General features: G+C 67.2%; 56 protein-coding genes (2 of these 56 cut by a window edge). 29 read left to right on the top strand and 27 right to left on the bottom strand.

The features are described from left to right. On the bottom strand, window positions 1-237 hold the 5' end (the start) of the coding sequence (locus ASD78_RS08350; RefSeq protein ID WP_055904118.1) for a protein-L-isoaspartate O-methyltransferase. 420 nt of this gene lie to the left of the window's left edge; 237 of the gene's 657 nt are visible here — the first part of the coding sequence; its start codon is at window positions 235-237; its stop codon lies off the left edge, out of view. 174 nt (window positions 238-411) lie between these two features. After that, complete coding sequence (locus tag ASD78_RS08345; protein ID WP_056100193.1) at window positions 412-1,083, bottom strand: TetR/AcrR family transcriptional regulator; 672 nt, start codon at window positions 1,081-1,083, stop codon at window positions 412-414. A 78-nt stretch (window positions 1,084-1,161) separates the two neighbouring features. Between ASD78_RS08345 and ASD78_RS08340 the strand changes: the two genes are divergently transcribed. From ASD78_RS08340 to ASD78_RS20655, 3 genes are all read left to right on the top strand, one after another. Then, entirely contained in the window at window positions 1,162-2,289 is a 1,128-nt protein-coding gene (locus ASD78_RS08340; protein WP_056100190.1) for an efflux RND transporter periplasmic adaptor subunit, read from the top strand. Window positions 2,290-2,486: 197 nt separating this feature from the next. After that, window positions 2,487-5,654 carry an efflux RND transporter permease subunit gene (locus ASD78_RS08335; RefSeq protein WP_056100188.1) on the top strand — a complete coding sequence of 1,056 codons (3,168 nt, stop codon included), beginning with the start codon at window positions 2,487-2,489 and terminating at the stop codon, window positions 5,652-5,654. A gap of 897 nt (window positions 5,655-6,551) precedes the next feature. Beyond that, entirely contained in the window at window positions 6,552-6,692 is a 141-nt protein-coding gene (locus ASD78_RS20655) for a hypothetical protein (RefSeq protein WP_156087666.1), read from the top strand. Between the two features lie 38 nt (window positions 6,693-6,730). Here the strand turns inward: ASD78_RS20655 and leuB are convergent, their stop codons facing one another. The 12 genes from leuB to ASD78_RS08275 all read right to left on the bottom strand — a co-directional run bounded on the left by leuB (window position 6,731) and on the right by ASD78_RS08275 (window position 19,357). Beyond that, on the bottom strand, window positions 6,731-7,819 hold the full coding sequence (gene leuB / locus ASD78_RS08330) for a 3-isopropylmalate dehydrogenase (protein WP_056100185.1): 1,089 nt from the start codon (window positions 7,817-7,819) through the stop codon (window positions 6,731-6,733). Then, window positions 7,809-8,390: a 3-isopropylmalate dehydratase small subunit gene (gene leuD / locus ASD78_RS08325; protein WP_056100182.1), complete on the bottom strand. Its 582-nt coding sequence runs from the start codon at window positions 8,388-8,390 to the stop codon at window positions 7,809-7,811. The genes leuB and leuD overlap by 11 nt, the downstream gene beginning before the upstream one ends. Continuing rightward, on the bottom strand, window positions 8,390-9,820 hold the full coding sequence (gene leuC, locus ASD78_RS08320) for a 3-isopropylmalate dehydratase large subunit (RefSeq protein WP_056100180.1): 1,431 nt from the start codon (window positions 9,818-9,820) through the stop codon (window positions 8,390-8,392). The genes leuD and leuC overlap by 1 nt, the downstream gene beginning before the upstream one ends. A gap of 76 nt (window positions 9,821-9,896) precedes the next feature. Next, window positions 9,897-11,486 (bottom strand): 2-isopropylmalate synthase, encoded by a 1,590-nt coding sequence (locus tag ASD78_RS08315; protein WP_056100175.1) that lies wholly within the window; start codon window positions 11,484-11,486, stop codon window positions 9,897-9,899. Then, on the bottom strand, window positions 11,483-12,646 hold the full coding sequence (locus tag ASD78_RS08310; protein ID WP_082575501.1) for a threonine dehydratase: 1,164 nt from the start codon (window positions 12,644-12,646) through the stop codon (window positions 11,483-11,485). The genes ASD78_RS08315 and ASD78_RS08310 overlap by 4 nt, the downstream gene beginning before the upstream one ends. A 2-nt stretch (window positions 12,647-12,648) precedes the next feature. Further along, a complete protein-coding gene (locus ASD78_RS08305; protein ID WP_082559630.1) occupies window positions 12,649-13,635 on the bottom strand; it encodes an aminotransferase class IV in 987 nt (328 codons plus the stop codon). Continuing rightward, window positions 13,626-13,862: an ACT domain-containing protein gene (locus tag ASD78_RS08300; RefSeq protein ID WP_036111253.1), complete on the bottom strand. Its 237-nt coding sequence runs from the start codon at window positions 13,860-13,862 to the stop codon at window positions 13,626-13,628. The genes ASD78_RS08305 and ASD78_RS08300 overlap by 10 nt, the downstream gene beginning before the upstream one ends. Then, window positions 13,846-15,594, bottom strand: coding sequence for an acetolactate synthase 2 catalytic subunit (ilvG, locus tag ASD78_RS08295; protein WP_056100172.1), 1,749 nt, complete (start codon window positions 15,592-15,594; stop codon window positions 13,846-13,848). Before ilvG ends, ASD78_RS08300 begins: the two co-directional genes overlap by 17 nt. Next, complete coding sequence (gene ilvC, locus ASD78_RS08290; RefSeq protein ID WP_055902257.1) at window positions 15,594-16,613, bottom strand: ketol-acid reductoisomerase; 1,020 nt, start codon at window positions 16,611-16,613, stop codon at window positions 15,594-15,596. The genes ilvG and ilvC overlap by 1 nt, the downstream gene beginning before the upstream one ends. A 45-nt stretch (window positions 16,614-16,658) precedes the next feature. Next, window positions 16,659-18,392 carry a dihydroxy-acid dehydratase gene (locus ASD78_RS08285; RefSeq protein ID WP_082575539.1) on the bottom strand — a complete coding sequence of 578 codons (1,734 nt, stop codon included), beginning with the start codon at window positions 18,390-18,392 and terminating at the stop codon, window positions 16,659-16,661. Window positions 18,393-18,547: 155 nt separating this feature from the next. After that, window positions 18,548-18,754, bottom strand: coding sequence for a hypothetical protein (locus tag ASD78_RS08280; RefSeq protein WP_055902251.1), 207 nt, complete (start codon window positions 18,752-18,754; stop codon window positions 18,548-18,550). Between the two features lie 138 nt (window positions 18,755-18,892). Continuing rightward, the gene (locus ASD78_RS08275; protein WP_200944143.1) at window positions 18,893-19,357 is read right to left on the bottom strand and encodes an Lrp/AsnC family transcriptional regulator; all 465 of its coding nucleotides are present in this window, start codon (window positions 19,355-19,357) and stop codon (window positions 18,893-18,895) included. A gap of 105 nt (window positions 19,358-19,462) precedes the next feature. On the opposite strand from ASD78_RS08275, the gene ASD78_RS08270 reads away from it, so the two are divergent. Beyond that, window positions 19,463-20,077: a LysE family translocator gene (locus ASD78_RS08270; protein WP_055902248.1), complete on the top strand. Its 615-nt coding sequence runs from the start codon at window positions 19,463-19,465 to the stop codon at window positions 20,075-20,077. 185 nt (window positions 20,078-20,262) lie between these two features. Then, window positions 20,263-21,498, top strand: a complete 1,236-nt coding sequence (gene chrA / locus ASD78_RS08265) for a chromate efflux transporter (protein ID WP_056100165.1) — start codon at window positions 20,263-20,265, stop codon at window positions 21,496-21,498. On the opposite strand, the gene gcvA is transcribed toward chrA, so the two are convergent. Continuing rightward, a complete protein-coding gene (gene gcvA / locus ASD78_RS08260; RefSeq protein ID WP_056100162.1) occupies window positions 21,485-22,426 on the bottom strand; it encodes a transcriptional regulator GcvA in 942 nt (313 codons plus the stop codon). The genes chrA and gcvA overlap by 14 nt on opposite strands. Window positions 22,427-22,569: 143 nt before the next feature. On the opposite strand from gcvA, the gene ASD78_RS08255 reads away from it, so the two are divergent. Beyond that, window positions 22,570-23,385, top strand: coding sequence for an aminotransferase class IV family protein (locus tag ASD78_RS08255; protein ID WP_056100160.1), 816 nt, complete (start codon window positions 22,570-22,572; stop codon window positions 23,383-23,385). Between the two features lie 88 nt (window positions 23,386-23,473). Here ASD78_RS08255 and ASD78_RS08250 read toward each other — a convergent pair whose 3' ends face one another. Both ASD78_RS08250 and ASD78_RS08245 read right to left on the bottom strand, forming a co-directional pair. After that, window positions 23,474-24,280 carry an SDR family NAD(P)-dependent oxidoreductase gene (locus ASD78_RS08250; protein WP_056100159.1) on the bottom strand — a complete coding sequence of 269 codons (807 nt, stop codon included), beginning with the start codon at window positions 24,278-24,280 and terminating at the stop codon, window positions 23,474-23,476. Next, complete coding sequence (locus ASD78_RS08245) at window positions 24,267-24,644, bottom strand: VOC family protein (protein WP_056100156.1); 378 nt, start codon at window positions 24,642-24,644, stop codon at window positions 24,267-24,269. The genes ASD78_RS08250 and ASD78_RS08245 overlap by 14 nt, the downstream gene beginning before the upstream one ends. Window positions 24,645-24,809: 165 nt before the next feature. Between ASD78_RS08245 and ASD78_RS08240 the strand changes: the two genes are divergently transcribed. Then, a complete protein-coding gene (locus tag ASD78_RS08240; protein WP_056100153.1) occupies window positions 24,810-25,703 on the top strand; it encodes a LysR family transcriptional regulator in 894 nt (297 codons plus the stop codon). 96 nt (window positions 25,704-25,799) lie between these two features. Here the strand turns inward: ASD78_RS08240 and ASD78_RS08235 are convergent, their stop codons facing one another. Further along, window positions 25,800-26,603 (bottom strand): NAD(P)H-dependent oxidoreductase, encoded by an 804-nt coding sequence (locus ASD78_RS08235; RefSeq protein ID WP_055902232.1) that lies wholly within the window; start codon window positions 26,601-26,603, stop codon window positions 25,800-25,802. A 112-nt stretch (window positions 26,604-26,715) separates the two neighbouring features. Between ASD78_RS08235 and ASD78_RS08230 the strand changes: the two genes are divergently transcribed. The 6 genes from ASD78_RS08230 (at window position 26,716) to ASD78_RS08205 (ending at window position 33,527) form a co-directional block, all read left to right on the top strand. After that, the gene (locus tag ASD78_RS08230; RefSeq protein WP_056100151.1) at window positions 26,716-27,615 is read left to right on the top strand and encodes a LysR family transcriptional regulator; all 900 of its coding nucleotides are present in this window, start codon (window positions 26,716-26,718) and stop codon (window positions 27,613-27,615) included. A 312-nt stretch (window positions 27,616-27,927) separates the two neighbouring features. Next, window positions 27,928-28,929 carry a serine hydrolase domain-containing protein gene (locus ASD78_RS08225; RefSeq protein WP_343123536.1) on the top strand — a complete coding sequence of 334 codons (1,002 nt, stop codon included), beginning with the start codon at window positions 27,928-27,930 and terminating at the stop codon, window positions 28,927-28,929. Window positions 28,930-29,077: 148 nt separating this feature from the next. Then, entirely contained in the window at window positions 29,078-30,106 is a 1,029-nt protein-coding gene (locus ASD78_RS21505; protein ID WP_056100145.1) for a DUF5694 domain-containing protein, read from the top strand. 182 nt (window positions 30,107-30,288) lie between these two features. Then, window positions 30,289-30,699, top strand: coding sequence for a DUF2946 family protein (locus ASD78_RS08215; protein ID WP_056100142.1), 411 nt, complete (start codon window positions 30,289-30,291; stop codon window positions 30,697-30,699). 65 nt (window positions 30,700-30,764) lie between these two features. Next, a complete protein-coding gene (locus ASD78_RS08210) occupies window positions 30,765-32,849 on the top strand; it encodes a TonB-dependent receptor (RefSeq protein WP_056100138.1) in 2,085 nt (694 codons plus the stop codon). Between the two features lie 207 nt (window positions 32,850-33,056). Further along, window positions 33,057-33,527, top strand: a complete 471-nt coding sequence (locus ASD78_RS08205; RefSeq protein ID WP_200944142.1) for a gamma-glutamylcyclotransferase family protein — start codon at window positions 33,057-33,059, stop codon at window positions 33,525-33,527. A gap of 100 nt (window positions 33,528-33,627) precedes the next feature. Here ASD78_RS08205 and ASD78_RS08200 read toward each other — a convergent pair whose 3' ends face one another. Both ASD78_RS08200 and ASD78_RS08195 read right to left on the bottom strand, forming a co-directional pair. Further along, a complete protein-coding gene (locus ASD78_RS08200) occupies window positions 33,628-34,434 on the bottom strand; it encodes an alpha/beta hydrolase (RefSeq protein WP_056100132.1) in 807 nt (268 codons plus the stop codon). Window positions 34,435-34,597: 163 nt separating this feature from the next. Then, window positions 34,598-37,012 carry an excinuclease ABC subunit UvrA gene (locus tag ASD78_RS08195; RefSeq protein WP_056100129.1) on the bottom strand — a complete coding sequence of 805 codons (2,415 nt, stop codon included), beginning with the start codon at window positions 37,010-37,012 and terminating at the stop codon, window positions 34,598-34,600. Between the two features lie 537 nt (window positions 37,013-37,549). On the opposite strand from ASD78_RS08195, the gene ASD78_RS08190 reads away from it, so the two are divergent. The 5 genes from ASD78_RS08190 (at window position 37,550) to ASD78_RS08165 (ending at window position 42,613) form a co-directional block, all read left to right on the top strand. After that, window positions 37,550-37,957 (top strand): hypothetical protein, encoded by a 408-nt coding sequence (locus tag ASD78_RS08190; RefSeq protein WP_056100127.1) that lies wholly within the window; start codon window positions 37,550-37,552, stop codon window positions 37,955-37,957. Window positions 37,958-38,039: 82 nt separating this feature from the next. After that, a complete protein-coding gene (locus ASD78_RS08185; RefSeq protein ID WP_056100124.1) occupies window positions 38,040-38,438 on the top strand; it encodes a hypothetical protein in 399 nt (132 codons plus the stop codon). Window positions 38,439-38,475: 37 nt separating this feature from the next. Continuing rightward, complete coding sequence (locus ASD78_RS08180; protein WP_056100121.1) at window positions 38,476-39,444, top strand: MBL fold metallo-hydrolase; 969 nt, start codon at window positions 38,476-38,478, stop codon at window positions 39,442-39,444. Between the two features lie 77 nt (window positions 39,445-39,521). After that, complete coding sequence (locus ASD78_RS08175; protein WP_056100119.1) at window positions 39,522-40,301, top strand: hypothetical protein; 780 nt, start codon at window positions 39,522-39,524, stop codon at window positions 40,299-40,301. 764 nt (window positions 40,302-41,065) lie between these two features. Next, on the top strand, window positions 41,066-42,613 hold the full coding sequence (locus tag ASD78_RS08165) for an FAD-dependent monooxygenase (RefSeq protein WP_200944141.1): 1,548 nt from the start codon (window positions 41,066-41,068) through the stop codon (window positions 42,611-42,613). A gap of 85 nt (window positions 42,614-42,698) precedes the next feature. On the opposite strand, the gene ASD78_RS08160 is transcribed toward ASD78_RS08165, so the two are convergent. Then, a complete protein-coding gene (locus ASD78_RS08160) occupies window positions 42,699-43,184 on the bottom strand; it encodes a VOC family protein (RefSeq protein ID WP_200944140.1) in 486 nt (161 codons plus the stop codon). A gap of 247 nt (window positions 43,185-43,431) precedes the next feature. On the opposite strand from ASD78_RS08160, the gene ASD78_RS08155 reads away from it, so the two are divergent. The 3 genes from ASD78_RS08155 (at window position 43,432) to ASD78_RS08145 (ending at window position 45,297) form a co-directional block, all read left to right on the top strand. Then, the gene (locus ASD78_RS08155; protein WP_200944153.1) at window positions 43,432-44,022 is read left to right on the top strand and encodes a class I SAM-dependent methyltransferase; all 591 of its coding nucleotides are present in this window, start codon (window positions 43,432-43,434) and stop codon (window positions 44,020-44,022) included. Between the two features lie 134 nt (window positions 44,023-44,156). Next, on the top strand, window positions 44,157-44,672 hold the full coding sequence (locus tag ASD78_RS08150; RefSeq protein ID WP_056100109.1) for a hypothetical protein: 516 nt from the start codon (window positions 44,157-44,159) through the stop codon (window positions 44,670-44,672). A gap of 31 nt (window positions 44,673-44,703) precedes the next feature. Then, window positions 44,704-45,297, top strand: coding sequence for an SDR family oxidoreductase (locus ASD78_RS08145; RefSeq protein WP_056100106.1), 594 nt, complete (start codon window positions 44,704-44,706; stop codon window positions 45,295-45,297). Window positions 45,298-45,437: 140 nt separating this feature from the next. On the opposite strand, the gene ASD78_RS08140 is transcribed toward ASD78_RS08145, so the two are convergent. Continuing rightward, entirely contained in the window at window positions 45,438-46,823 is a 1,386-nt protein-coding gene (locus ASD78_RS08140) for an XVIPCD domain-containing protein (protein WP_056100102.1), read from the bottom strand. Window positions 46,824-46,826: 3 nt separating this feature from the next. After that, a complete protein-coding gene (locus ASD78_RS08135; protein WP_156087665.1) occupies window positions 46,827-47,474 on the bottom strand; it encodes a hypothetical protein in 648 nt (215 codons plus the stop codon). Between the two features lie 216 nt (window positions 47,475-47,690). Here ASD78_RS08135 and ASD78_RS08130 point away from each other — a divergent pair, with 216 nt between their 5' ends. After that, window positions 47,691-48,275 carry a sugar O-acetyltransferase gene (locus tag ASD78_RS08130; RefSeq protein WP_235566469.1) on the top strand — a complete coding sequence of 195 codons (585 nt, stop codon included), beginning with the start codon at window positions 47,691-47,693 and terminating at the stop codon, window positions 48,273-48,275. Between the two features lie 164 nt (window positions 48,276-48,439). Here ASD78_RS08130 and ASD78_RS08125 read toward each other — a convergent pair whose 3' ends face one another. Both ASD78_RS08125 and ASD78_RS08120 read right to left on the bottom strand, forming a co-directional pair. Next, window positions 48,440-48,694, bottom strand: a complete 255-nt coding sequence (locus tag ASD78_RS08125) for an antitoxin Xre/MbcA/ParS toxin-binding domain-containing protein (RefSeq protein WP_156087664.1) — start codon at window positions 48,692-48,694, stop codon at window positions 48,440-48,442. A gap of 28 nt (window positions 48,695-48,722) precedes the next feature. Continuing rightward, complete coding sequence (locus ASD78_RS08120) at window positions 48,723-49,685, bottom strand: hypothetical protein (RefSeq protein WP_056100090.1); 963 nt, start codon at window positions 49,683-49,685, stop codon at window positions 48,723-48,725. Window positions 49,686-50,050: 365 nt separating this feature from the next. Between ASD78_RS08120 and ASD78_RS08115 the strand changes: the two genes are divergently transcribed. Further along, entirely contained in the window at window positions 50,051-50,242 is a 192-nt protein-coding gene (locus tag ASD78_RS08115; protein ID WP_056100087.1) for a hypothetical protein, read from the top strand. A gap of 108 nt (window positions 50,243-50,350) precedes the next feature. Continuing rightward, window positions 50,351-51,148: an alpha/beta hydrolase gene (locus ASD78_RS08110; RefSeq protein WP_056100903.1), complete on the top strand. Its 798-nt coding sequence runs from the start codon at window positions 50,351-50,353 to the stop codon at window positions 51,146-51,148. A 114-nt stretch (window positions 51,149-51,262) separates the two neighbouring features. Here the strand turns inward: ASD78_RS08110 and ASD78_RS20645 are convergent, their stop codons facing one another. Further along, window positions 51,263-51,418 (bottom strand): hypothetical protein, encoded by a 156-nt coding sequence (locus tag ASD78_RS20645; RefSeq protein WP_156087662.1) that lies wholly within the window; start codon window positions 51,416-51,418, stop codon window positions 51,263-51,265. Here ASD78_RS20645 and ASD78_RS08105 point away from each other — a divergent pair. Next, a complete protein-coding gene (locus tag ASD78_RS08105; RefSeq protein ID WP_156087661.1) occupies window positions 51,417-51,884 on the top strand; it encodes a hypothetical protein in 468 nt (155 codons plus the stop codon). The two genes, ASD78_RS20645 and ASD78_RS08105, sit on opposite strands and share 2 nt — an antisense overlap. 87 nt (window positions 51,885-51,971) lie before the next feature. On the opposite strand, the gene ASD78_RS08100 is transcribed toward ASD78_RS08105, so the two are convergent. Continuing rightward, window positions 51,972-52,646, bottom strand: a complete 675-nt coding sequence (locus ASD78_RS08100) for a hypothetical protein (RefSeq protein WP_156087660.1) — start codon at window positions 52,644-52,646, stop codon at window positions 51,972-51,974. Window positions 52,647-52,908: 262 nt separating this feature from the next. Between ASD78_RS08100 and ASD78_RS08095 the strand changes: the two genes are divergently transcribed. The 4 genes from ASD78_RS08095 to ASD78_RS08080 form a co-directional block, all read left to right on the top strand. Continuing rightward, entirely contained in the window at window positions 52,909-53,853 is a 945-nt protein-coding gene (locus tag ASD78_RS08095) for a M23 family metallopeptidase (protein WP_156087659.1), read from the top strand. 70 nt (window positions 53,854-53,923) lie between these two features. Next, window positions 53,924-54,253, top strand: a complete 330-nt coding sequence (locus tag ASD78_RS08090; protein WP_056100076.1) for a hypothetical protein — start codon at window positions 53,924-53,926, stop codon at window positions 54,251-54,253. Between the two features lie 72 nt (window positions 54,254-54,325). Next, a complete protein-coding gene (locus tag ASD78_RS08085; RefSeq protein WP_082575538.1) occupies window positions 54,326-54,655 on the top strand; it encodes an antibiotic biosynthesis monooxygenase family protein in 330 nt (109 codons plus the stop codon). 183 nt (window positions 54,656-54,838) lie between these two features. Further along, on the top strand, window positions 54,839-55,739 hold the 5' portion of the coding sequence (locus tag ASD78_RS08080) for a hypothetical protein (protein WP_156087658.1). Its footprint extends 203 nt past the window's final position; the window shows 901 of its 1,104 coding nt (coding positions 1-901); it begins with the start codon at window positions 54,839-54,841; its stop codon lies beyond the right edge, outside the window.

Raw genomic sequence — 55,739 nt, 5'->3', positions numbered from 1 at the left:
GTCCAGCTCCAGCGAATGCAGGCTGCGGCCTTCCAGCACCGGCTTCATGGTGAATTCGCCATGGCCCAGCGGCAGGGCCAGGTCGGCGTAGGCCAGGTTGCGGTGCTCGGCGGGCACGAAGGCCTCGCGCGGCAGCGCCGCCAGCACGTCGAGTACGCGCGGGTCGAGCACGTCCCAGGGCCGAACCTGTTGTTCGACCATCAGTTCACGTGCTTTGGCGTAATCGATCGTAGTCATCAGTTCGGAGTCTCGCGCAGGGTAATCGTCGGACGAAATGCAGGCTTGAACCTGCAATTCTACCGGGCTGGCGCGGCAGTCGGTGGGCACAGGATGGCGGTTGCGGGAGCGGAAGACTGAGTGCCGGAAGTCACCAAGACTGTTGTCATTCGCGGTTTCCCAGGGCTTTGGGTGCTATCGGTGGGACGGGGAGCGGGCGTAGGCGCGCAGGAACAGGTCCACCGACGCCTGCAGGTGGGCGTCGACCAGGGCCGGCTCGGGGTCGTCGTAGCCGAACACTATCTGCGCGTGCGGCTCGCCCTTGAGCAGGGCGAAGAACTGCCCCGCGGCGCGCTCGATGTCGGCGATCTCCAGTTCGCCGGCACCGATGCGCCGGCGCAGCAGGGCGGCGAACTCGTCGTGCACGCGCTGCGGGCCGGCTTCCCAGAACATCCGCGGCAGCGGGGTATTCGACAGTTGCGGCGAGCACAGGATGCGGTGGCCCTGCACCGCCTCGGCCGCGCTGATCATGGTCCAGAAGGCCTGGGCGATCGTCATCAGGCGCTCGCGCAGCGGCGTGGCCGGCGAGGGCTCGAACAGCATCGGCGGCAGGTGGCGCTCGCAATAGGTCTTGATGGCCTCGGCGAACAGGGCCTCCTTGTCGCCGAAATGGCTGTAGACGGTCAGCTTGGAGACCCCGGCCTCGGCCGCGATCTGGTCCATGCTGGTGCCGTCGAAGCCGGACTGGGTGAACATTTTCGAGGCCGCCTCGAGGATGGCGGCGCGCTTGCTCAGGTCCTTGGGGCGGCCCGGGCCGGCCGTCTTGGCGGTCTCGGGCGGGGCGGCGGCTTTGCGTGATACGGTCATGCTTGGAATACTAGACTAACGGGTTCGATATTTATACAGTACCGCCAGGTACATTAATTATCCCTGAGGTCACCCGCAATGCGCAGCCGCTCCGTTTCCCCCGGATGGGCGCTTTCCAGCGCCGTCCTGACGCTGGCCTTGGCCGCTTGCGGTCGCGACGCCGCCGCGCCCGAAGCGCCGCGCCCGGTGCTGGTGACCCACCCCGGCGCCAGCGCGACGGCGGTGACCGCGTTCGCCGGCGAGGTCCGCGCCCGCCAGGAAAGTCCGCTGTCGTTCCGGGTCGGCGGCAATCTGGTCGAGCGCCGGGTCGACGTCGGCGCCCATGTGAAGGCCGGCGACCTGCTCGCGGTGCTGGACCCGGGCGACCTGCAGGCGCAGTCGCGCGCCGCCCAGGCCCAGTTGGCCGCCGCCGAAGCAGAGCTCGGCCGCGCCCAGGCCGACCAGCAGCGTTTCGCCCGCCTGGCCGGCGATCAACTGGTCAGCCGCTCGACCCTGGACGCGCAGAGCGCCGCGGCCAAGGCCGCGCTGGGTCAGGTCAACGCCGCCCGCGCCAACCTCGACGTCGCCCGCAACCAGGCCGAATACACCCAGCTGCGCGCGCCGCGCGCCGGCGTGATCGCCAGCCGCAGCGCCGAAGCCGGGCAGGTGGTCGGCGCCGGCCAGCAGGTGTTCGCGCTCGCCGCCGACGGCGTACGCGAGATCGCCTTCGCCATACCGGAAGGCGCGATCGCGCAGTTCAAGACCGGCCGGGCGGTGATGGTCGAACTGTGGTCGCAACCCGGCCAGCGCTGGCCCGGCACAGTGCGCGAAATCGCGCCGGCGGCCGATCCGGCCTCGCGCACCTACGCCGCGCGGGTCGCGGTCGAGGCGCCCGCGGGCACGCTCGAACTCGGTCAGAGCGCACGCGTCTATATCGTCGACGACGGTAACGGCAACAGCGTCGATGCCGGCCTGAGCATTCCGCTGTCGGCGCTGCAACGCAGCGGCCAGGCCCCGGCGGTGTTCGTGGTCGACGCCAAGACCTCGACCCTGAAGCTGCAGCCGGTGCGGATCGGCGCCTACGGCGAAGACCGCGTGCCGGTGCGAAGCGGCCTCAACGCGAACGACTGGGTGGTCGCCGCCGGCGGCCATCTGCTGCGCGCGGGACAGAAGGTGGTGCCGGTGGATCGGGACAATCGCCCCGTCCAATCGTCGTCGCCGAAGTGAACGCGACTCGCCTGCCATCGCGGTACCGGGTGCGATTCCCGCTCGGCACCTTCGCCCTTCTCCCGCAGGCGGGGGAAGGGATGGGATGGGCGCGCGCCGCCTCGAAACGCATCGCGCCGCCCCCGTCGCGCGCCCTCACCCCAACCCCTCTCCCGCAAGCGGGAGAGGGGCGACTCATTCAACGCTGAGCATCCCCCATGCGTTTCAATCTCTCCGAATGGGCGCTGCGCCACCGCAGCCTGATCGTCTACGCGATGCTGGTGATGGCCATCGCCGGCAGCCTCGCCTACGTGCGCCTGGGCCGCAGCGAAGACCCGGCCTTCACCTTCAAGGTCATGGTGATCCGCACCCTGTGGCCGGGCGCGACCGCCGATGAAGTCTCGCGCCAGGTCACCGAGCGCATCGAAAAGAAGCTGATGGAGACCGGCCAGTACGAGTTCATCCGTTCGTACTCGCGCGCCGGCGAATCGCAGGTGATCTTCGGCGCGCGCGATTCGATGCGCTCCAAGGACATCCAGCCGCTGTGGTACCAGGTGCGCAAGAAGGTCGGCGACATCCGCCCGACCCTGCCCAGCGACGTGGTCGGGCCGTTCTTCAACGACGAGTTCGGCGACACCTTCGGCAATATCTATGCGTTGACCGGCAAAGGCTTCGACTACGCCGTGCTCAAGGACTACGCCGAGCGCGTGCAGCTGGCCCTGCAGGACCAGGCGGACGTGGGCAAGATCGAACTGTTCGGCGTCCAGGACGAGAAGATCTGGGTCGAGCTGTCGAACGTGAAGCTGGCGACCCTGGGCATACCGGCCAGCGCGGTCGGCGAGGCCCTGAACCAGCAGAACGCGCTGGCCCCGGCCGGCTTCTTCGAGACCGGCAGCACCCGCGTGCCGCTGCGCGTGGGCGGCCAGTTCAAGACCGTCGAACAGATCCGCGAATTCCCGATCCGGGTCGGCGACCGCACCTTCCGCCTCGGCGACGTCGCCGACGTGCGCCGCGGCTTCTCCGATCCGCCGGCGCCGCGCATGCGCTTCATGGGCGAGGATGCGATCGGCATCGGCGTGTCGATGAAGGAAGGCGGCGACATTCTCAAACTCGGCAAGACCCTGGAGAGCGAGTTCGCGCGCCTGCAGAAGACCCTGCCCGCGGGCATGGAACTGCGCAAGGTCGCCGACCAGCCGGCCGCGGTCGAAGAGTCGGTGGGCGAGTTCGTGCGCGTGCTGGCCGAGGCGGTCGCGATCGTGCTGCTGGTCAGCTTCTTCTCGCTGGGCTGGCGCACCGGCCTGGTGGTCGCGCTGTCGATCCCGCTGGTGCTGGCGATGACCTTCGCCGCGATGCAGTTCTTCGGCGTCGGCCTGCACAAGATTTCGCTGGGCGCGCTGGTGCTGGCGCTGGGCCTGCTGGTCGACGACGCGATCATCGCGGTCGAGATGATGGCGATCAAGATGGAGCAGGGTTTCGACCGCATCCGTGCGGCCGCGTTCGCCTGGGACAGCACCGCCTTCCCGATGCTGACCGGCACCCTGATCACCGCCGCGGGCTTCCTGCCGATCGCCACCGCCGCCTCCAGCACCGGCGAATACACGCGCTCGCTGTTCGAGGTGGTCACCATCGCGTTGCTGGTGTCGTGGATCGCCGCAGTCGCGTTCATCCCGTTCCTGGGCGACAAGCTGCTGCCCGACCACGGCCACGCCGCCGCGCTCAAGCCCGGTTCGCTGGCCGCGCGCTGGCATGCGCAACGCGCGCGCTGGGCCGAGCGCTACCCTGCGATCGCCGACTTCATCGCTCCCGCGCCGCACGACGGCAAGGACCACGATCCCTACGCCAGCAAGTTCTACACCCGCTTCCGCAATTGGGTGACCTGGTGCGTGCGCCGGCGCTGGCTGGTGATCGGCATCACCGTGGCCGCGTTCTTCCTGTCGGTGTTCATGTTCCGCTTCGTGCCGCAGCAGTTCTTCCCGGACTCGGTGCGTCCCGAACTGATGGTCGACATGGAACTGGCCGAAGGCAGCTCGCTGCGCCAGACCGCCGAGCAGGCGCAGCGCCTGGAAGCGCTGCTCAAGCAACGCAAGGACCTGGTCAACTACGTGTCCTACGTCGGCACCGGTTCGCCGCGCTTCTACCTGCCGCTGGACCAGCAACTGCCGGCCGCCAATTTCGCCCAGTTCGTGCTGATGCCCAAGGACGTGCAGGCGCGCGAAGCGATCCGCGAGTGGGTGATCAAGGACGTGTTGCCGCGCTTCCCCGAACTGCAGCTGCGCGTGACGCGCCTGGAGAACGGCCCGCCGGTCGGCTACCCGGTGCAGTTCCGCGTCTCCGGCGAGCACATCGACCGGGTGCGCGCGATCGCCTACCAGGTGCGCGAGAAGATCCGCGCCAATCCGCACGTGATCAACGTGAACCTGGACTGGGACGAGCCGAACAAGGTCGTTCGCCTGCAGGTCGACCAGGAGCGCGCCCGCGCGCTGGGCATCACCTCGGCGCAGCTGTCGCAGTTCCTGTCCAGTTCGCTGTCGGGTTCGCACATCAGCACCTACCGCGAGGGCAACGAGTTGATCGAGATGCTGCTGCGCGGCCCCTCCGAGGAACGCCTGCAGCTCAACATGCTCGGCAGCCTGATGGTGCCGACCAGCAACGGCCGCGCGGTGCCGCTGACCCAGATCGCCACCCTCGAATACGGTTTCGAGGAAGGCATCATCTGGCACCGCGATCGCCAGCCGACCATCACCGTGCGCGCCGACATCTACGACGGCACTCAGCCGGCGACGGTGATGGGCCAGATTTCGCCGACCCTGGACGGTCTGCGCTCGCAGCTGCCCTACGGCTACTCGATCGACGTCGGCGGCAGCGTCGAGGATTCGGCGCGCGGCCAGAACTCGATCATCGCCGGCGTGCCGCTGTTCGTGTTCGCGGTGTTCACCTTGCTGATGCTGCAACTGCGCAGCTTCACGCGCAGCTTCATGGTCATGCTGACCGCGCCGCTGGGCCTGATCGGCGTGACCTTGTTCCTGCTGGTGTTCCGGGTCCCGTTCGGCTTCGTCGCAATGCTGGGCACGATCGCGCTATCGGGCATGATCATGCGCAACTCGGTAATCCTGGTCGATCAGATCGAGCAGGATCGCGCCGATGGGCACGAGCCCTGGCGGGCGATCGTCGAAGCCACGGTACGGCGTTTCCGCCCGATCGTGCTGACCGCGCTGGCGGCGATCCTGGCGATGATCCCGCTGTCGCGCAGCGCCTTCTTCGGGCCGATGGCGGTGGCGATCATGGGCGGCTTGATGGTGGCGACCTTGCTGACGCTGTTGTTCCTGCCGGCGTTGTATGCGGCTTGGTTCAGGGTGAAGGCGCCGGAGGTGGGGGCGAGGGCGTAAGTCCGCGTTCGCTCCTCTCCTTACTGGTGTCCCTGCTAGGACCAGTGTTCCCGACTTGGGACCCCCGCTCCCGCTTGGCTGATGTCCCCTCTCCCGCTTGCGGGAGAGGGCTAAGGTGAGGGGCAACGACTTCCTCCCGCTGCGCCGTGCGGGTCACTTTCTCTCGCCACTAGCCTTGGGGTAGGAGCGGCGTGAGCCGCGACCGCGACCTTCGGCTACCGTGTTGGCTCCGATTCGGATCGGTTTCGCTTTCTGCATTCTGTGGGAGCGGCGTAAGCCGCGATCGCGAATTCCGGGGTTCTGCGATGGTTTCGGTTCTTTGGATCAACGGCTTCCGCCCGCGCGTGCGGATCACTTCTCTTGCCTCTCGCTTTGGGGTAGGAGCGGCATGAGCCGCGACCGCGACCTCCGGCTGCTGCGCGAGTTTCGATTCGGATCGGCTTCGCTTTCTGCTTTCTGTGGGAGCGGCGTAAGCCGCGATCGCGAATTCCGTTTGCTGCGTTGGTTTCGTTCTTAAGCAACAGCTTCCGCCCGCTGCGCGTGCGGGTCACTTTCTCTTGCCACTCGCCCTGGGGTAGGAGCGGCGTGAGCCGCGACCGCGCCCTTCGGCTACCGCGCTGGCTTCGATTCGGATTGGCTTCGCTTTCTGTGGGAGCGGCGTAAGCCGCGATTGCGAATTTCGGCTGCTTTGCTGGTTTCGTTCTTAAGCAAAGGCTTCCGCCCGCTGCGCGAGCGGGTCACTTTCTCTTGCTAGCCCAAGAGAAAGTAACCAAAGAGAAGGGCTTGCCTTGACAACCCTCCCGCGCGAGATCGGAGTTGGCGCGGGGATTTTTCGAAGGAACATCCTGTTCCTCGAAAAACGGCGCGCGTCCTGCGCGCCGCCCTTCGGGTCTACGATTGTTCGTCGTGGTGCGGCTCAATGGATTTCAATGCCGCGGCAACGGCAACGGCAACGGCAACGGCAACGGCAACGGCAACCGCAACCGCAACCGCAACCGCAACCGCAACGGCAACCGCAACGACAACCGCACCGCTTAAGCGCTGAACCGCCGCGCCTTTCCGCGCGGCCGCCAGCCTCAATCCCGCAATTCCGCCACCTGGCACGGCAGTTCCAACTGCGCCAGCACCGCCGCCGTCACCTCGGCCGTGCTCGCGCCGCGCCCGCCCGGGGCCAGGTCGGCGGTGAGTACGCCGCGTTCCAGCACCGCGGAGACCGCCTGCTCGATGCAGTCGGCTTCGCCGGGCAGGCCCAGCGAATGACGCAGCAGCATCGCCGCGCTGAGGATGGTGCCGCAGGGGTTGGCGATGCCGCGGCCGGCGATGTCGGGGGCCGAGCCGTGGATCGGTTCGTACAGGCCGACCTTGCCTTCGCCCAGCGACGCCGACGGCAGCAGGCCCAGCGAACCGGCCAGCATCGAGGCCTCGTCGGTGAGGATGTCGCCGAACATGTTCTCGGTCACGATCACGTCGAACGCGCGCGGCTTGGCGATCAGATGCATCGCCATCGAATCGACCAGTTGATGCTCAAGGGTCACGTCCGGAAATTCGTCGCGGGCGATGCGGGTCGCGACTTCGCGCCACAGCCGCGAGGTCTCCAGCACGTTGGCCTTGTCCACCGACACGACATGGCCGCGACGGCTGCGCGCCAGGGTGCAGGCGTGGCGCACCACGCGTTCGATCTCGGCCACGCTGTACTCGCACAGGTCGCTGGCGCTGTCGGCGCTGCGCTGCTTCTGGCCGAAGTAGATGCCGCCGGTGAGCTCGCGCACCACCAGCAGATCGACGCCGGCGAGCAGGTGCGGCTTGATCGGCGAGGCGCCCAGGGTCGCTGCATGCGGCTTCACCGGGCGCAGGTTGGCGTACAGGCCCAAGCCCTTGCGCAGCGCCAGCAGGCCCTGTTCGGGACGCACCTTCGCCTTCGGGTCCGACCACTTCGGTCCGCCGACCGCGCCCAGCAGCACTGCGTCGGCGTTGCGGCAGGCGGCCAGGGTGGCTTCGGGCAGGGGCTCGCCGGTAGCGTCGATCGCGGCGCCGCCGATCAGGTGCTCGCGCAAGACGAAGCTGTGGCCGTAGCGGCGCCCGACGGCGCGCAGCACTTCCACGGCGGCGGCGGTGACCTCGGGGCCGATGCCGTCGCCCGGCAATACGACGATTTCAGCGTGCATGACGCAGTTCCTCAAAGCGTTGGATGGCGGGTTGTTGTTTGAGCAGGTAGCCGAGCTGGTCCACGCCTTCGAGCAGGCAGGTCTGGGCGAAGGCATCCAGCGGGAATTGCACGCGCGCGCCGCCGGGCAGGATCACGCTGCGGCTGGCGACGTCGATGCGCAGCTCGATGCCGGGGCGTTCCAGCAATTCATCGACCACGTCGTTGTCGAGCACGATCGGCAGCAGGCCGTTCTTCAGTGCGTTGCTGCGGAAGATGTCGGCGATCTCGGTGCTGATCACCGCGCGCAGGCCCAGGTCGGTCAAAGCCCAGGGCGCGTGTTCACGCGAGGACCCGCAACCGAAGTTGCGGCCGGCGACCAGGATCTGCGCGCCGGCGTTCTCGGGCCGGTTGAAGACGAACTCCGGGTTGGGCGTGCCGTCGGCGAGGTAACGCCAGTCGTTGAACGCGAAACGGCCCAGTCCCTGGCGCTCGGTGGTGGTCAGAAAGCGCGCCGGGATGATCTGGTCGGTGTCGATGTTGCGTTCGCGCAGCACCACGGTGCGCGAGGTCAGTTCGGTGAAGGCGGACATCAGGCCACCTCCCGCGCGGCTACGGCATCGCCGAGGTAGGCGCGCGGATCGGTGACCTCGCCGGCGATGGCGCAGGCGGCCGCGGTCAGCGGCGAGGCCAGCAGCGTGCGCGCGCCTTTGCCCTGGCGGCCTTCGAAGTTGCGGTTGCTGGTCGATACCGCGAGCTGGCCGGGTCCGACCAGATCGCCATTCATCGCGATGCACATCGAGCAACCCGGCTCGCGCCACTCGGCGCCGGCCGCGCGCACGATGCGGTCGATGCCCTCGGCCTCGGCCTCGCGCTTGACCTGCTCGGAGCCGGGCACCACCAGCATGCGTACGCGCGGATGCACGCGCCGGCCCTGCAGCACCTGCGCGGCCTGGCGCAGATCGGTGAGGCGCGAGTTGGTACAGCTGCCGACGAAGACCACGTCCACCGGCGCGCCGGCCAGCGCCGCACCGCCGCTCAGGCCCATGTAGGCCAGCGCCTTGGCGGCGTCGGCGTCCTGCGCGACCGGCAGCTGCGCATCGACCGCGGCGACCTGGCCCGGGTGGGTGCCCCAGGTCAGGGTCGGCTTGATCTGGCTGGCGTCGATATGCACTTCGCGGTCGAAGCGCGCGCCCTCGTCGCCTACGAACGCGCTCCAGCGCGCGACCGCACGCTCGAAGTCCACGCCCTGCGGCGCCCGTGGCGTCGCGGCCAGATAGTCGTAGGTGACCTGGTCGGGCGCGATCAGGCCGGCGCGCGCGCCGGCTTCGATCGACATGTTGCAGACGGTCATGCGTTCGTCCATCGACAGCGCGCGCACGGTCGAACCGCGGTACTCGATGACCTGGCCGGTGCCGCCGTTGACGCCGATCTCGCCGATCACGTGCAGGATCAGGTCCTTGGCGCCCACGCCGGGCGCGAGTTCGCCTTCGATGTTGATCGCCAGCGTGCGCGGCTTGCGCTGCAGCAGGCACTGAGTCGCCAGCACATGCCCGACTTCGCTGGTGCCGATGCCGAAGGCCAGCGCGCCGAACGCGCCGTGGGTGGCGGTGTGGCTGTCGCCGCAGACGATGGTCATGCCGGGCTGGGTCAGGCCCAGTTCGGGTCCGATCACGTGGACGATGCCGCGATGCGGGCTGTCGTAGTCGAACAGTTCGATGCCGTGGCGCGCGCAGTTGCGGCGCAGGGTGTCGACCTGGCGCTCGGCTTCCTCTGTGTAGTAGGGCAGGCGGCCGTCGGCGCCGCGCGGCAGGGTCGGAGTGGAGTGGTCGAGCGTGCCCTTGGTCAGGTCGGGGCGGCGCGGCGACAGGCCGCGCGCGTCGAGTTCGGCGAAAGCCTGCGGCGTGGTGACTTCGTGGATCAGGTGCAGGTCGACGTAGAGCACCGCCGGCACGGCCTCGGTCTCGGGCGTGACCAGGTGGGCGTCCCACAGTTTGTCGAACAGGGTTCTGGGCGTGGTCATGGGGTCTGCTTTGGCGTTATGGCTGTGGCGTTGTTGGGTTGGAGCGGCTCAGGCGTTCGTGATCGGGCGGTCGCGCTCAGGCGGTTGCGGCCAGGCGCTGCGGCGCCTGCTGGCGCGTGCGCAGCACCCGGTTGGCGACGTCCAGCCAAGCCAGCGCGCTGGCCTCGAGGATGTCGGTGCTGGTGCCCGAGCCGGTCAGCTCGGTCCCGTCCACGCGTGCGGTCACGCTGGCCTGGCCCTGGGCGTCGTCGCCGGTGGTCACGCTGGAGACGTGGTAGCTGTCGATCTGCAACTGCACGCCGGTCGCGCGCGCCAGCGCCGCGAACAGCGCATGCACCGGACCGTCGCCGACCGCGGCTTCGCTGATCGCGACGCCGTCGGGATCGACCAGCTGCACGCTCGCGGTCGGCAGGCTGTCGCCGGCGATGCCGGTGCTGACGTGAGCGCGGGCCAGGCGGTGGCCGCGCGCGGCCCGTGCGTCGGCGCCCAGCACCAGCGCTTCCAGGTCGGCGTCGAAGACTTCGCGCTTCTTGTCGGCCAGCGCCTTGAAGCTGGCGAATACCGCGTTCAGGCGCGCTTCGTCGACCACGAAGCCCAAGGTCTGCAGGCGGTCGCTGAGCGCGGCCCGGCCGCTGTGGCGGCCCAGCACCATTTGCGACTGGGCCCAGCCCACGTCCTCGGGATTCATGATCTCGTAGGTGCCGCGGTGCTTGAGCATGCCGTGCTGATGGATGCCGGACTCGTGCGCGAACGCGTTCTGGCCGACGATGGCCTTGTTGCGTTGCACGGCCATGCCGGTGATGCGCGACAGCAGGCGCGAGGTCGGCACCAGCCGGCGCGTGTCGATGCGGGTCTGGGCGTTGTAGTAGCCGCCGCGCACGCGCAGCGCCATCACCAGTTCTTCCATCGCGCAGTTGCCTGCGCGCTCGCCGATGCCGTTGATCGTGCATTCGACCTGGCGCGCACCGCCTTCGATCGCGGCCAGGCTATTGGCCACCGCCAGGCCCAGGTCGTTGTGGCAGTGGGCGCTGAAGACGGCGCGTTCGGCGTCGCGCACGTTCGCGCGCAGGTACTCGAACAGGGCGCGGATTTCGCTGGGTGTGGTGTAGCCGACGGTGTCGGGGATGTTCAGGGTGCGCGCGCCGGCGGCGATCGCCGCGCTGCAGATCTCGGCCAGAAACTCGGGCTCGGTGCGCAGCGCGTCCTCGGCCGAGAACTCGACGTCGTCGGCGTAGCGGCGCGCCAGTTCCACGCCCATCACCGCGCGTTCCAGCACCTGCTCGCGACTCAGGCCCAGCTTGTGCTCGCGATGCAGCGGGCTGGTGGAGATGAAGACGTGGATGCGCGGCTTGGCGGCGCCGTCCAGGGCCTGCGCGCAGGCCTCGATGTCGCCGACGTGACAGCGCGCCAGGGTCGCCAGGGTCGAGCCGCGCACTTCGCGCGCGATCGCGCGCACGGCCTCGATTTCGGTGTCGGAGCTGGCCGGAAAGCCGGCTTCGATCACGTCCACGCCCAGTTCGGCCAGGGCATGGGCGAAGCGCAGCTTCTGGCTGGAACTCATGCTGCAGCCGGGCGATTGTTCGCCGTCGCGCAGGCTGGTGTCGAAAATGGCGATGTGCTGCGGGGCGTGGTCTATCGGTACTACCGGTCCGGGCGACGGGTTCATGCGGGGACGTCCTCGATCAAAGTGGGGTGCGGGGCAAGGGAGGGCGTGTGGGCCGTGCGCGCTTGCGGCGACGGCCCGGATCTAAGTCGTGCCAGCCGATAGACGTCGTCTTTGACGGCGGCGCTTTCGGCCGCGGCGGCCTCGTACGCGGGCGTCTCGCGGGTGCGCCGGCGCGGACGGCGCGGCGCGCGCGGCCGCACTTCCGACAGCAGCCGCGCCAGTACGCCGGCGTCGAGGTTGCCGCCGGAGACCACCGCGCATTTGCGCTTGCCGGCGATGCGGCGGCCGGCCGCGAGCGCGAGCGCGCCCGCACCCTCGGCGATGATGTGTTCTTCCAACGCCAGCCGGACCAGGGTCTCGCGCAGCTCGGCTTCGCGCACGATCACCACGTCGTCCAGCAGTTCGCTGAGCACGCGCTCGGTCAGGCGGCCGGGGTCTTTCACGCGCACGCCGTCGGCCAGGGTCGCGGCCGGCTCGATCAGGCGACGGTCGCCGCGCAGGGCGCGCGCCATCGAGTCCACGCCTTCCACTTGGGCGCCGATCACGCGCACGCGGCGCGCTGCGGCGCTGCCGGACAGCAGTTCCGACTTCAGCGCCATCGCCACGCCGGCGGCCAGACCGCCGCCGCCGATCGGCACCAGCACCACATCGGGCGCGAACGCGGCCATCTCCAGCGCGACCGTGCCCTGGCCGGCGATCACGTCGGGATCGTCGAAGGCCGACAGCAGGCGGTAGTCGTGTTGCTCGGCCAGTTCGATCGCGAAGGCCTTGGCCTCGTCGTAACTGTCGCCATGCAGGCGCACCGTGGCGCCCCAGTGGGCGACGCCGGCGATCTTGGTCTGCGGCGCGCAGCGCGGCATCACCGTGATCGCGTTGACGCCCAGCCGATACGCGGCCCAGGCCAGGCCCTGCGCATGATTGCCGGCGGAGGCGGCGATCACGGTGCGGTGATCGCCGCGTTCGCGCCCGGCCAGCAGGGCGTTGAGTGCGCCGCGCACCTTGTAGGAACCGGTGCGCTGCAGGTTTTCCAGCTTCAACCAGCAGCCGAAACGTTCGGCGTGGTGCAGCGGCGTCGGGTCCAGGTAACGCCGCAGGCGCGCCTGCGCCGCCAACAGGTCGGCGGCGCTAACGCATACCGGGCTGGCTACGTCGCTGTCCATGCTCAGACCGGCGTCAGCCACGCGCGATGGCGCGGATCTTCGCCGCGCACCACGCGCGCGTACTGCGCCGACAGCTCGCGGGTGAGCGGGTTGTCGCCGAACTCGCGGCGGTCCAGCACCGCGATCGGCGTGGCTTCGGCAGCGGTGCCGCAGACGAAGACTTCGTCCGCATCCAGCAGCTCGTGCAGGGTCACCTCGCGCGACTGCGCGCCGGACAGCGCGATCATGGTGTCGCGGGTGATGCCCGGCAGCGCATCGCGGTGCTCGATGGACGTGATCACGCCGTTCTTGACCATGAACACATTGGCGCCGGTGCACTCGACCACATAGCCCTTGTCGTCGGTGAACAGGGCCTCGTCGAAGCCGCGCTGCTTGGCTTCGCGCTTGGCCAGGATCGAATTGACGTAGGCGCCGCTGAGCTTCAGCGCCGGCAGCGAGGTCGCCGGGTTGCGTTTCCACGGCGACACCGTCAGGCGCGTGCGCGCGCCGCCCAGATGCACGACCTTGGCCATCGTCGCGATCATCAGGTGCTGGCTCAGCGGATCCACGTCCAGGCCGATCGTGCCGGTGCCCATCCAGGTGAGCGGGCGGATGTAGGCGTCGCGGTGGCCGTTGGCGCGCAGGGTCTGCACGGTCGCGGCGCTGGCGCGTTCGACATCGAAGTCGATGCCGAACATTTCGGCGCCCTTGCGCATGCGTTCCATGTGCTCGGGCAGGCGGAACACGGCCGCGCCGCCGTCGGCGGTGGCGTAGCTGCGGATGCCCTCGAACACCGCGGTGCCGTAGTGCATGGCATGGGTGGTCAGCGGCGCTTCCGGCGCATCGGCGGCGACGAACTCGCCGTCGAACCAGATCAGCGCCTGGCCCGCGGGTTGCGGCACGCCGCTGCGCGCGGGCGCATAGCTGCGTTCGCGCGCAGCGGCGCCGGCATAGGCGTGCTGGGCCTCGGCCGCGGCGGGCGCGGCCAGGGTTTCGACGTTCAACTGCATGGGGACACCTCGACGGCAAGACAGTCGTAGAGCTTGGCGAGCTGGCTCTGCAGGGCGGTGTCGGCGCGGTCGCCTTCCACGGTCATGCGCAGGTGCCAGCGGTCGCCATCGGGTTGCGCTTCGCCGTCCACGGACAGGGGACGGAAGCCGCGCCGTTCGGCGGCGCCCAATACGCGAGCCAGCGCGCCTTCGGCCTGGCGCAGGGTCAGTTCAAGCTGGTATCGCATGGGCATCCTCCTTGTCGGTGGCGGGGGTGGGAGAGGCGGCGGCCGCGATCGCATCGGCTTCCGGGTCCATCATTTCGGCGTTGTTGCGGTTGGGCGGAACCAGCGGCCAGACGTTGGCTTCCTGATCGATCGCCACGTGCAGCAGCGCCGGCCCGTCGCAGGCCAGCATCGCGGCGAGGGCTTCGTCGACCGCGTCGGCGCGTTCGACATGGAACGCGGCCACGCCGAAAGCGGCGGCGATCGCGCAGAAGTCCGGGTTGTCGGACAGGTCGACCTCGGAATAGCGACGGTCGAAGAACAGCTCCTGCCACTGCCGCACCATGCCCAAGGCCTGGTTGTCGAGCAGCACGATCTTGACCGGCAGGCGGTAGCGGGCGACGGTCGCCAGCTCCTGCACGTTCATCAGGAACGAGCCGTCGCCGCTGACGCAGATCACGCGCGCCGACGGGTCCTGCATCTGCGCGCCGATCGCGGCCGGCAGGCCGAAACCCATCGCGCCCAGCGCGCCGCTGGTCAGGTGCTTGCGCGGATCGTCGAAGCGCCAGTGCTGCGCGACCCACATCTGGTGCTGGCCGACATCGCAGGTGACCACGGCGTCCGGCGCCAGTTGCGACAGGCGCCGCAGCAACGCCGGCGCGTACACGGTCTCGCCCGGCGCGTCGTAACGCGGCGCGCACTCGCGCTTGCGCTGCAGGCAGGTGTCGCGCCAGCTGCTGCGCGCGCCGCCGTTGCGGCCTTTCGTCTGCGCGGCGCAGGCCGGCGTCAGTGCCTCCAGCGAGCGGCGCAGGTCGCCGTTGACTACGGCGTCGGCGTGACGCAGCTTGCCGATCTCGGCCGGGTCCAGGTCCAGATGAACCACGCGCGCGTTCGGCGCGAACTCGGCCAGCTTGCCGGTGGCACGGTCGTCGAAACGCGCGCCGACCACGATCAGCAGATCGCATTCCTGCACCGACAGGTTGGCGGCGCGGTTGCCGTGCATGCCCAGCATGCCCAGGTTCAACGGATGGTCGGCCGGCAGCGCGCCCAGGCCCTTGAGCGTCAGCACCGCCGGGATCTGGCTGCCTTCGACGAAGCTGCGGAACGCGTCCACCGCATCGCCCAGGCAGATACCGCCGCCGCCGTAGACCAGCGGCTTGCGCGCATGCGCGATCAGCGCCGCGGCCTCGTGGTACGCCGCCTCCGGCGCGGCCGGCAGCGGGTCGGTCGGCAGCGGCCGGTGCGCGGCCAGGTGCGAGGCGTCGGCGTTCTGCACGTCCTTGGGCAGGTCGATCAGCACCGGACCCGGGCGTCCGGAGCGCGCCAGGCGGAACGCTTCGCCGACCGCGCGCGGCAGATCGTCGACGCGGCGCACCAGGAAGCTATGCTTGACGATCGGCAGGGTCATGCCGAACACGTCCAGCTCCTGGAACGCGTCGGTGCCCATCAGCGAGGTCGGGACCTGGCCGGTGATCGCGACCATGGGCACCGAATCCAGCATCGCGTCGGCGATGCCGGTGACCAGATTGGATGCGCCGGGACCGGAGGTCGCCACGCATACGCCGACTCGCCCGCTGGCACGGGCGTAGCCGTTGGCAGCGAAAGCGGCGCCTTGCTCGTGACGGACCAGCACATGCTTGAGGTCCGACCCGTGCAAAGCGTCGTAGAAAGGCATGATGGTGCCGCCCGGATAACCGAACAGCGTGTCCACGCCTTCTGCGGCCAGCGCTTGCGCCAGCCAGCGGGCACCGTTCATCAGGCAGCCTCTTCCTGTCGTTCGCCGCGGGTGGCGGGGGCCGGCTGCGCGGTGGGCGCGGTATCCAGCCATTTCATGTTGGCGCGCAGCTTCTTGCCGACGGCTTCGATCGGGTGATCCAGGTCAGCCTGCTTGAGCGCCTTGTAGTTCGCGTTGCCCGAGGCGTACTCGGCGATCCACTGGCGGGCGAAGGTGCCGTCCTGGATTTCCTTGAGCACGCGCCGCATCTGCGCGCGGGTGTCCTCGTCGACCACGTAGGGGCCGCGGGTCAGCGCGCCGTACTGCGCTGTCTCGCTGATGAACTCGTGCATGCGGGTCACGCCGCCTTCGTAGAACAGATCCACGATCAGCTTCAGTTCGTGCAGGCACTCGTAGTAGGCGACCTCGGGCTGGTAGCCGGCTTCGACCAGGGTTTCCCAGCCGGCCTGGACCAGTTTGGTCGCGCCGCCGCACAGCACCGCCTGCTCGCCGAACAGATCCGTCTCGGTCTCTTCCTTGAAGGTGGTCTTGATCGCGTTCTGACGCGCGCCGCCGATGCCGGCGCAGTAGGTCAGGGCGAATTCTTCGGCGCGGCCGCTGCGGTCCTGATGCACGGCGTAGACGCTGGGCACGCCGCGGCCGATCTCGTACTCGCGTCGCACCAGCGCGCCCGGGCCCTTGGGCGCGACCAGTACGACATCGAGGTCCGCGCGCGGCGCGATCTGGGCGTAGTGGACGTTGAAGCCGTGCGCGAACAGCAGGCAGGCGCCCTGGGCGATGTTGGGTTCGATCACATCGCGGTAGAGCTGGGCCTGGACCATGTCCGGGGTCAGCACCGCGACCAGTTCGGCGCCGGCGACGGCCTCGGCGGGCGATTTGACGGTGAAACCGTCGGCCTTGGCCTTGATCTCGGTCGGGCCGCCCGGGCGCAGGCCGACGGTGACGTCGAAACCGGAGTCGCGCAGGTTCAGCGCGTGCGCGCGGCCCTGGCTGCCGTAGCCGACGATGGCGATCTTGGGACGGAAGGTCGTAGCGGTCATGTCTGTGGTCTCGGGAATGGAGGAGCGAGCGATGGAAGAGGCGGATCAGGCGGGTTCGGTAACGGGTGTGGCGATGAGTGCGGCGGAAATCGTTCGAGCCGGCGGCGACTGCAGCGGCCCCGGCGCGGTAACCGCGCCCTGCGAGGCCGAGCCGACCAGCCGCGCGTACTTGGCGAGCACGCCCGTGGTCACGCGCGCGGCGATGCGTGCGGGTTCGCGCGCGGCCAGGTCGGCGGCGACGTTCAAACGCCGCGTGCGCACGTCGATGCTGACCAGATCGCCCTCGCGCAGACGCGCGATCGGGCCGCCGTGCGCGGCTTCCGGCGAGATATGGCCGACCATGAAGCCGTGGGTGGCGCCGCTGAAGCGGCCGTCGGTGATCAGGGCGACGTCGTTGCTCAGGCCCTGGCCGACCAGGGCCGCGGTCACCGCCAGCATTTCGCGCATGCCGGGGCCGCCGGCGGGACCTTCGAAGCGGATCACCACCACGTCGCCGGCGCGCACCTGGCGCGACTGCACGGCGGCGAACGCGTCTTCTTCGGAGTCGAACACGCGCGCCGGGCCTTCGAAGTGCTCGCGGCCGTGGCCGGCGAGCTTGAGGATGCAGCCCTCCGGCGCGAGGTCGCCGTACAGCACCGAGTAGCCGCCGCGCGGCTTGATCGGATCGGCGACCGGACGCACCACGTCCTGTTCGTCGGCCATGACCGCGTCGGCCAGTTCGTGGAAAAAGGAACGGCCGGTGACCGTGGGAATGTCCTCGATCAAACCGGCCGCCTTGAGTTCGCGCGCCACCAGTGCCGCTCCGCCGAATTGGTACATCTCCGCGGCGGTGTAGCGGCCGCCCGGTTTCAGGTCGGCGATCACCGGCGTGTGCGCGGCGGCTTCGAATTCCTCCAGGTCGAACGCCACGCCGGCTTCGTGCGCGATCGCCAGCAGATGCAGGGCGGCATTGGTCGAGCCGGCGGTGGCCGAGACCGCGCGCGCGGCGTTGCGCAGCGCGGCCGGGGAGAGGAGCGCGCGCGGCTTCGGTCCGCCCTTACGCAACTGCTGCATGACCAGCTCGCCGCAGGTGCGCGCGGCCTCGGGCTTGTCGGCGTGGATCGCCGGGATGTCGTTCAAGCCCAGCGGCGACAGGCCCAGGAAGGTCAGCACCATCGCCATGGTGTTGGCGGTGAACTGGCCGCCGCAGGCGCCGGCGCCGGGGCAGGCGTGGGATTCGATGCGGTGCAGTTCGGCGTCGTCGATGCGCCCGGCCGAATGCGCGCCGACCGCTTCGAACACGTCCTGCACGGTCAGCGGCTTGTCGTCGGCCGCGCCTTTCTTGGACGGGCAATGGCCCGGCATGATCGTGCCGCCGTAGAGGATCACGGTCGGGATATCCAGGCGCGCCGCCGCCATCGCCGCGGCCGGGATGGTCTTGTCGCAGCCGACCAGCAGCACCATCGCGTCCAGGCAATGCCCGGACACCGCCAGCTCGATCGAATCGGCGATGGTTTCGCGCGAGGCCAGCGAGGCGCGCATGCCGTCGGTGCCCATGGCGATGCCGTCGGTGACCGCGATGGTGTTGAACTCGATCGGCGTGCCGCCGTTCTCGGTCACGCCGCGGCGCACGTGCTGGGCCAGATCGCGCAGGGTGATGTTGCATGGCGAAACGTCGGACCAGGTGTGGACCACGGCAACCAGCGGTCTGGCGATGGCCGCGTCGTCGAGACCGGTCGCGCGCAGCATCGCGCGTGCGGGGGCTCGGGCCGGGCCTTGCTTGATGGCGTTGCTTCTCACTGAAACGCGTTCCTTGAGCTTGCGGTTTGAATTCATGGCTGCCGTCTATGGCGCAACGGCAGCGTTCTTTCGAACCCCAGGGCCTGAAAACGAAAAACCCCGCGCCTTTTGGGCGCGGGGTTCAGGTTCTTTCGACCTTGGGGCTGTGTGTTTTGCTACACGAACCCGACTCCCGCGCTGGTAAGCCCGGTAATAAGTACGAGGACGAGAATGGACGTGGCGATCGCCGGAGCGAGTCGGAGCGCAACGCGCGCGACGTCGTTCGAGGCCGTGGCGGCCTTGAGCGTGGTCTGCGGGTGGTTGTTGCGCTGCGTCATGAGGTCGAGAAAAACATGCTCGATCGGGGCTGTCAACTGTTTCATGAAAAACTATCGCCGGTCCGCGGACGGCTGTGTGCACTGCGTGTGGACATTAGATATAGGCAGTCCATATGCGCCGTGAGGGCGGCTTCACGGCGTACCGCGGCCCGGGGCGCAATGCGACATCGCTCTGTGGCGCAGCTACACCGGCAGGGCGTAGCTCTGCTTCACGATCTGGCTGGGCAGGTCGGTCTTGACGTTCTGGATGCCGTTGGCGCGGGTCAGGTGCTGGGTCTGGAAGCGCCGGTAGTCGTCCAGGTCCTGCACCACCACGCGCAGCAGCGCGTCGCTCTCGCCGAGCATGATGTAGCACTCCACTATTTGCGGCAGCCGCTTCATCGCCTCGATGAAGTGCTCGATCGTGTCCGCGTCCTGCGCGGTCAGCCATACGCGCGTGAACAGGGTCATGCCGATGCCGATCTGGGCGGCATCGAGCACGGCGACGTAGCGCTCGATCACCCCGGCTTCCTCCAGGAGCCGCACCCGCCTCAGGCAGGGCGAGGGCGACAGCCCGACTTCCTGCGCCAGCTCGGTGTTCTGCAGGCGGCCGTCGCGCTGCAGGGCGCGCAGGATGCGGCGATCGATCTCGTCCAGCTTGATTGGCATTGATGCGCCTTGTTTGGTAGAAAATTGGCTTTACATGCCAATTTATCAGAATTTTCGGCAATATTAGCAACCCGATAGCGCCGCTCGTGACGTACGCTGTCCGTCATGGAATCGACCACTGCGCTGCTGTTCGCCGCCACCGTGCTGCCGCTGATCTGTACCCCGGGGCCGGACATGCTGTTCATCGCTTCCCAGGCCATCAACGCCGGCGCGGCGGCGGGCCTGCGCGCCACCGCCGGTGTCTGCGCCGGCTATGTCGTGCATTCCCTATTGGTGGCCCTGGGGCTGGCGGCGATCATCGCCGCGTCGCCTTTGTTGTTCGAAGCGCTGCGCTGGATCGGCGTCGGCTACCTCGCCTACCTGGCCCTGCGATTGCTGCGTTCGGCGATGAAGGCCGGTTCGGTCGATCTGCGAACCGGCACGCAGGGCGCGCCGTTCCGGCGCGGCTTCCTGACCGCCGCGCTCAATCCCAAGGGCATGATGATCTACTTCGCGATCCTGCCGCAGTTCATGCGCCCCGATGCGCCGGCTGCGCTACAGGCGATCGTGCTGTCGGCGATCTTCATCGTGCTGTGCGGCCTGGTCTACACCGGTTTGAGTCTGGTGCTGGCCTACGGCGGTCGCCGCGCCGGTCGCGCAAGCGATGGGCGGCGTCGCTGGGTGGAAGGCGTGTCCGGCGCTCTGGTGGCGGTGGCCGCGGGCGTGCTGGCGACCGGTTAGTTGCGTTGCGGAACGGCGAATCGCGGGCGAAGCGCTCCATCGCCGGGCGGTTCGCTCCGCTTCTGCCGACAGGGAGCGCCCAGGAGACTGAGCGCTTCCGCGGCCTCGCATCCCGGCATGGCGGGCGCCCGGTCCGACCTGAAACAATCCGGGGATAGCGTGGTGCGATCCAGCAGGAGCGGTTCTTGTCCGACACCGATACGCAGGCTGTGAGGGTCGCCCGCGGCAGCGCCTGGGAGGTCTTCGCGCTATTTCTGCGCCTGGGCCTGAGTTCGTTCGGCGGGCCGATCGCCCATCTGGGCTACTTCCGCGACGAGTTCGTGCGCCGCCGCGGCTGGCTCGACGACGCGTCCTTCGCGCAGTTGCTGTCGGTGTGCCAATTCCTGCCCGGGCCGGCGAGCAGCCAGATGGGTTTCGCCATCGGCCTGTTCCGCGCGGGCTGGCGCGGCGCGCTGGCTGCGTTTGTGGGATTCACCTCGCCGTCGGCGCTGCTGATGTTCGGCTTCGCCGTCTACGCGCCGCGCGCGTTCGGGCATCCTGCCGGCCTGGCCTGGTTGCACGGCCTCAAATTGGTCGCGGTGGTGATCGTGACGCACGGCCTGTGGGGCATGGCGCGCACGCTGACGCCGGACCTGCGCCGCTTGTGCATCGCCGCCGGTGCCTGTGCGTTGGTACTGACCGCCGGCAGCGCGTGGTGGCAATTGCTCGCGATCCTGGCCGGCGGCGCGATCGGCCTATGGCTGTGCCGTCCCGCCGCGGTCCACGACGCGGCCGCATTCTCGATTCCGTACGGCCGTCGCCTCGCCATCGTCTGCATGGCGCTGTTCCTGCTGGGCCTGGCGGCTGCGCTTGCACTGCCGCGCGCCGCGCCGTCCCTGGCCGGACTGGCCGCAGCGTTCTATCAGTCCGGCAGCCTGGTGTTCGGCGGCGGGCACGTGGTGCTGCCGCTGTTGCAGGACCAACTCGTCGCCCCGGGCTGGCTCGGCGCCGACGCCTTCCTCGCAGGCTACGGCGCCGCACAGGCCGTGCCCGGGCCGATGTTCTCTCTGGCCGCCTACCTGGGAACGAGCGTCGATCTCGGCGTTACGCCGGTACTGGCGGCGACGGTGGCGCTGCTCTGCATTTTCCTGCCGGGCTTCTTGCTGCTGATCGCGGCCCTGCCGCTGTGGACGCTGCTGGTGCGGCGGCCGTGGGCGGCGCGGGCGGTGGCGGGGATCAATGCAGCGGTCGTCGGCGTGCTGGCGGCGGCGCTGTACGACCCGGTCTGGCGCGAAGGGGTGAAGAGCCTCGCGGATGCGGCCATCGTCGCGCTGGGACTGGTGTTGGTGACGGTACTGAAGCGCTCGGCGATCTGGGCGGTGCTGTGGTGCGTCGGCGCAGCGGTAGGCTGGCGTTTGCTGCAGGGTTTCATCGGTCTGTAACGGCAGGTCCGCCCGCCGCCGGCGCGGTTTCGCCCAGCAACCATTCGCGAAACGCGAGCACGCGCGGGTCGTCGCGGCTGCTCTCCGGGTAGACCAGGTGATAGGCGTAGTCCGGCGCCACGTTCACGCCGATATCGAACAAGCGCACCAGCCTTCCCTGGGCGAGGTCGTTGCCGATCATGTCCAGATCGGCCAGGCCGACACCGCCGCCGTCGATCACGGCCTGCACCACATGGCTGGAATCGGAGAAGCCCACGCAACGGCTGTCGTCGAAACCGTCGATGCCGGCCGCGCTCATCCACATACGCCAGTTCGGCCAGACCATGTCGCCGGCCTTCCAGTCCACGTAGTACAGCCGGTGCTGCAGCAGATCGCGTGGTTCCCGCAGCGGCGCGCCTGATTCGAGCAGCTTCGGGCTGCACACCGCGACGATCGTGGTATCGAACAGACGATCCGATCGCGTGCGCGGGTACCGGCCGGTGCCGAAACGGATCGCGGCATCGACATCGTCGGTAGCGAAATCGCGCAGCTCATCGCTGACGTCGAAGCTCAGCTCCAGGTCCGGATGCGCGGCCTGGAACCGCGGCAAGCGCGGCAGCAGCCAGTTGGTCGCCAGGCGTGCGCTCAGCGAGACGTGCAGGCGCGTCTCGCCCCGAGCCGTGCGACGGGCGCGGGCGACCGCAGCCTGCAGACTGTCGAGCGCGGCGGCAGTGCCTTCGAGCAGCACCGTGCCGGCCGGAGTGAGCTGGATGCGGCGGCTGCTGCGGACGAACAGCGTCAGGCCGAGCTGGTCCTCGATGTCCTTGATCTGGTGGCTGACCGCGGCCGGCGTCAGTCCCAACTCCTCGGCCGCGCGGCTGAAATTCAAGTGGCGCGCGGCCGCCTCGAAGGTTCGAAGCGCCCGCGTTCCGGGCAGCATGCGGCTCATCGATCTTCAAATCGCATTTGATGATCCGACGAGAATTACTCGTTTCCCAAGCCTCGGTCAACGGCGGATAGTGCGGCGCAGACAAACTCCAGGCAGGAGCGCGGCGACGCTGCTGCTCGGCTCGAACTTCTTGGAGCGAATACATGTCCAGACATTCGGCATCTGCCGTGGTTCAACGTAACGGCCGCGCGGCCGGCGCCGAAGATTTGGCGCCACTCGCCTTCGCCGGCTACGCGCACTTCACCGCGATGCAGGTACGCGGCGGCCGGGTGCGCGGCCTGGATCTGCATCTGGATCGGTTGCGGCATGCCTCGATGGCACTGTTCGGGCGCGCCTTGCCCGACGATCGCGTGCGCTCGTATTTGCGTTCGGCGCTCGCCGGCGGCCCGTCCGATCTCTCCTTGATCGCTACCGTGTACTCGCCTGCGGGCGAGTTCACCGTGGCCGGCACGGAGGTGGAGCCCGCGATGCTGGTCCGCGCCGGCGCGGCCGCATCGGGTCCGAAAGGCCCGTTGGCGCTGATGACGGTCGAACACGAGCGCATGCTGCCGGCGTTGAAGCACGTCGGCGAGGTCGCCAAGACCTATTTTCTGCGTCAGGCGGTGGCGCAGGGCTACGACGACGCGGCCTTCGTCGATAGGCGCGGCCGGCTCAGCGAGGCTTCGATCTGGAACCTGGCCTTCTGGGACGGCGAGGCGGTGGTATGGCCCATGGCCGAGATGCTGGGCGGGACCACCATGGGCATCGTCCGCCGTCAGCTGGAGCGTCTCGGCGTCGCGCAGCGCATGCAGGAGCTGACGCGCGCAGACCTGCCGGGCCTCGCGGGCGCTACGGTGATGAACTCCTGGACGCCGGGCGTGGCCGTGCATCGGATCGACGATCTGTCCTGGCCCGAGGCTCCGCGCTTTCTGGAATTGCTGCATCGCGCGTACGAGGCCGAGCCGTTCTCCACGCCGTAAAGCTGCGCCGACTGTCGGAGCCTGTTGCCGGCGGTGAGGCGGTCTCGCTCGTCCAGTGACTACGGCGTGCCGGCGACTAGATACCGGCTCAGACCATGACCCGGCCGCCCGCTACGTCCAGCACCACCCCCGTGATCCAGGCCGAAGCATCGCTGAGCAGGAACAGCGATGCCGCGGCCACGTCGTCCGGCGTGCCCAGCCGCCCGAGCGGGAAACCTTCCAGCATCCGCGCCTGCCGCTCCGGCGTAAGCGCGGCGCGCGTGCGTTCGGTCAGTACCGCCGACGGCGAAATGCAGTTGACGCGCAAGCCCTGCGGGCCGACTTCCTGCGCCAGGTGGCGGCTCAGCATGATGACGCCGGCCTTGGCCGCGCCGTAGCCCGCGGGCGCACCCGATGCGACGCGGGCGCCGGCGGAGGCCATGGTCAGAATCCCGCCGCTGCCGCGCGCCAACATGCCGGGCAGAAAGCATTTGATGGTGAAGAAGGTCGAGGTGAGGTTGTTGTCCAGGCTGGAACGCCAGTCCTGTTCGCTGATGTCCTGTACCGGGACCGGCCGGCCCGTGCCGCCTCCGGCGAAGGCGAGTACGAAGTCCGGTGCGCCGAAATGGCTTTCGACGCGAGCCTGCATGCGCTGAACCTGGGCGAGATCCGAGCAGTCGGCTTCCACGCCGATCGCCTCGCCGCCGGCGGCCTGCACGGCCGCGACGCTCACCTGCACGGCGGCAGGGTCGCGGCCGTTGATCGCCAGCCGCACGCCGTTGCGTGCCAGCGCCAGGCAGGTGGCCGCGCCGATGCCGCGCGAACCGCCGGTGACCACGGCCATCTTGCCGCGCAGGTCGGGATGCGTGGACGGACCGGCAAGCGTGGCAGCGGTCGGAGCGTCAGCGTCGATCATGAGTGCGTACCTCGATGTTATGTCGATCGGGATCGAAGAAGTACAGCGCCTCCGCCCAACCACGGGCGCCGTACTGCTGGGCGGAGCGGCCGTCGCGAACGAAAGGATCGCCGCCGAACGCGACCTCCATCGCCCGCAGCCGGTCGCGTACGACCTCAAAGGCGTCGCGATCCAGATGGAAGGCGAGGTGGACCGGGTCTTTCGGCGGCTCGGACAGCAGGTCGAGCACGCAGTCGTCGTTGATGCGCAGCACCTGGAACGGGCCGGCCTCGCCTTCGTGTGCGAGGTCGAGCACTCGCCGATAGAACAGCACCGACGCTTTCGCATCGCTGACGCGGAGGATCAGGTGGTCGATCTTGAGCATGCCTCGATTCCCGAAACCAGAATGCTGCTCCGACGTGGCCGTGAGCGGAGACTTGTCCGCCTGCGGAACTGCGTGACAGTCTAGGAAGCGCTGCCAGCGAATGCAGTCATCGATTTGGCATGCCGGTCATTCAAAAACGCATGGGACAGGCTCGGACCGACGACGATGGATTGGGATGATCTGAAAGTGGTACTGGCTGTCGCCCGCAATGGAACCCTCAGCGCCGCGGCGCGCGCGCTGGGCACGACCCAGCCCACCGTGAGCCGGCGCCTGGACGGCTTGGAACGGCGGCTGGACGCGAAGCTGTTCGACCGCGATGCCGGCGGCCTGCGGCTCACCGCGCTGGGCCAGTCGCTGATCGACGGCCTGGAGCAGATGGACGCCGGCGCGCTGTCGGTGCAACGGCAAGTAGCCGCGCGCGATACCGGCCTGAGCGGAGAGATCCTGGTGACCAGTCTGGATTGGCTGGGGGACGAGGTGATCGCGCCGATGCTCGCGCGCTTCGGCGCCTCGCATCCCGGCCTGCTGATCGAACTGGTCAACGACACCAAGGTGTTCAACCTGGCGCGGCGCGAAGCCGACCTGGCCTTCCGCTTCGGCTCGTTCGCGCAGGAGAACCTGGTCGAGCGCCGCATCGGCGACGTCGCCTACGCGCTGTACGCGTCGGCGAGCTATATCGAACGCCACGGCCGGCCTGAGGCAGCAGACGGTTTCAGCGGCCACCGGCTGGTGCTGCTGGATCGTGCCGCAGGCGAGGTGCCGCACGAGGCCTGGTTGCCGGTCTTGGCCCACCGTGCGCGTACGGTGCTGCACGCCAATGGCCTGCGCGCGCATCTCGCTGCCGTGCGCAGCGGCGCCGCCATGGCCGTGCTGCCTTGCTTCATGGGCGAACGGGATGCGGACTTGCATCGTGTGGCGCTGCCGCAGCCCATGCCCGTGCGTGCGGTGCGCGTCGGCTTTCATTCGGATATGCGCGACACGCCGCGCATCCGCGCCTTGGTGGATTTCGTGGTGCAGGAATTCGCGCAGTTGCAGGCGCAGCTCAATCCGCTGGCTTGATGCGCCCAGGCGCGCGATCTGAGTGCGCAATCCGAGCGCGCGATCCGGGCGCGCGAACTCAGAATCCGCGGCCTTCGGCCCGCCAGCATCGCGACTTCAGGCTTCCTCCAGAGCATGCGGCGCGGTCCGCCTGTCCGCCACATGCGCCAGCAGCCCGGTCTGGCCGGCAGCGACATCGCTCGCCAGTACGTGGCGGTCCGGATAGTCCCCGCCGTTCTGGCGCCGGAACGGGATCGGCGCCTCCTCGAACAAGCGCTCCAGGCGCGAGCGCCATGCCGCCTTCGCCGCCGCCACGGCCTCCTCGTCGATCTGCCCGGTGCCATAGACGGCATGCGTGGGCAGCACGTCCATGCCGGGAAAGAACAAGGTCCCGTGCGTGATCGGAAACAGCAGTTGCTCCAGCGGCCCGTTGATGCCGCGCGGCGAATAGTCGGCAGCCGGCCCGCCGACCGTCACCGACAGCATCGCGCGCTTGCCTTTGAAAGCGCCGTCGCCGTAACGGTATCGGTTGCCGGCGCCCTGGTAGCCGTATGCCAGACCATAGGCCCAGACCCGATCCACCCAGCCCTTGAGGATGGCGGGCATGCCGAACCACCACAGCGGAAACTGCAGGATGACGGCGTCGGCGGCCAGCACTTTCTCCTGCTCGGCGGCGACGTCGGAGGTCTGGCGTCCGTTGGCATAGGCATGCCCGGACTCGCGCACGAAATGCAGGCGATCCGGATCGGCGCGGCTGGGGAAGTCGTCCTCGTCGAACACCGCCTTCCAGCGCATGCCGTACAGGTCGGACGTCAGGACCTCGTGTCCCTGCTCCTGCAGCGTCTGGACGGCCGCGTCGACGAGTTGCCGGTTCAAGGACGCCGGCTCGGGGTGGGCATGGACTATCAGGATCTTCTTCATGGCTTTCGCTCCATATCGATGCACCCAGGCTCCGGGCCGGGGCGATGGAGCAAGTCTCCGTGCGGCCGAGCTATCTGTGAAATTGCGAAATCTTTCCGCTACCATCCATCCAATGGATAGCAAGCGCCTCGACCTCAATCTGCTGGTCACCTTGGAGGCCTTGCTGGTCGAGCAGAACGTGACCAAGGCGGCCGCCCGTTTGCACCTGAGCCAGCCCGCTGTCAGCGCCCAGTTGAGTCGGCTGCGCGACATGTTCGACGACCCGCTGCTGATTCCGGTGCAACGCGGGATGATCCCGACCGCCAAGGCCGCCGACCTGCTCGATCCCTTGCGCCTGGCGCTGGATCAGGTGCGCGCCACGGTCGCCACGCACAGCAGTTTCGATCCGGCCAAGGCTCGATTGATCGTCGCCATCGCCTGCTCGGACTACCTGCAGACGGCGGTGGTCAGGCCGCTCATCAAGCAGCTCAGGATCGGCGCGCCCGGCATGCGCGTGGCGCTGCGCACGCTCGATGCGACGCAACTGGAAGCGCAGATGGCACGCGGCGAAGTCGACCTGGCGTTCATTACGCCCGAAACCGCACCGCCGGCGCTACGCGCCAAGCCTTTGTTCGAAGAACGTTACGTATTGATCGGGCGCCGCGATCATCCCCGGCTGCGCAAGAAGCTCACGGTCGAGCAGTTCGCCGCGCTGGAGCACGTGATCGTGTCGCCGCGCGGCGGCGGATTCACCACGCCGGTGGACAACGCGCTGGCCGCGCTCGGGCATCGCCGCAATGTGGTGTTGTCCGCGGCTTCGTTCCTGTTTGTGCCGGAACTCGTGGCCCAGTCGGACTTCGTGGCCCTGGTCCCTGAGCGTCTGGTGCGCGACCGCAGCGACAAGCTGACCGTGACCAACTGTCCTTTCCCGGTGGAAGGATTCGGTATCGTGATGGTGTGGCACGAGCGCAATCACGGACACAGCGGGCAGCGCTGGCTCAGAGAGACGGTCTCCGCCCTGGTCGGCGCGTAGGCGAACACGGCGCAAGCCGTCTCGGCTCCCGCGTGCCGGCCCCCGACGGAGCCGGACGAAGCGCTGAGCCGATTTCTCCCTACCGGTTTAAACCATATGACCTCGTCGTGCGTCCCAGTGTCGGGTCCGCCGCGCACGACACTGCGCGCGGCGCAAACGTTCACCATCCCGCCATCGGCGGTCGCCTGAGGAAGCCCAATGCTGTTCGGAAAGCACCGTGTCACCGCGATCATCGTCGCCGCTCTGTGGTCGCTAACCGGGCTGGGGGCCGCGGCCAACACTCTGGACGACGCCAACGAACGCACCCGGCGATTGGTGCAGCAGGCGATGAAGGATCAGCGCATCCCGGGCCTGCAGGTCGCGGTCGTCAAGGACGCTCGGGTGGTGCTGTCCGAAAGCTATGGCCTGGCCAACGTCGAGAACCGTGTGCCGGCCACCCGCGACACCTTGTTCCCCATCAACTCCGCGACCAAGCCGTTTACCGGCGTGGCCATGATGCAGCTGGCGGAAGCGGGGCAGGTGGACCTCGATGCCCCTATCTCGCGCTACCTGGACGACTTGCCCGAGGCCTGGCGCAGCATCCGCGTCCGTCAGCTGCTTGGGCATACCTCCGGCCTGCCCGACATCGCCGATCAGCAGGGCGTGATCGGCGGCGGCACCGAAGCCGATGCATGGAAGGCGGTGAAGGCGCTACCCATGGAAGCGCCCATCGGCACGCGATACGCCTACAACCAGACCAACTACGGCCTGCTGTCGCAGATCATCGTCAAGCAAACCAGGATGCCGTACGAGCGCTATCTCGCGCAGCGCCAGTTCGCCGTTGCGGGCATGCGCAAAACGACCTTCGGCGCCAGTTACGACCTCGTTCCCAATGCCGCGACCATGTACAGCTACTTCCCGCGCGGCAGCCTTGCGGCGGACGACGGCAACCGTCTGACCCACTGGATCTACGACATGCCCTACAGTCTCTGGGCGGGCGGCGGCCTGCAGACCACGGCGGACGAACTGGCGCGTTGGATCGTCGCGCTGTCCAGCGACCGGCTGATCGGCGCGGCCAGCGTCCGCAGCATGTGGACGCCGGAGAAGTTGAACGACGGCACCGACGGGGCTTGGTCGGCGGGATGGCCGGTATTGGCGACGTCTCCCCGTCGCCAGGTCGCTGGCATCGGCGGTGCCCGCGCCGCTTTCGTGATCTATCCGGACGAGGGCCTGGCCATCGTGGTGCTGACCAACCTCGTCGGGTCGAATCCGGAAAACCTGATCCCCAAGATCGCCGCACTTTACCAGCCGCTGCCGCCTGGCCGCGCGCAATAGATCCGCATCGCGAAACGGAGATCCCATGAATATGCGCACTGGAAGGCGAGACGACGCAGAGCTAGCCTCTGCGTTCGCGATTACAACGGATGCTAAGAGGAGCAGGACTTTGCGAAAGGCATTGGTAACGTGGGGATTGCTGTTCGGTATGGCCGGTCCTGCTGCTGCGGCGACGCAAGCGGACACGTCCACGCTCGACAAGGACATGGTGGGGCCGACTTCGCAGGTGCTGGTGCTGGGCTCGGTGCATCTGAGTCAACTGCCCGATGGCTTCAAGCAAGACACGTTGGATCCGGTGGTCGACCGGCTGGCCGAGTTCAAGCCCGACGTCATCACCGTCGAGGCGCTCTCCGGCGAGCAATGCGATCTGGCCGCGCGGCATCCCACGATTTACGGCTCGGAAGGCCCGGGGCCGTACTGTCGCAAGACCGACGCGGCGAAGGCAGCGACGGGGCTGGACGTGCCGGCGGCGATCGGCGAAGTACACAGAACGCTGAAGGCCTGGCCCGCGGCGCCCGCACCCTCGCAGCGCAGGCGCCTGGCGGCGTTGTTCATGGCGGCCAACGACAGCGCGTCGGCCCTGGTGCAGTGGCTGCAACTGCCGCAGGCCGAGCGTCGCGCTGGCGACGGCCTGGACGCGACGCTGGTGGCCATGCTCGAGAAGTCCATGCGCGGCAACAACGAGAACACCCTGATCGCCGCACGCCTGGCAGCACGACTGGGCCTGCAGCGCGTGTACGCAGTCGACGACCACACCGGCGACAATGTCGACGTGCCCGACAGCGAGGCCTTCGGCAAGGCGATACAGGAGGCTTGGAGCAAGGCCGCGCCGAAGGCGCAACCCATCCGCGATCGCGAGGCCGAGCTGATCAAGACCGGCGATATGCTGGGTCTCTACCGCTACATCAACCGCCCCGAAGTGATGCGCATCGCCATGGAAAGCGATTTCGCCGCGGCGCTGCGCGACCCCTCGCTGCAACGTTACGGTCAGCTCTATGTCGCCGGCTGGGAGATCCGCAATCAGCGCATGGTGGCCAATATCCGCGAAACCTTTCGCGAGCGTCCCGGCGCGCGAGTGCTGTCGATCGTGGGCAGCATGCACAAGCCGTGGTTCGATACCCTGCTCGGGCAGATGCTGGGTGTGGAGATCGTCGACGTGCAGCGGGTGCTGAGGTGAGCTTGGCCGCCTGAACCCTATCGTTCGCAATCGACCTCCGGTCGCGAGGTCGACTTGTGGGCGCAGCTGCGGCGCGCGCGTGCTGTCGGATTTCTCCTCAGGCGGTATCCGACACACAACACGGAGTCCTTCGACTCCGTGCCGGTATTCGATTCCGCCGTCCCTAGCCTTAGACTATCGGGATGCTCCGCCTCCCTGCCTTCCATCGCCTCATAGCCCGCATGGCGCTAGCCGCCGTGCTGCTGCTGGCCTTGGTGCCGACCTTGGGGCGGTTGGCGGAACAGCGAACCGAAGGTGTGGGCGCGTACTGGGCGGCCATCTGCACCATGACCGGGCTGAAGTATGTCGACCTGTCCCAGGGCGGCATCGCGGATCAGTCCCCCGTTCCGAAACCGTCCCAGCCGGATTCGCATCCGGGCATGGACTGCGACTACTGCCCGTTGCTGGCGGCCGTCATGGTCCTGGCGCTGTGGCTGGCGCTCGCGTTTCCCTTCGCCGGCAACGCCTTTGTTCCGTTGCGGCCGATGCTTGCGCGGCGCAGGCAGGTGCACCCCTGCGGCCTCGGTTCCCGAGGACCGCCGCTCGCGCTCTGAAACACAAGTCGTGATCCGACCCCGCGCGGCTTAGCTGCGCGTCTTGTGCTTCTTGGAGCTATTCAATGTCGAAGTTTCGCTTCGCGGCGCCGCGTGCGTCGCGTTTGGCCGTGGCCGTCGCCGCGGTCATCGTTCCCCTGTGCCCGGCGCAGGCTGCGCCCCCATCCGATCCGCGCAACGACCCGGCGACCACGCTGGACAAGGTCGAGGTGCACGGTCGGCGTGCCGATGTCGCCACGGTCGACAGTCTTCAGCAGGCGAAGCAGCGCCTGGATCAGCGCGCCGGTGCGACCGCATTGGTCGACGGCGAGTCCTACCGCGGCGGCCGCGTCAGCACCCTGACCGACGCGCTCGGTTATGCGCCCGGCGTGTTCATCCAATCGCGCTTCGGCGCCGAGGAGGCGCGACTGTCGATTCGCGGTTCCGGCCTGCAGCGCACTTTCCACGGCCGCGGCATCGAGTTGCTGCAGGACGGCAGCCCCTTGAATCTCGCCGACGGCGGCTTCGACTTCCAGGCGGTCGAACCCTTGGCAGCCCGATACATCGAGGTCTACCGCGGCGCCAATGCGCTGGAATACGGCGCGGCCACGCTCGGCGGCGCGATCAACTTCGTCGCGCCGACCGGCTACGACGCGGCGCCGGTCGACGTGCGCCTCGAAGGCGGCAGCTTCGGCTATATGCGCGGGCAGCTGGCGTTGGCCGCAAGCACGGACCGGGCCGACGGCTATCTGAGCCTCACCGGCCTCAACCAGGACGGCTACCGCGACCATGCCCGCCAGGAGAACTACCGTCTGTTCGGCAACGCCGGCTACCGCTTCGGCGATACGCTGGATGGGCGCGTCTATCTCACGCATGTCGATACACGCTCGGAACTGCCCGGCAACCTGACCTTGGCCCGGGCCAAAGACGATCCGCGTGCTGCCGCGGCCGGCAGTCTCGCCCTGGACCAGCGTCGCGACTTCCGCCTGGACCGCATCGCCGGCAAGTTGGCGTGGACGCCTTCGCAAACGCAGTCGCTGACCGTGTCGGCCTACTACGCCGACAAATCGTTGCACCACCCGATCTTCCAGGTGCTTGAGCAGTCCACCCGGGACGCGGGCGTCGATCTGCGCTGGCGCAGCGAAGGCAGGCTCGGCGACCATAAGAACCTGTTCGTGGCGGGTCTGGCCTTTGCGCAGGGCGATACGGACGACGATCGTTTCGCCAACATCGCCGGCCGCGCAGGCGCACGCAGCAACAAGTTCGACCAGCGCGCAAGCAATACCAAGGCCTACCTGGAAAACCAGACCTGGCTGACCGAGCGGTGGATCCTCGCACTGGGGGCCCAAGGTCTGCACTCGACCCGGCGCTCGCGCGACTTATTCATCACCGCCGGCCGCGACGAGAGCTTCGATGTCTCCTACTCCGGCGTCAGCCCCAAACTAGGGATGCGCTATCTGGTCGACAGCGGCACGCAGTTGTTCGCCAATATCAGTCGCAGCCTGGAGCCGCCCAGCTTCGGCGAGCTGTCCGGTGGTCCCAATGTCACCCAGGTCGACAAGCAGCGTGCGACCACGGCCGAGATCGGTATGCGCATGCAGCTCGATGGATTCTCGCTGGATGCCGCGCTCTACCGTGCCCGCGTGGACGGCGAGTTGCTGGCCTTGACCGACGGCAACGGCAATCCCCTGGGTACCGTCAACGCCGATCGCACGCTGCACCAGGGGCTGGAGCTGGGCCTGGCCTGGCAGCCGAACGATGCCTGGCTGATTTCTGCCAACTACCTTTGGAACGATTTCCGCTTCGATCACGACGCCGTCTACGGCGACAACGAACTCGCCGGCGTGCCGCCGCAGCAGTTGCGCGCCTCCTTGCATTGGTCGCCGGATGAGCGCTTCTATGTCGCGCCCAACGTCGAGTGGGCGCCGCAGGACTACTACGTCGATCATGCCAACACGTTCAAGGCGCCCGGGTATACGGTCTACGGCGTCCGCCTGGGCGGAAAGATCGCCTCGCAATGGTCGTGGTTCGTCGACGCACGCAATCTGGCCGACCGCAAGTGGATCTCCAGCACCAATGTCGTGGCGGATGCGAAGGGTCTGGATCAGGCGAATTTTCTGCCCGGAGAAGGGCGCGCGGTCTACGCCGGTTTCGAATGGAGGATGCGGTGAGCGAGTCCGCCGAAGGCCGGAGCTCGCGCAAGTCGTGCGGGATCTTGTCGACGTGAGGAGTCCTGAAGCGACGCCGACGGTCTAGGCCGTCGCGTGCACTGCCTGTGGGCCAGGCCGCCTCGCGCGGTATGGCCCACTCAGGCGATTGGCGAATGCCGCGGTCTGGCGAATGCGTCAAGCCGGCCCACGCGTCAGATGCCCCGCTGTTTGGATACCGTACTCATGGGCTGCCCGCGCCTGCTAGAAGCGGAACGCTCGTTGACGCACACTTCGAGTCTCGCGATCCGTCGCGCGCTGACTGTCTTTGAGGGAACGTTGATGCATCGACTCTTCGTTTACGGAACGCTCGCCCCGGGGCGGCCCAACGAGCACGTCCTGGCGGGTATTCCCGGCCGATGGGAGCAGGCGACGGTCATCGGCTCGCTGGTGCAGGAAGGCTGGGGCGCGGCGGTCGGCTATCCCGGCATCGTGCTTGACGAGCATGGCGATGAAATCAGCGGTCTGGTCTTCAGCTCGGCAAGCCTGGCCGAGCATTGGGACCGCATCGACGAGTTCGAAGGCGAGGGCTATCAGCGCGTGCTGACCACGGTGAAGCTCGCAGACGGCACGGCCGTGGACGCCTACATCTACAAACTCAGCGGAGATGGATCGTCGGCCGGCACCGCAGGCGGCGGTTGAGCGCATCCAGGCCCAGGCCGCTGCCCGGCGCGCGCGACCTCGCGAGTAGAGGCCCTGCTTGCGACTCCGTCGGGGCCATGAGCCCGCGGCAGCCGGCAAGCTACGAAGGCGCCCGATCCACGGCCGTCTGCAGCCAGCGATCGACGATCCGCAGTACCGTATCCGCGGCTTCGCGATGCGGTACATGACCGCAGTCGTGAAGCAGGTGCATGGACGCGGGCCCTTGCGATAGCCGCGCAATACGCTGCGGATGCAGCGCCGAACCGTATTCGTCCTGCTCGCCGTGGAGCACCAGCAGCGGACAACGGACGCCGTGCAGCGCCTCGTCCAGGTTCCAGTCCGAGAACGCCGGCGCCAACCAGGTGTCGATCCAGGCCTTGAGCACCCAGGCGGCCTTCTCGCCGTGGTATTTGCTCAGGCGCTCGCGTTGCGCCGGCTCGGCGAATGCCTGACGCGCGGCGAGGATTCCCGCGATCGTCCGATCTTCAACGAAGGCTTGGGCGGATTCCGTGATCAGGCCTCGGCAGTCGTGGGCGTAGCGCGCAGCGCAGGCGACGGCCATGCCACCGCCGACGCTGTGGCCGAACGCCACGAACCGTGCAATGCCGAGTTCCTCGCGCAAGCAACGAAAGGTGTGATCGGCCTGGTCATTAACGAAACCGATATCCAGCACTCCGGGATGAGGGTCGGATCGGCCAAAGCCGAGGCGGTCGTACGCGATCACGCTGCGGCCTGTCGTGCCCGCCAGTCGTTCCGGAAAATCGCGCCACAACTCCACGCAACCCAGCGAGTCGTGGAACAGGACGATGGGGGCGCGTTGATCGTGCCTCGCGGGCGTCCAGCGCTTGACGTAGAGGCGTCCCAGTTCGGTGGCTACCTGCAGTTCCTGGATCTGAATCAAAGACATGCTCAGCCTATGAGATACCGAAACAATCAAGCCGCACCGGATCTCGCGTTCGGAACAGCCATCGGCCATGGAAGGCCGCGAACTCGAATGCAACTCGCCGGTACTGAAACGCTGGACGGAACTTCGTGAAATAGGGTTGCTTCGGTTCGTCGTAAAACCGGCTTCAGGTTTTCCGCGCCGACTTCCCCTGCGGGACGACATAGGCGGCAAGGTGCTTGCCGGTCAGAGTGGCGCGGCCCTTGATCAGCTCGGCGGGCGTGCCCTCGAAGACCACTCTGCCGCCGTCGTGGCCGGCGCCGGGGCCCAGGTCGATGATCCAGTCGGCGTGCGCCATCACCGCCTGGTGGTGTTCGATGACGATGACCGACTTGCCGGAGTCGACGAGCCGGTCGAGCAGGCCGAGCAGCTGTTCGACGTCGGCGAGGTGGAGGCCGCTGGTCGGCTCGTCGAGCACATAGACGCCGCCCTTCTCGCCCATGTGGGTGGCCAGCTTGAGCCGCTGCCGCTCGCCGCCCGATAGCGTGGTCAGCGGCTGACCGAGGCTGAGGTAGCCGAGCCCGACGTCGGCGAGGCGGGACAGAATCTTGTGCGCGGCGGGAATCTCCGCCTTGCCCGAGCCGAAGAACTGCTCGGCCTCCGCAACCGGCATCGCGAGCACCTCGCTGATGTCCTTGCCGCCGAATTTGTACTTCAGAACCTCGGCCTGGTAGCGCTTGCCCTCGCAGTCCTCGCACGGGGCGGCGACTCCGGCCATCATCCCCAGATCGGTGTAGACGACCCCGGCACCGTTGCAGGTCGGGCAGGCGCCCTCGGAGTTGGCGCTGAACAGCGCCGGTTTCACGCCGTTAGCCTTGGCGAAGGCGTTGCGGATCGAATCCAGCAGGCCGGTGTAGGTCGCCGGGTTGCTGCGGCGCGAGCCGCGAATCGCGCCCTGGTCGACAGTCACCACCCCGTCCTGGCCCGACACCGAGCCGTGGATCAGAGAGCTCTTGCCCGACCCGGCCACGCCGGTGATCACCGTCAAGACGCCGAGCGGAATGTCGACGTCGACCTTCTGCAGATTGTGGAGGCCGGCGCCGCGCACTTTCAGCGCGCCCGAAGGCTTCCGAACCGAAGGTTTCAAGGAGGCGCGGTCGTCCAGGTGCCGGCCGGTCAAGGTGCCGGCGGCGCGCAGCCCGTCGATGCTGCCCTCGAACACCACCTCGCCGCCGGCGGTGCCCGCACCGGGTCCTAGGTCGACGACGTGATCGGCGATAGCGATCGCCTCGGGCTTGTGCTCGACCACCAGTACGGTATTGCCCTTGTCGCGCAACTGCAGCAGCAGCTCGTTCATGCGCTGGATGTCGTGGGGGTGCAGCCCGATCGTGGGTTCGTCGAAGACGTAGGTGACATCGGTGAGCGAGGAGCCGAGGTGGCGGATCATCTTGGTGCGCTGCGCCTCGCCGCCCGACAGCGTGCCGGCCGGCCGGTCCAGCGAGAGGTAACCCAAGCCGATCTCCACGAACGAATCCAGGGTGTGCGCCAGCTTGGCCAGCAGCGGCGCCACCGACGGCTCGTCCAGACCGCGGACCCATTGCGCCAGGTCGCTGATCTGCATCGCGCAGGCGTCGGCGATGTTGATCTTCCTGATCCTGGACGAGCGGGCCGCCTCGCTGAGCCGGGTTCCGTCGCAGTCGGGACAAATGCTGAAGGTGATTACCTTCTCCACGAACGCGCGGATGTGCGGCTGCATCGCATCGATGTCCTTGGCCAGGAACGATTTCTGGATCGTCGGGACCAGGCCGGCGTAGGTCAGGTTGATGCCGTCGACCTTGATCTTGGTCGGCTCCTTGTAGAGCAGGTCGTTCAGTTCCTTCTTGCTGAACTTGCGGATCGGCTTGTCCGGATCGAAGTAGCCGCAGCCCCTGAAGATGCGGCCGTACCAGCCTTCCATGCTGTAGCCGGGAATCGTGAGCGCGCCTTCGTTGAGCGACTTGCTGTCGTCGTACAGCTGCGACAGGTCGAAGTCGGTGACCGAGCCGCGACCTTCGCAGCGCGGGCACATGCCGCCGATGCGGTTGAAGGTTTCCTTGACGGTCTTGGTGCGAGTGCCGCGCTCGACGGTGATCGCGCCGGCCGCCTTGACCGAGGGCACGTTGAAGGCGAATGCGCTGGGCGAGCCGATATGCGGCTTGCCCAGGCGGCTGAAGAGGATGCGCAGCATCGCGTTGGCATCGGTGGCCGTGCCGACCGTGGAGCGGGGATCGGCCCCCATCCGTTCCTGGTCGACGATGATCGCCGTGGTCAGCCCGTCGAGTACGTCGACATCGGGCCGCGCCAGTGTCGGCATGAAGCCCTGCACGAAGGCGCTGTAGGTCTCGTTGATCAGGCGCTGCGACTCCGCGGCGATCGTGCCGAACACCAGCGAGCTCTTGCCCGAGCCGGAAACGCCGGTGAATACCGTCAGCCGGCGCTTGGGGATATCGATGCTGACGTCCTTGAGATTGTTCACGCGCGCGCCATGCACGCGGATCAGATCGTGGCGATCGGCTGCATGCGACGCGGACGACGGCGCGTCTTTCCTGGTGGCCTTGCTCATCGTGTCTCCATGGGGTGGGCTGGGCCGCCGTCGTGGCGATCGGCGGCATCGCCTGGCTCGATCCGGCCAGCTTGCATCAGTGTAGTTACTGGCCGACGGTATTTCGTCCGCCGCGCCATTTGGTGATATAGGGAAGCGCGAACAGATACAGTCCAGTCAACAGCAACAGGGCGAGCGGGAACAGCGGAACGTGGCAGTCGTCCTGGGTCCAGGTCGGGCCGTCATGCTAGGTCCGGCGTGGTGGCCGGCGCTTCTCGATTCCTGACCGGTCCGGTCGCCCGCTCCCCATGCGGCAGACCGATCAGACCGACGCGCGGATTCGCTCATGGATCCGTGTACGTACCGCCTGGGCGATCCAGTCCGCCGGTCCGCGTGGAGCCTATGCGAGCCGGGTACGGCCAACAAGCTGGCGCATGGCCGGCCAAATCCGTTCAGTCCGGTCGGCGCGGCGCTATTCTTGGCCATGCGGGATCAGTGCAGACGGCCGCCACCCCAGGCCCGCCATTGAACCGGCACCTTCCACAAGGCAGGACACGGATGAAGATCGCAATCGGATTGCTGATGAGTGCGCTGTTGCTGGGTTGCGCCAGTGCCGGCCCCAATGAGGCGCTGCCGTTTCTCCCGATGCTGGCGCCGCCGCCGCCCGGCACCGAAGAGATGCGGCTTACGGCTGCGAAAACGGGCAAGCTCGTCGTAGAAAAGGGCTGCGTGAAAATCGCGAGCGGCCGCTATATCGAGACGGTGCTTTGGCACCAGGGAACGGAACTGGGCCGCGATGCGTCGGGCCTGTTCCTGCGCGAGACCCACACGGGTCAGATCGTCCGCTTCGGTGCGACCACGACCTTCGGCGGCGGCGACCTGCCGGAGGACTACGTCGCCCGTGCCTATCCGGAACTGGCGCAGCGCTGTGGCCCGCCGTATGGCTCCGGCTGGATCGGCGATTGAATACGGATTCCGGCCGCAACCGTCCGTCCGGTCCCGCTTCGGGGGGCGGCGGATTCGCACGGCGACACATACGAGAGCTGCCATGAAACTTAGCGTGACGATGGTCCTGTTGCTGCTCGCTTCCGCGAATGCCTGGGCCGACCAGAAACAGCCGACGGATGCCGAACTCTCGGACTGGATGAATTACCTCAGAAGCGTCGGCATCCCCAGCACCGTCAAGATTTGCGGTCCGGTGCTGCAGGACGAAGCGCGGTTGCACGGCGCCTCGCAGGCATGGTTCCTTCTAAACCAGGCCTCCGTCGATCGCGGCCATGCCGTGGCGGCGAGCCAGCCGCCCAAAGGTTGGCAGTCGCTGGAGGACTACAACGCGGCGATGATCCAGGACTTCGAGACCAAACTCGGCAACAAGCCTGCGCCCGAGAAGCTGAAGATATGTACGGACTATCTGACGCTGTTGGAAAAGCGCGCAGAGCACCCATAACGCCACACCACCTCCCCCCGAAATCCCGGAGCTGTCCATGACCCGCACCCACCTCTCCCTCCTGATCGCCGCAAGTCTGGCCGGCGCGATGCTCGCCGGTTGCTCCAAGCCGCAACCGGCCGCAAGCGACACGCCCGCTCCGGTCGCCGCGGCCCCGACCACGGCGCCCCAGGCCGCGGCCCCCCAAGCCGCGAACCCCGACGTGCTGCGCTTCAAGATCGGCGCGCTGGACGCGGCCGCGCTGAAAGACGGCGACATCGATGCCCCCAACGACGGCAAGACCTTCGCCATCGGCCAGCCGGCCGAGGCGGTGAACGCGCTGCTGAGCGCGGCCGGGCAGCCGACCGACGTGCTGCACCTGAGCATCCAGCCGCTGCTGGTCCGCAGCGGCGATCGCGTCCTGCTGTTCGACACCGGTGCGGCCGACGCCTCGTTCGCGCGCGCCGGGCGCCTGCCGGCGTCGTTGCGTGCCGCCGGGGTCGAGCCCTCGCAGGTCACGGACATCTTCCTCTCGCACCAGCACCCGGACCACACCGGCGGCTTGCTTACCAAAGAGGGCAAGCTGGCCTTTCCCAATGCTTCCATCCACCTCTCGGCGCCGGAATGGGAATCGCTGAAGAAGGACCGCGATTCAGCCAAGCTGGTGGCCGCGATGACGCCCAAGGTCGCGACCTTTCAGCCTGGCGCCGCGATCGTTCCCGGCGTGGTCACCGCGGTGGCCGTGGACGGGCATACGCCGGGCCACAGCGCGTATGAAATCGCATCGGGCGACCAGCGCCTGCTCTACATCGGCGACACCGCGCACCATTTCGTGATCTCGGTGCAGCGTCCGGAGTGGACCGTGCAGTACGACATGAACGCGCCGCTGGCCCAGGCCAGCCGCCGTGCGCTGCTGCAACGCGCCGCCGACGGCAATCTGCGCCTGTACGCGGTGCATTTCCCGTTCCCGGGCCTTGGCCACGTCAAGGCGCAGGGCGAAGGCTTCGTCTGGGTGCCCGAGAACTGATCGGGCGGTAGCGGTCCTGGCCTGTCCTCCGCGCATCCGACGTTGGCCCCGGATGTCGAGCCAACGGAGGGCAGGTCATGATCGTCTCGGTGTTCAATCTGAGCCACGGCGCCATCAGCGACATCCGCATGCAGGAAGTGATCCGGGCGATCAACGTCCAGATCGCGCGCGACTTCGAGCCCTACTGGGGCTTCGGTGCGACGCTCCGCCTGGAAGGGCACACGGCCCACAGGGGCAAGCGGCGTTTCAAGTTCGATCCGATGGACATGCGCGGCGACGGCGTGCTGTACGTGCTGGACAGGTTCGACGAGGAGCTGGCCGGCGCGCACGAAACCGACTTCCGCGGCGTCCCGGCAGGCGTGGTGTACCTGGACTTGAGCAAGGGCCTGCAGGAGGACTGGAGCGTCAGCCTCTCGCATGAAGCGCTGGAAATGATCGCCGACCCGCAGATCAATCTGGTCGTGCAGGGGCCGCATCCGGCCGGGCTCGACCGCGACGTGTTCCATTGGTTCGAGATGTGCGACGCCGTGCAGGCGCAGTCCTACCCGATCGACGGCATTGGCGTTGCGGATTTCGTGCTGCCCTTGTACTTCACGCCCACGCCGGAGCCGGGTTCGCGCAACAATTTCATGGGCGCCGTGACGGTGGGGAAGAAGGCCTTCAGCCTGCCATCGTTCGGCGTCGCGCACGGCGGCTACGTCGGCTATTTCGATCCGAAGAAGGCCGACAACCTGACCTTCGAGCATGAAGGCGATGCCTTGGCCGCAAAACGCCGGGCGCTGAAGCAAGGCCGTACCGGCCGGCGCGCGCAGCGCATGATCAAGACCGCCAAACTCGCGACGATACCGAAGGCGTGAGCGCGCAAGCCTGGCGGCGCGAGCTAGGGCTCCGGCGCATCAGGCCGAAGGCGGCTCCTTCTGGCGCTCCTGCCACAGCGGCGACTTGAAACAGTGGTGCAGGTGATGATCCGCGCCGACGGCAATGCCGGCGCCGATCCGGATGGAGATGGTGCCGTTGCCGTCGACGCCCCAGACGCTGCCGTCCGGGCTGGTGCCGGCATGCTACATCGGCGCCTGGAGGCGTGGGTTGGTAGGGCATGTTGACGAGCTGGTAGACCTCGCCGGCGGTGCTGAGTCCGAAGACGGTGTTGGCGTTGGCGACCGCGATATACGTCAGCGCCTGCTGAGTACGCAGCGGCACAGCGCTGTTCTGCCGCACTGCACCACGCAGGCAGCACCGGTGCTGAAGCAGAGGCGGGTTTGCTGCGTCGCCGCAATAGCGAGCGCAGACTCTGCGCCCTGCGGCCTGGATTTATAAGCCCACGGACGCCTGCTCCAGGCCGATGGCGCCGCCGTACATCGCGCTGCGCGCTCGCGGGAAGCGCTGGTCTGTGCAGGAGGATAAATGGGAGCAGGGGGCAGAACACACCCCGTCCCTATCAATATCTTAGCGCATGGGGGGCTTGCGGCAAGCCCCGGGCCGTGTCGCTAAATCGCCAGCCGAAAGCCCGACCCCGTGGGCTTTGGAGCGACGAAATGAGCATGCTGTCAGCGAAAGAAGAATGGTGTGTGCTTGCCGGGCCGGTCCCAGGCCCCACTGTGCGGATGCTCGATGCGCAGGCATGCGCCGCATCGGCGGCGACCGCAACCGCACCGGCCGGGGTGTGGGCATGAGCGGCCATGCGGTGGTGATCGCCGGCGCCGGTCCGACCGGCCTGATGCTGGCGGGCGAGTTGGCCCTGGCGGGCGTGAATGTCGCGGTCGTCGAGCGGCGCGCCAGCCCGGAACTCGCCGGCGCGCGCGCAGGCGGTCTGCACGCGCGCACGATCGAGGTGCTCGATCAGCGCGGCATCGCCGAGCGGTTCCTCTCGCAGGGGCAGCTGGCCCAGGTCGCGGGATTCGCCGGCACCCGCTTGGACATCAGCGACTTCCCCACCCGGCATCCTTACGGGCTGGGGCTGTGGCAGAACCACATCGAACGCATTCTCGCCGGCTGGGTCGACGAGCAAGCGGTGACGTTCTATCGCGGCTGCGATGTGATCGGATTCGCGCAGGACGATACCGGCGTCGATGTCGCGCTGTCCGACGGTCGGTCGCTGCGCGCGGAGTATCTGGTCGGCTGCGACGGAGGACGCAGCCTGGTCCGCAAGGCGGCCGGCATCGAGTTTCCCGGATGGGACGCGACCACGAGCAGCCTGATCGCCGAGGTCGAGATGACCGAGATGCCGAGCTTGGGCATCCACCGCAATGCCCTCGGCGTGCACTCCTTCGGCCGATTGGAGTACGAAATCCGCGACGGCGAGATCATCTACAAGGACACGGGGCCGATCCGGGTCATGGTGACCGAAGCGCAGGTCGGACCCGCGAGCGAACCCAGCCTGAGCGATCTCAGTCAGGCCTTGATCGCGGCACATGGAACCGATTATGGCGTGCACAGCCCGACCTGGATCTCCCGATTCACCGATACGACGCGGCAGGCCGCGGCCTACCGCGAGCGACGGGTGCTGTTGGCCGGCGACGCCGCACACGTGCACAGCCCGGTGGGCGGACAGGGCCTCAACACCGGTGTGCAGGATGCGGTGAACCTGGGATGGAAGCTGGCCCAAGTGGTACATCGCGTGTCGCCGGACAGTCTGCTGGACAGCTACCACGCCGAGCGCCATCCGATCGCGGCGCGCGTGCTGCGCAACACGATGGCCCAGGTCGCGCTGCACCGTACCGACGAGCGCAGCAAGGCCATGAGCGAGGCCATGTCCGAGCTGTTGCGCATGGATGAGCCGCGCAAACGGTACGCGGCGATGATGTCCGGGCTGGGCATCCATTACGACTTCGGCCAGGGACATCCCTTGCTCGGACGCCGGATGCCCGATCTCGACCTGGTCACCGCCGACGGCCCGCTGCGGGTATACGCCCTGCTGCACCGTGCGCGGCCGCTACTGCTCAATCTAGGCCTGCCCGGCAGCCTGGATATCGCGCCTTGGGCCGAACGGGTCCAATCGATCGACGCTGTCTACGAAGGCGAGTGGGAGCTTCCGGCACTCGGCACGGTCGCCGCGCCCACTGCCGTGTTGATTCGGCCCGACGGATACGTGGCCTGGGTGGGCGAGGGCACGGACCTGGGACTGACGGTGGCGCTGACCACCTGGTTCGGGTTGCCCGCCGTGGCGTAGCGCACCGATCTCCAGGACCGTTGCGCGTGATCCTGCGGGGAAACTCGCCCCAAGCCTGCGGCCGGATCGGTCGCAGGCTCGGGGTTCAGGAGTCAGCGCCCTTGACCGCGCGATCGAGCGCGGCGATGTCGATCTTCTTCATCGTCATCATGGCCTTGAATGCGCGCTGCGCCGTTTCGCCGCCGCGTGCCATGAGTTCGATCAGACGCTTGGGGGTGATCTGCCAGGACAATCCGAAACGGTCCTTGCACCAGCCGCACATGCTCTCCTCGCCGCCGTTGTCCGTAATGGCCTGCCAGTAGCGATCGGTCTCCACCTGATCGTTCGTCGCCACCTGGAAGCTCACCGCTTCGTTGAACTTGAACTGGGCGCCCCCGTTCAGCAGCAGGAACGGCATTTCGAATATGGTCATCTCGACGGTCAGGACATCGTCTTCCATGCCGTCGGGATAGTCGCCTGGCGCGCGCATGACCGTGCCGATGCGGCTTCCTGGAAATGTGTCGGCATAGAAGCGCGATGCCTCTTCGGCATTTCCGTCGAACCAAAGACATGGCTGCAGTTTGGCGATCATGGTGGGCCTCTTGAATCCAGTCCGGAGGATGAGGTTACTGCGGCGCGGTCGAGTCGGCGTGAAGCTCGGCCATGCCTGTCGCGTGGCCGACGCCCGCAGCCGGCTGAGCGTGGACACTTTGCAGTAGCATGCGACGGCCCTAAGCCAGCGTAGGAGTCCTGCCTTGTCGTTCTGCGATCCCCAAGCGGTCTCTCGCTACGCACTAGGTCCGGTCAGGCAGGTGCCCGGCTTTCATGCCATGCAACAGATGGCCGCGTTGCTGCTGGCCGAGACCGTTCCGCAGGAGGGTCGCGTGCTCGTCCTCGGCGCCGGAGGCGGTCTGGAATTGAAGGTCTTCGCCGAAGCGCAGGCAGGGTGGCGCTTCGTGGGCGTGGACCCGTCGGCCGAGATGCTGAAGCTGGCCGGCGACACCCTGGGGCCGCTCGCTGCGCGTGTCGAACTGCAGGAAGGCTACATCGACACCGCGCCGCAGGGTCCCTTCGACGGCGCCACCTGCCTGCTGACCTTGCACTTTCTTCCTGAGCAAGAACGCCTGCATACCCTAAGCGAACTCAGGCGACGCTTGAAGCCGGGGGCGCCGCTGATCGTGGCCCACCACAGCGTCCCCCAGGCCGAAGATCAGAAGTTGCGCTGGTTGAATCGCTACGCCGCATTCGCCGTGGCGTCGGGCGTCCCCGGATTCGATGCGAGCAATGCGGTCGCCGCGATCAGCAGCCGGCTGCCGTTGCTCTCGCCCGAACATGACGTGGCCCTGATGCAGCAAGCGGGATTCGACAACGTCGAACTGTTCTACGCCGGGTTTACGTTCAAGGGTTGGGTCGCCTACAACCCGTCCTAGCGGCGGCGCCTACAGGGCGTGCCTTCTGCGCAGCGGGCACTCGCAATCGTCAGGCGTGCCCGGCACGGCGAAGCTATAGAATCGGCAAGCGTTGCGGCTACTTGGGGATAGGGATGAAACGGAATCGGCTGGGCATGGCCCTGTTATGCGCACTGCTGTCGGCCGGTTGCTCGTCGGCGCAGGGCGGCTTCGCAGCTACGGCGCCGTTGCGCCACGTCGCGCTGAAGTTCGATGAAGGCCAGTGGTCCGCGGAGTTCAAAGGCCCGGGCCTGGCGGACTCGAAGCAGTTGATGATCCTGCATCGCGATAACGGCCTGGCCATCGGCGTCACCGAGTTCGAAAGCTTCAAGCCGTTGCGCATGCAGTCGGTGGTGGCCCGTCAGCTGAGCGAGGGGCTGCGCACCCAGTTCGGCAGCGTCGCACCCGCGGGCCCGGACTCGCCCTTGCACGCCCTGGCGCTACCCGCCGAGTGGACCTGCGACCATCATGTCGTCGCCCGGCTCCCCGGCGCCGAAACGCGCGGTTACACCAGTTGCGTTCATTCGGAGATGGCCTGGTTCGCCAACGTGGTGGTCATCACGCCGGTGGATGCCAGCGAGGCCGAGATCGCGGCGGCCAATGCGGTGCTGTCGACGCTTCGAGCGGACTGAAGGCGCTGGCGCAGCTTCGCTGGACATTGCGGTGCGGTCCGGCCCGCAGCGGCGCATCCGACACCTGCTGGCGGCCGCGGCGCGTGCGGGCGTCGCCCACTATCTGGCGCTGTCGGTCGTCGGCACGCCGCGCCTGCAGGGCAGCGCCTACTTCCGCGCCAAGCAGGTGCAGGAACGCTTGGTCGCGCAGGCGCGGGTGCCGCACACCCTGGTGCGGGCCACCCAGTTCTTTGAGTTCATGGCCAATATCATTCCCCCGGGCAGCGGCAAGGATCTGGTGCATCTGTCGCCGGCGCGCGTGCAGCCGGTCGTCGCCGACGTGCTCGCCGACATCGCGATCCGGCCGCCATCGGGCGGTACGGTCGAAGTGGCCGGCCCCGAACCCTTCCGCTTGAGCGAACTGGTGCAGTGGGTGATGTACAGCTACCAGGACGACCGGCCGGTGATCGCGGATGCCGCCGCCCGCTACTACGGCGCGGTGCTGGACGACGCCATGCTGACGCCCGGCGACGCCGCCGTGCTCGGCGACACCAGCTTCAGGGATTGGCTCGACGGTTATGTGTCCGGCGCGATCCATCTTCCGCAGGTTCACCATCCCCATCCGCTGGCCGAGCCAGCCCGATGATGTCCCGGTAAGCGTTGGGCATCGCCAGTTTGATGAGCAAGCCGGGATCCGGATCTTGGAATCGACCCCGTCTTCAGGGTCGACGGCCGTTCCGGTAGAAATGGCGATCAAGCCAGCGGACCTAAGCAAAACTCCTTCAACTAGTGCTGCATTCGTGGCCCGGTCTGCGACTGGCCTTCCATTGCTTGATTCTTCTGTGCGGTTTCCGGCGTCGACTGCCGGTCGAGCACCTGCGTCTCCCGCAAGGTCGCGGCCTGCTCAAGGCGCTCCGACGTGGGCAGCGAAAGCGCTTGCGATATCGGCATGTGCGCGTAGTTGGCGGCCGGGTCGGGCGATGCGTTACGCCCCTGTCGATACACGAACAGCAGTTCACCCGCCGCGTTCTGCTCGGTCGGCCGGTTCAGTGCGAGCTTCACGTCGTCGCCAGGGCCGAACCTGCTTGCCACGGCCAGAGACAGCGCGCTTGCGCTCAAGCGTTCGCTGCGGTCGTCCCAGGGCTTGCCGATGCTTTGCTCGAGGCCGCGAACGCCGTCGCGAATTTTCTCCAACAGCGCATGGTCCGGGTGGCCGGGGTCGTTGGCGCTGGGAACAGAGCGCGGCTCGGCGACCGGCGCGCTCTTGTCCGTCTGCAGCCGGCTGGTGTCGATGAAATCGGGCGGCATGGTCATCTTGACGCCGATCTCCTGGACATTGATCCGAATCTCGGGAAAGGGCCGGCCAGGGTGGGCGGCCTGTGCGACGGCCTCCTGGCGGTAGATTTCCCCGAATGCCCAATCGATGTTCCGCGCCGGATAGCCGGGGTTGCTGTCGTAGAACGCCTTCGCCATCGCCTCCAGGCTTTTGTCTGCGTCCAGTTGCAGGTCGGATTTGATGTGCAGGCCGGGTTGGAGGGTGTAGCTCGGAGGGGTCTGATCGCCTTCGTCGATGTAGTTGGACGCGCCACCGTCAGATAGATACAAGTTTCTCAACGTTGCCTGCGGATCGACGCGCTTGACGTAGGACGCCATGGTATTGAACCCGGCGATCTCGGCGCGCGCTTCACGCTCGCGCGATCCTTCATTGAAGGCTTTCAATGGGGCGGTGTAGTCGTGAGGCGATGGATTGTTGGCGATTGCAGCGACTCGTTCGCGGAACTGCTGGCCTAAATTCAGCACATGGTCGCGGGAGAGCGCATGATCAATTTCGTGGCCAGAGGTGAAGCGAACGAAGTTGGCGTTTTCCACCCTGTCCGCGGCCGACTGATTCGGGCCAGCAGCATTCAGCATCGCTGTCGAGAGGCTCAAGGTGCCGTCGATGTGGTTGTAGCTTCCGTTGAATCGCGGATCGGCTTCAGCTCCAAGCTTAAGTAGGTGGCCACTTTCGACCGCAAGTAGAAACTGCGTCTTAAGCTCGGGCGTGTTATCGAGGATATCCGAAAAAATCTTCCCAGGATGCGTTAATTCGGTCCGAGTCCGACGCTCGAAATCCGCCAGCATGGAGTCGAGCTTGTTCTGTGCGGTGAGTTGTTCTTCTTGAGCCTTAGACATTCCTCATTGCTCGTTTTGACCCAACGCGCCAGTGACGACTCTGAACACACAGAGCTGTTCGTCGTAACGCTTAGTCTTGCCGCGAAGATGAATTCTTACGCCGACCTTCCCGTTCATGAAGTAGCGATACTCCACGCCGTTCCGGGGAGGGAGTTGCGACAGCTTGAATCCGGCCGCAGTGAGGGCATGCTGGTAGCTATCCAATCCCACGCAGACCGGTGTCATGTCGGCGTCCTTGTCGCCGGAAACGCCCATATCAAAATGCACGCGACTGGGGTGGGAGCCGGGGAGGGCATTTACCGATGTCAGCGAGTACCGCCAAGCCCCAGTCAGCGCACCGACCGCATAGAAACCGTTGGGGTCTTCGGGGTCGACCTTGAACTTGATCCCGGTATGCTTCTCGATATTCTGTGCGGATAGATCCCGGGCATCGCGCACGCTCAGAATCCAGGCCAGCACCCGCTCGTTGAGCTGTTGTGCGTCGAGCATGTCGTTGGCGGTGGCGGGTATCGACTCCGTCATGGCGGGCTTCTCCTGAACCGCTGCAGGGCCCGCGGCCGTAGTGGCGCAAGCGCCGACGCAGAGTAGGCAGGTCAGTGCGGTCAGTCGGATCGCCGGTAGAGCATTCGGAAATCCGTTGCGCATCAGCATGGTGACGTTCCTTCCTTGAAGCGGCTTGCCGCAAAGAGTACCGACCTTCGAGCGCCGGCGCACCGCGCCTCTGACGGAAGAGCGTCATCAAGCATGGAGAATCAATACGCAATGTGCGCAGTGGTCGGCGACGGACACACCCGTTACGCTAGAAGGCGCGGCACATACTGCGAGGCCCCTCGGCCAGCACCCACGCTGAGCGGACCGAGAAGCATCGTGTCGAACCTTCTGAGCGGGAAACGAATGCCGAACGAAGACCGAACCCGCACCATCCCCAGGGGAACCCCGGAATCGGCGGCCATGTCGGCCAACGTCAAACGGGCGATGGCGATCACCGCCACCCTCAATCGTTTGACCTACAACGATGCAGATGAGGTCCGGGCCTTGTTCAGCGACCTGATCGGCAAGCCGGTCGACGCCAGTTTTCTGCTGATACCGCCGTTCTACACCGCCAACGGGCTCGACATCCGTGTCGGGCGTAATGTCTTCGTCAACCAGAACTGCACCTTCTACGATCTGGGCGGGCTCGACATCGGCGACGACGTGATGATCGGGCCGAACGTGAGCCTCATCACCACCGGCCACCCCGTCGAGCCGTCGCAGCGGCGTGCCTTCGTCGTCGCAAAGCCCATCGTGATCGAGTGCAACGTCTGGATCGCCGCCGGCGCCACGATCATCGGCGGCGTGACGGTCGGCGAGAACTCGGTCGTCGCGGCCGGAGCGGTGGTGACCAAAGATGTCCCGCCGAACGTGCTGGTCGCTGGAAACCCGGCGAGGCTCATACGGGCGATCGGCGACTGAGCGCGGGCGACGCGGATTCGGGTAGCGGGGGGCGATGATCCTTCCGTAGGTGCAATGGCTTTCTCGCGGAGGGATTGCTCACGGAAGGCGGGTGTCAGCGCCTTCGTGAGGTATCCGCCATGGATCGATGCCCGCCCTCGGCCAGAAGCGAACACCAGCATGCGCTAGCAGGGCATCGACCAAAGGCATGCCCTTACTTCGTCGCCGCGTCCGGCCTCTATGAGCGACGCCGGGGTTTTTCCGCCTAGGGCCGGGACGGATCGGCGCGTCCAGGCGATCGCGTCGCCGCGGCAATGGAAGTAGACGGCCCACGCGATGTCTTCGTTCCCGCCGCAGACTTTCAGCAGCGCCTCCTGGAACTCGCAACCAACAAAATCCTGCCGGCATATCGCCGAAAATTCGTCCCAGGCCGGATCCATCGATAGTTTCCCCGCTTGTGTCTCCATCTTACTCGACGGGGCAACGGCGCTCTTCCTGTATCGATTGGCGGCTAAGCGGCGGCGGCCGGAAAATGGACAGCGCTTCGAGCAACTTGCCGAACAACGCCTCGTCTTGAACATGGTTCTGCAGCGCCGAAATCTCCTGCGGCCTGCTTCCCAACACATGGAAGGAATAGTTCATCAGGATGAGACGGGAGACGAAGCGGCTTTCCGCCGTCTGATCCGCGCCGACGGCGCTGATCAGCGCCTCCATCACCTGTTTCCGATCCCCGGTTAGCGCCTGCATGAAGACATCCGGATAGATGAGCCCGTGGCGCCGATCGCCAAGGGGGAGTCGGTAAGTGGTGCCGTCGGGGGTGGCCAGCAGCTTCACGATACCGGTCTGGTAGGTCTTCAGCGTGCCGAGCAAATCGTCTTCGCCCACGATGATCTGCTGCAGCGCTTCGTAAACCCGTTCGATCACCTCCAGGAACGGCACCGGCCCCAGCGAATCGGTGGCCATCTGCACTTGATTCCCCTCGATGCTGAAGCGCCGATAGGCTTCGTCGTCGATGCTCAGCTCGAAAAGCAAGAACCTGAGCATGTGATTCCTGATTGCTTCGTCCGTATCGAGCGGGCCGTTCTTCAGGCTGGTCAACTGCACCAGGTAGTAGAAGATGAAGTAGTCCTTGCGGGGCCGTTGACGGTTGTCGATCTCAAGCAGATAACCAAAGCGCGACAGGACCAAGAGCAGGGCATAGCAGTCCGATTCCGTGAACCCCTTGGTCGCCATGACGTTTTCGAAGGCGCTCACGGGAAACAGGTCGCCCCAACGGCTCACGCAGAGGCTTGCGCCGTCGCGCTTTCGAGCGACGAGGGATAGCAGCGAAGGCTCGTCCTCTTCATAGAACACGGCGCCTGGCGCCATCGAGCGCGGGCGAATGCCCAAGAAATGCTCAAGCTTGTAAGAAAGAAGATCGAATACATCCATGTGGTTGGGGATGTCCTGGGTCGGGAGCAGTGCATTTCGGCCACTCGACCAAAGCGCGCTTTGCCGGCGGAGGAGAAAGCGGTTCGCCCGGTTGTGGAGCCGTCCGGAGCGCCTGCCCATGTTGGGGCATCCCTTGCCTCCAGGGCCGATCTTGGCCCGTGCGGACTCCTCGGCCGCCAACCGTGCCGCCCGGGCGGGCTCCAACCGTGGACGATCCGGTTCCAACCGGCTGACCAAGCTGGGCCCAGGTGGCCCCAGCCGCCGCGGCTAGCCCAATAGAGGGGTGACTTCCGGCCCATGGCTTAAGCGTGCTTGGTGTTGTACTTTACCAACACACCAAATCACGCAACCCACGGACTTCCGCCATGAACGCCATGACCTCCCTGTTTTCCACCCACCTTCCGCGACCGCAGAACCGCGGCACCGCCGCCCCCCTGGTGGCCCGCCCGGTCAAGCGGGAGCGGGATTTCGGCATCGGTTACGGCTCCAGCAGCGGCTACGCCACCGCCGCGCCTTACGCCCCCGACCGCACCACCCCCCGCTTCCGCTTCGGCTGAGCCCGCCGCATACGACGACTGCCGCGCTGGCCCAGACGGTCGCGCACCTATCAGGGGAAGGGAATGATCAAGGAATTTGCGGCACAGGCCACGCTGCTGGTGGCAGCCATGTTGGGCACGACGGTCGCGCAGGCCGGTGCCGCCGAAGTGCACCGCCCGGGCTACACCTTGCAGGCCGAGCAACAGGGGGATGGCGCCACGGCGGTCGTCTTCGAATCCGGCTTCGGCCAGGGCGCGGGCGTGTGGAAGGACGTGATCGCCGACCTGGGCGCGCAGTGCCGCTGCGTCGCCTACGCGCGCGCCGGGCTGGGCCAGTCGGGCACCGACGGCAAGCCCAAGACGATCGACGCACACCTGCAAGACCTGGGCGCGGTGATCGATTCGCTCGCGCCGGGCCGCAAGGTGGTGCTGGTGGGCCATTCCTACGGCGGCCTGCTGGTCACCGAATTCGCACGCAAGTATCCGCAGCGCGTGCAGGCATTGGTGCTGGTGGACCCGGCCACGATGCAGCAACGGCACGCCTTCATGGCGGCGGACCACGACCGCGTAACCGCCGACGACAAGGCGCTGCTGGCCATGCTGCCGCCGCCCCTGCGCGCCGACTACGCGCTGCTGATCGCCCAGCTGGACAGCGCCGACGCCGCCGCCCCGCGCGCCATGCCCGACGTGCCGGTGGCCTTGCTGACCTCCACCCAGGTCGCGGACCAACCGTTCGTGTTCGAGGAAACCGCGCAGGGCAAAGCGTTGTGGAAAGCGCAGCACGCCGCCCTGTTCGCAAGCTTCAGCCAGGGCACGCACCGCTACTTCGCCACCGGGCACAACATCCATCGCGAAAACCCGAAGGCCGTCGCCGACGCGATCCGCGCGGTCTCGGCCGGAGCGGACACGGCAAGCCCGGGGCGGTAACGGCCGGTTACAGCTAAGCCGGCGTGTAAACGTATTTTGCGGATTAGGTCGGCGCGAGCTGCGAACGATTGCGAGGCGGCATCCGACTGCGAGCGAGGGGTGGGTGTATAAGCCTTAGTTCCAGCCGAAGCAGCAACGCAGCGCGGCCTGACTCAGCGCCGGGGAGCGGATGAGATTCTTAACGGGTATTGCGGTCGCGTCCTTGGCCTGCCTGTGTTGCATCGCGATGTTCGCGGCGCGGCCGACGGCGTTGAAACAACTGCTGGCCATGGGCGCCTTCCTCGCGGCCGGAGTCCTGTTCCTGGCCTGCGTGGCGTGGGTGTTGGCGCGCGGGAAGGGCCAGCGCCTCAAGGGCGGCATCGCCGCACTGGCGGTGCTGGCGGCGATCCCGGTCGGCGTCGAAGTCGGACATGCGGTGCGCGATTGGCAGTTCCAGCGCGACTTGCCGCGCTACCGGGCCGCGGCCACCTGGGCCTCGGCCTTGGCGGTGCCGGGCGACACCGTGGTGGTGCTGTCGCCGCCTGCGGCCTACGCGGACCTCGCCTACGCGGTGCACATCCGCCAGGACCAGACCTGCGGCGTGTGGGTGGACTTCTTCTGGGGCGGCGGCTTTCCGGTCAAGCACACGGTCCGCCGTTACGCTGCGGACCCTTCGTCCATGGAGCGCAAGCCATGCAGGGAGGGTTGGCGGCGGAGCCGGTGGCGCGCGCAAGGATGGTACGAGCTCGCGGATTAAGTCGCCGCGGTCCGCCGGCTGGCGCAAGAGGGCATCGTCGGGCCGCTGATTCGCCAAGCAGCCTCTAGCCCGGCCAGACCCTCACTTCTAGTCGTCGATGCCCCGAGGCAACGCCAAGCCCGACGAGCCGGCAACCACCTTGCGCAGGCTCGACACGGCGGCCGACGACAGCGAGCGTTCGGCCAACATCGCCGGGACCTTTCCGCCGAAGTCGGTCAGCGACACATAGGTCAGGCGCGTCCCGGTGGCCGTGGGCGTCATGACCCACTCGCCGCGCGAGCGCAGCGCGATACAGTCGGGCGTCGGTTTCTGGCCGACATAGTCCAGGGACGCGAACCTCACCCGGATCTCGCCGTTGCCGGGCGCGTGTCGCTCGAAGCGCATGGAGTAGCAGCGCTCGCTGGTGACCGGCGTGCTGAGCACGTCCGACCAGACGGTCACGTCCCGCCCGCGCTGGACGAAAGTGCGGCGGATGTTCTTGTTCTTCTCGTCGAGGTACTTCCCGAACAGATAGTCCGCGATCGCCTCCGGCGACGCCTTCAACCAGGCGCTGAGGCGCAGCTCATCGAAGCGGGCGCCCGGGATGCGCCGGGTCTCCATCCGGATACCGTCCTTCTCCCTGGCGATTTGCCACTGCTGGGCCTGCGCGCTGCCGGCCATGAACGCTGCGGCCGGCAGGAGCAGCAGCCACGCCAGGCGCCGGACCACTCCACGCGGAGCGCCCGCCGCCCGGCGCGCGATTCGAATACGGAACGAAACCATGACCGTCTCCCGGCGCTTGCGCGGTTCCGGCGATTCGATGCCAGCGCCGTGACAGGGGCAAGACAACCGCGGCTCCGGGCCTGCCGCCGCACGCCTTTGCACAAGGCATTCACAAGGCCTCGGCCTACAGTCGGCGCGCCTGGGTAGGGGCCTGGGCGGTCTCACGGCAAGGCCGTTGCAACCGTCGTTCAATCCGCTGGGCGCCAATCCCGGTGCCTTTGCGCTGCCAGGAGAGACCGTCATGGATCGATCAAGGATAGGTATGGTTGCGTTGCTATGTGGGCTGGTGGTGTCGTGCGGCGTCTCGGGCTCGGCCCAGGCAGAGGGCACGGGGGTGCGGGCGCCGGCCGCCAAGCTCTACCGCTTTCCCGGAGCCGACAGCAACGACGATGCCCTGCCGTCGGTGGTGTATTACGTCAGCGGCGATCACCGCCCGGATTCCAAGCTGCCCGCGGGGCCCGGCAACCAGCCCAGCCCAGGGCGCGACCTGGGCGTGATGCGCTTCGACACCGGCACCAAGAAATGGACGCGCGTGCGCTACGGCAGCCCGGCGGGCACCAACGAAGCCGACCTCATCTTCGGCATGAAGCTGTACGCGCCGGCCGACGGCGAAGTGGTGACCTGCTGGCGCAACGCCCCGGAAAACCCCAAACCCGGCGGCGTGCTGCCCGAACGCGACGGCTGCGGCGACGACGACAAGGACGGCAACGTCTGCGACGACTTCAAGACCTGCAGCTGCACCATCCCGCGCTCGGGCAACCACCTCAACATCAAGACCGCCGACGGCTCGGTGATGCTGATCGCGCACCTCAAGTCCGGCTCGATCCCGCCCGAGCTGTGCCCCAAGACCGGCACCTACGTGAAGGACGCCAACGCCGGCCCCGTCCACGACGGCGCCTACTACGACGACATCTATATCCCGGCGGGTTCACGGCCGAAGGTCTACCGCGGGCAGTACCTCGGTCGCTCCGGCAACACCGGCGCGTCCAGCGGGCCGCACACCCACGTGCACCTGAAGCCCTGCGACACCTGCGACTCGATCCCGTTCCAGTTCGAGAACGCGCGCCGACAGGAAGTCTCGATGGACCCGCAGGCCAGCGCCGACCCGGCCAAGTGGGTCCAACTGAAGGGCGCCTTGTTGCCGGAGCAGGACCCGGGCCAGAAGCGCGAGATCATCAAGCCCGACCTTGCGCCGCCGCAGAAGTAGGGCGGTAGGGGCCTATCCCCGTGCTGCCAGAGAGGCCCGCCCATCGGCGGGCCTCTCGCTTTCAAGCCGCGTGTGGAAAAATGGCCTGAAGTCCCATGACCTGATCGCGCTCATGCCGAAGATCTTTGTGGTGGAAGACCAGAGCCACGCCGAACCCATCGGCGAGTTCTCTACGATCGGGGCTGCCTGGGATGAGCTTCGACGTCTTTCCGCTATCCCGTGGGATGCGGCTCCAAATGCAGCCCCCTGCGGAAGCTGGGAGTCCTGCGGCCGCGATTACGAAATCGTCGAGTACGACACCACCGACGGGGCATTGGCCCTGGTTCAACGCTATTCCGGGCTGGAGGTCAGCGCCAAGGGCGTTACCTGGGGCGAGGACGCACCGGACCACGGCGCCTGATAGCCCTTACGGCCAAAGAGCGGTAGCGAACGCGACGTTGCCGCCACAGCAGCTACCTTGTGGGAGAAGAGCATGAGCAACGACAGCCCCGCCTTCTGCGCCCTCTATCGTTGGCGCCTGCACCCCGGCTCCGAGCAGACGTTCGTCGATGCCTGGTCGCGGGTGACCCATTTGCTGCGGACCGAACGGGGCTCGCTCGGGTCGCGCTTGCACCGGGGGCCGGATGACATCTGGTACAGCTACACGCAGTGGCCGTCGGCGGCGGCGAAGGCCGAAGGGCTCGCGCGTCCGTCCGTGGATGCGGAGGCGTGGGAGCGGATGCGCTCGTGCATCGCCGAAAGTCTGCCCGAAGTGATCCTTGAGCCGGTAGCGGACTTTCTTGCCCCGCTTCCGCGTGGGTGATGCCTAACGGCGTGCAGACATCCTGCTTGGAAAATGCCTCAACAAAGATGGGGCGGAGTGCACTTTCGCGGAGCGTCCTGGAAAAAGCACTCTCCCCCCGTTTCCGCCGCGACAGATTCCCTGGCGCAGGTGACGCGCGCGGAGCGTGATACCGTTGAATGAAACTTCAAACGTGGGGGGCTTATGACGAAAATCCATTCCGATCTTGCATCACGGCTTTGCAGTGGGGTGGCCGTTGCGGCAATGGTGGCGTGCGTAGCCATGCCTGCCCATGCGAAAAAGAAGCAAACGGACGCAGCCCACAATGCCGCACTGACCGACCAGCTTTTTCTGGATGCTCTTCAGAACGGCATGAGCATGGTCGTCACCGCAACGATCAATCTCGATCATAAGTATCCCAACAAGGACGCGATGATCGACAACAGCGCCCTATACACATCCAGCAGAACCGGGACATACGTAACCGATCGCACCTCCACATCGGTCTGGAAAGGGCAGCAGCCCGGAAGCTTTTTTACCGTTGGAAACGACTCGGATTTCAAGAACGGAGAGCTCGACCGCTCTTTCTTCAGTTTCGTGTCGGGTGGCACACGGTACATGGTGTACATCGTTGCCCCGGGAACCTACACGCTGACCGGCGCCAGCTATACGTTGCCCCGGACGCGCGCGCCCAAAACAGGCGCGAGCCGCGGCACAGGCGGGGCCTCCAAAATCGGCCAGGTCTCTTTCAGGGAAACCACGTTCTCCGAATATGAGAAGGGCCAGGAATGGCGCAATGCCGCCTATGTCACCGACGCGGTGAAATCCAACTACTGCACGATGGTGATAGCCGGAAGCGACCAGTGCGTTCAATGGGGCACGTACACCGATAACGTGACCAGCCAGAGCCGCGCCGCCGGATACTATGAAACGACAAAAAAGGTGGACGTGAGCGGCGTTGAAGTCCAAGCGACGCTGGCGACGCCTTTCGCATCGTTCACGGCAAAGCCCGGGGAAGTTTTGCTGATCGACGGCTTGTTTGCCGAGAATCCTGCTGCCAGCTTCACCGAGAAGAGTTGCGAACGCATCAAAAGCGATCAGGTGA

Origin of the sequence: Lysobacter sp. Root667, from assembly GCF_001427715.1 — a bacterium.
In the GTDB taxonomy this organism is placed as follows: domain Bacteria; phylum Pseudomonadota; class Gammaproteobacteria; order Xanthomonadales; family Xanthomonadaceae; genus Lysobacter.
Note: the sequence above shows the minus strand (reverse complement) of the source record. Positions and strands in the feature narration are given on the sequence as shown.

Coding starts and splice junctions, on each gene's coding strand:
- ASD78_RS08345 (WP_056100193.1), bottom strand. CDS start 1,083: ATGACCGTATCACGCAAAGCCGCCGCCCCGCCCGAGACCGCCAAGACG.
- ASD78_RS08340 (WP_056100190.1), top strand. CDS start 1,162: ATGCGCAGCCGCTCCGTTTCCCCCGGATGGGCGCTTTCCAGCGCCGTC.
- ASD78_RS08335 (WP_056100188.1), top strand. CDS start 2,487: ATGCGTTTCAATCTCTCCGAATGGGCGCTGCGCCACCGCAGCCTGATC.
- leuB (WP_056100185.1), bottom strand. CDS start 7,819: ATGCACGCTGAAATCGTCGTATTGCCGGGCGACGGCATCGGCCCCGAG.
- leuD (WP_056100182.1), bottom strand. CDS start 8,390: ATGTCCGCCTTCACCGAACTGACCTCGCGCACCGTGGTGCTGCGCGAA.
- leuC (WP_056100180.1), bottom strand. CDS start 9,820: ATGACCACGCCCAGAACCCTGTTCGACAAACTGTGGGACGCCCACCTG.
- ASD78_RS08315 (WP_056100175.1), bottom strand. CDS start 11,486: ATGAACCCGTCGCCCGGACCGGTAGTACCGATAGACCACGCCCCGCAG.
- ASD78_RS08310 (WP_082575501.1), bottom strand. CDS start 12,646: ATGGACAGCGACGTAGCCAGCCCGGTATGCGTTAGCGCCGCCGACCTG.
- ASD78_RS08305 (WP_082559630.1), bottom strand. CDS start 13,635: ATGCAGTTGAACGTCGAAACCCTGGCCGCGCCCGCCGCGGCCGAGGCC.
- ASD78_RS08300 (WP_036111253.1), bottom strand. CDS start 13,862: ATGCGATACCAGCTTGAACTGACCCTGCGCCAGGCCGAAGGCGCGCTG.
- ilvG (WP_056100172.1), bottom strand. CDS start 15,594: ATGAACGGTGCCCGCTGGCTGGCGCAAGCGCTGGCCGCAGAAGGCGTG.
- ilvC (WP_055902257.1), bottom strand. CDS start 16,613: ATGACCGCTACGACCTTCCGTCCCAAGATCGCCATCGTCGGCTACGGC.
- ASD78_RS08280 (WP_055902251.1), bottom strand. CDS start 18,754: ATGAAACAGTTGACAGCCCCGATCGAGCATGTTTTTCTCGACCTCATG.
- ASD78_RS08275 (WP_200944143.1), bottom strand. CDS start 19,357: ATGCCAATCAAGCTGGACGAGATCGATCGCCGCATCCTGCGCGCCCTG.
- ASD78_RS08270 (WP_055902248.1), top strand. CDS start 19,463: ATGGAATCGACCACTGCGCTGCTGTTCGCCGCCACCGTGCTGCCGCTG.
- gcvA (WP_056100162.1), bottom strand. CDS start 22,426: ATGAGCCGCATGCTGCCCGGAACGCGGGCGCTTCGAACCTTCGAGGCG.
- ASD78_RS08255 (WP_056100160.1), top strand. CDS start 22,570: ATGTCCAGACATTCGGCATCTGCCGTGGTTCAACGTAACGGCCGCGCG.
- ASD78_RS08250 (WP_056100159.1), bottom strand. CDS start 24,280: ATGATCGACGCTGACGCTCCGACCGCTGCCACGCTTGCCGGTCCGTCC.
- ASD78_RS08245 (WP_056100156.1), bottom strand. CDS start 24,644: ATGCTCAAGATCGACCACCTGATCCTCCGCGTCAGCGATGCGAAAGCG.
- ASD78_RS08240 (WP_056100153.1), top strand. CDS start 24,810: ATGGATTGGGATGATCTGAAAGTGGTACTGGCTGTCGCCCGCAATGGA.
- ASD78_RS08235 (WP_055902232.1), bottom strand. CDS start 26,603: ATGAAGAAGATCCTGATAGTCCATGCCCACCCCGAGCCGGCGTCCTTG.
- ASD78_RS08230 (WP_056100151.1), top strand. CDS start 26,716: ATGGATAGCAAGCGCCTCGACCTCAATCTGCTGGTCACCTTGGAGGCC.
- ASD78_RS21505 (WP_056100145.1), top strand. CDS start 29,078: ATGGCCGGTCCTGCTGCTGCGGCGACGCAAGCGGACACGTCCACGCTC.
- ASD78_RS08215 (WP_056100142.1), top strand. CDS start 30,289: ATGCTCCGCCTCCCTGCCTTCCATCGCCTCATAGCCCGCATGGCGCTA.
- ASD78_RS08210 (WP_056100138.1), top strand. CDS start 30,765: ATGTCGAAGTTTCGCTTCGCGGCGCCGCGTGCGTCGCGTTTGGCCGTG.
- ASD78_RS08200 (WP_056100132.1), bottom strand. CDS start 34,434: ATGTCTTTGATTCAGATCCAGGAACTGCAGGTAGCCACCGAACTGGGA.
- ASD78_RS08195 (WP_056100129.1), bottom strand. CDS start 37,012: ATGAGCAAGGCCACCAGGAAAGACGCGCCGTCGTCCGCGTCGCATGCA.
- ASD78_RS08190 (WP_056100127.1), top strand. CDS start 37,550: ATGAAGATCGCAATCGGATTGCTGATGAGTGCGCTGTTGCTGGGTTGC.
- ASD78_RS08185 (WP_056100124.1), top strand. CDS start 38,040: ATGAAACTTAGCGTGACGATGGTCCTGTTGCTGCTCGCTTCCGCGAAT.
- ASD78_RS08180 (WP_056100121.1), top strand. CDS start 38,476: ATGACCCGCACCCACCTCTCCCTCCTGATCGCCGCAAGTCTGGCCGGC.
- ASD78_RS08175 (WP_056100119.1), top strand. CDS start 39,522: ATGATCGTCTCGGTGTTCAATCTGAGCCACGGCGCCATCAGCGACATC.
- ASD78_RS08165 (WP_200944141.1), top strand. CDS start 41,066: ATGCGCCGCATCGGCGGCGACCGCAACCGCACCGGCCGGGGTGTGGGC.
- ASD78_RS08160 (WP_200944140.1), bottom strand. CDS start 43,184: ATGATCGCCAAACTGCAGCCATGTCTTTGGTTCGACGGAAATGCCGAA.
- ASD78_RS08155 (WP_200944153.1), top strand. CDS start 43,432: ATGGCCGCGTTGCTGCTGGCCGAGACCGTTCCGCAGGAGGGTCGCGTG.
- ASD78_RS08150 (WP_056100109.1), top strand. CDS start 44,157: ATGGCCCTGTTATGCGCACTGCTGTCGGCCGGTTGCTCGTCGGCGCAG.
- ASD78_RS08140 (WP_056100102.1), bottom strand. CDS start 46,823: ATGTCTAAGGCTCAAGAAGAACAACTCACCGCACAGAACAAGCTCGAC.
- ASD78_RS08135 (WP_156087665.1), bottom strand. CDS start 47,474: ATGCTGATGCGCAACGGATTTCCGAATGCTCTACCGGCGATCCGACTG.
- ASD78_RS08125 (WP_156087664.1), bottom strand. CDS start 48,694: ATGGATCCGGCCTGGGACGAATTTTCGGCGATATGCCGGCAGGATTTT.
- ASD78_RS08120 (WP_056100090.1), bottom strand. CDS start 49,685: ATGGATGTATTCGATCTTCTTTCTTACAAGCTTGAGCATTTCTTGGGC.
- ASD78_RS08115 (WP_056100087.1), top strand. CDS start 50,051: ATGAACGCCATGACCTCCCTGTTTTCCACCCACCTTCCGCGACCGCAG.
- ASD78_RS08110 (WP_056100903.1), top strand. CDS start 50,351: ATGTTGGGCACGACGGTCGCGCAGGCCGGTGCCGCCGAAGTGCACCGC.
- ASD78_RS08105 (WP_156087661.1), top strand. CDS start 51,417: ATGGGCGCCTTCCTCGCGGCCGGAGTCCTGTTCCTGGCCTGCGTGGCG.
- ASD78_RS20645 (WP_156087662.1), bottom strand. CDS start 51,418: ATGGCCAGCAGTTGTTTCAACGCCGTCGGCCGCGCCGCGAACATCGCG.
- ASD78_RS08100 (WP_156087660.1), bottom strand. CDS start 52,646: ATGGTTTCGTTCCGTATTCGAATCGCGCGCCGGGCGGCGGGCGCTCCG.
- ASD78_RS08095 (WP_156087659.1), top strand. CDS start 52,909: ATGGTTGCGTTGCTATGTGGGCTGGTGGTGTCGTGCGGCGTCTCGGGC.
- ASD78_RS08085 (WP_082575538.1), top strand. CDS start 54,326: ATGAGCAACGACAGCCCCGCCTTCTGCGCCCTCTATCGTTGGCGCCTG.